We start from the raw sequence: 55,992 nt of genomic DNA, 5'->3' as shown, positions 1-55,992 counted from the left end.
GAGGGAGCCGTTGCCGTCGCCGTGCGAGAGGGCGTTCCACGCGAGGACGAGGAACACGCCGATGAGCACGACCTCGAAGACCACGAGGAACCCGTTGATCTTCGACGTCGACTTCATGCTCCACAGGTTCAGGACCGTGATCACGATGACGTACGCCACGACCCAGATCCACGCGGGCACGTCCGGGAAGAACGATTCCATGTAGATCCGGATGAGGAGCGCGTTGACGAGCGGCAGCAGGAGGTAGTCGAGGAGCGAGGCCCACCCGACCAGGAAGCCGAGGTTGGGGTGGATCGTCTCCGACGTGTACGTGTAGGCCGAGCCGGCCGACGGGAAGACGCGGGTCATGCGGCCGTAGCTCACGGCTGTGAATACCATGGCGACGAGCGCCACGAGGTACGCGAGCGGAACGGCGCCGTTGGTCTCGTTCGAGACGATGCCGAACGTGTCGAAGACCGTGGTCGGGGTCATGTAGCCGAGGCCGAGGCCCACGATGGCCCACAGCCCGAGGGAGCGCTTGAGCGTCGTCGCGGAGGACGCTCCCTTGGTGGCGATGTTCACCTCTGCAGTATGAGTCGTCATGTCAGATCCTTCCGAGGGGTCCCGAGCCGGTGCGCGGCTGCTGTTGGGTGATGCAGTGGATCCCGCCCCCGCGGGTGAAAAGCGTGCGAGCGTCGACGGCGGTGACGTGCCGTCCGCGGTAGGCGTCCGCGAGGATGCGGAGCGCCTTCTCGTCGTGCGCGTCGTTGAACGAGCAGGCCACGAGCCCGCCGTTGACAGCGACGTGGTTGAGGTAGCTCCAGTCCACCCAGTCCTCGCCGTCGTGCAGCTGCTGCGGCGCGGGGACCTCGATGATGTTCCAGGGCCTGCCGTCCGCGGTGCGCGACGCACGGAGCACCTCGAGCAGCTCGCCGGTCACCTCGAAATCGGGGTGCTCGGCGTTGTACTGGACGTGGACCAGGAGCGTCCCCGGCGAGGGGATCGCGGCGACGAGGTCCACGTGGCCGCGCGTGCCGAACTCCTTCGTGTCGCGAGTGAGGCCCCGCGGGAGCCACACCGCGTGGCGGGCGCCGATGGTCCGCGCGAACTCGGCCTCGACGTCCGCCCTGCTCGCGCCCGGGTTGCGATCCGGGTCGAGCTGGACGGACTCGGTCAGGAGCACGGTGCCGAGGCCGTCGGTCTGGAAGCCGCCGCCCTCGTTGACGAGCCGGCTGGGGACGTGCCTCGCCCCGGCAGCGTCGGAGACCGTGCGGCCGATCCGCGAATCGTGCTCCCACGAGGCCCAGCCCTGCTGCCCCCAGCCGTTGAAGACCCAGCAGACCGCCCCCAGCCGGCCGTCGTCGTCCGTCACGAAGCTCGGGCCGATGTCCCGCATCCACGCGTCGTCGAGCTGGGCCTCGACCACGCCGACGCGCCCGTCGAGGTACGCCTTCGCGACCGCCCGGTCCTCGGGCCGGACCACCATCGTGACGGGCTCGTAGCGGAGCGCGGCGTGCGCTACGGCTGCCCACGCGCTGCGGGCCTCGTGCGCGTCCCGGTCCGTGTCGCCGAGGGTGTAGCCGCCGGACGGCCAGGCCATCCACAGCCGCTCGTGCGGCTCGGTCTCCGCGGGCATGCGCCACGTCATGCCCGCGCGCCTTCCAGCGAGGCGGCCGGTTCGGGAGCCGCGAACGACGACGGCGCGTTCCCGCCGCTGTTCGTCTCGCCGACGCGCGGGGTGCCGTCCGCGCCCCGTCCACGCGTGCCGAAGGGAGCCGCCGGGTCAACGGGCGCGGTGAGCGCCGCATACGTCTCGGGGCGCCGAGTGGCGAGGAACGGGAAGAGCGCCAGCCAGTCTCGCCGCTGGTCGAGATCGAGGTCGGCGACCAGGACCGCCGAGCCCTCGCGGGGTGCTCGGGCGAGGATCCGGCCGTACGGGTCCGAGATGAAGGACGAGCCGTAGAACGTCACGAGGCCCTCGCTGCCCCATCGGTTCGGGACGACCATGAACAGGCCGTTCGCGATCCCGTTGCCCACGATGACCTGGCGCCACAGCGGCTCGGTGTCGAAGTCCGGGTGGCCGGGCTCGGAGCCGATCGCAGTCGGGTAGGCGAGGATCTCGGCGCCGCCCAGGGAGTACACGCGGGCGAGCTCGGGGAACCATTCGTCCCAGCACGTCGGGAGGCCGAGCCTTGCTCCGCCGAGCTCGGCGGGCGCGTGGATCGGGTAGCCGTGGTTCGCGGCCTGCTCCGTCGCGGGCTGCGGGCCCTGACGGAAGAACTTGTCCTCGTAGTACCCCTCGGTGACGGGGATGTGGAGCTTGTCGGTCGCGGCAAGGAGCGTGCCGTCGGGGGAGACGAGGATCGCGGTGTTGTAGCCGAGCTCGTCGCCGGCGGCGCCCTTGCGGTACAGGCTCGCGTGGACCGAGAGGCCGTTCTCGCGGGCCGCGCGGCGGGCGAACGCAAGGGTCGGGCCGGTCTCGAGGTCTTCGGCGATCCTGCTCGGGGTGTAGTCGGGGAGGGTGTCGGCGGGGTAGCGGGAGAGCGTGAGTTCGGGGAGGAAGACGACCTTCGCGCCGTGGGCCGCCGCGCGGCGGATGCCCTCGGCGAGCTCGGCCTCGGTCTCCGCTGGGTCCTCGTGCCAGCGGTGCTGGACAAGGGCAACCCGCAGTGGGGCGCGTTGTTCGGTCTCTTCGCTCGTCCGAGCCCACGACACCGGGGGCTGCAGGGCAAGGATCTCTTGCATAGGGGTCCTTCAGGGGAGGAGGTGTGGAGTCTGAGCCACCAATAAATGAATGACGTTCGTTTATTAGAACAGTGACGCAGCCCACGGTCAAGAGTGTGAAGTGATCCCGCCCACTCGTTGTGGGGTCCCGTCCGGCGGGTTGTGGGGTCCCGTCCGGCGGGTTGTGGGGTCCCGTCCCGAGGGTTGTGGGGTCAGCCGCGAGTCGCGAGTGTCGCGGCCAAGGTGCCGCGGAGTCCTGCGACGAGGGCGTTGAGGCCCAAGGCGAACGCGTCATCGGCGGCTGTGCGGCCCCGCCCGCGCCTGGCCGAGACGGCATCGGCGAAGGTCGGCGCGAGGTCGCGCTGGTCGCCGACGTCGAAGATCCATTCTGGTGCGGCGACGTCCATCGCCGAGCCGAGGACGAACGACTCCACCGCCACGATCGCGTCCACCACCATGTCCTCAGGCCACCCGCCTGCCCTCAGGGCCTCGGCTACGCGCTCGTACATCGCCAGCGAGTGCGGCGCTCCGGTGATGGGCAGGACCGCAATCACGGGGATGAGCGGCGAGTGCCGTGCGAAGGCCTCGCGATACGAGTAGGCCCACCGCGTCACTGCGACGTCCCACGGCTCGCGGCCGAAGCCCGACGTGTCGATCGTGTCGTTGACGTCGTCTTGGACCCAGTTGAGGACCTCGTCCTTCGAGGCCACATGGTTGTACAAGGCAGACGGCGCCGTCTTGAGCTCGCGGGCGAGGGCTGCCATGGTGAGCCCGTCGTAGCCGGACTTGCCGATGACCGCGAGCGCCGCCGTCGTGATTTTGGCACGGGAGAGCACGGGGTGCGTCGGGCGTCCGCGGCGGCGCGGCGCGGACGAGCCGGAGGTCTCGGGTGCGTCGGGGTCCATGACTCGGAGTCTAGGGGACGGGACCCCGCAACCCTCGGGACGGGACCCCGCAACCCTCGGGACGGGACCCCGCAACCCTCGGGACGGGACCCCGCAACCCTCGGGACGGGACCCCGCAACCCTCGGGACGGGACCCCGCAACTCTCGGGACGGGACCCCGCAACCCTCGGGACGGGACCCCGCAACCCTCGGGACGGGACCCCGCAACCGCGTTGGGGCGGGGCGGGGCCAGAGGGGTGAGGGTTGCGTCAATAAATAAATGAACTATATTCATTTAGAGACGGCCACCACATTGGGGGCAACGATGCCCCTCCAGGAAGGGAAACACCATGGCAGGTGAGAAGCGAGAGCTCCAGGCAGACGTCGTCGTCGTCGGGGCGGGCCCCGCGGGACTCATGGCCGCGCGCACTCTGACGCGGGGCGGCGCGAGGGTCGTTGTGCTCGAGGCGCGCGACCGTGTGGGCGGACGCACGTGGAGCGACACGGTCGACGGCGCGTGGCTCGAAGTCGGCGGCCAGTGGATCAGCCCGGACCAGACGGAGCTCCTGGGCCTGGTCGAGGAGCTCGGCAAAGAGACCTACCAGCGGTACCGCGAGGGTCAGAGCGTCTTCGTCGCGGCGGACGGCGAGCGCACGGTCTACGAGGGCGCGGACTTCCCGGTCTCGCCGGGCACGCAGGCCGAGGTCGAGCGGATCACCGCCATCCTCGACGGGCTCGCCGCCGAGATCGGCGCCGAGGAGCCGTGGGCCCACCCGAAAGCCCGCGAGCTAGACACGATCTCGTTCCACCACTGGCTCCGCGCCCAGTCTGCGGACGAGGACGCGTGCGAACTCATCGGCATGTTCATCGCCGGCGCCATGCTCACCAAGCCCGCCCACGCCTTCTCCGCGCTGCAGGCCGTCCTCATGGCGGCGTCTGCGGGCTCGTTCAGCAACCTCCTCGACGAGGACTTCATCCTTGACCGCCGCGTCGTGGGCGGCATGCAGTCCGTGAGCCTCGCGATGGCCGCGGAGCTCGGGGACGCCGTCGTCCTCAATGCCCCGGTGCGCACCATCGTCTGGGGCGAGGGCCGCGTGCGCACGGAGGCCGACGGCGTGTCCGTCACCGCCCGCCGCGCCATCCTCGCCGTCCCGCCGACGCTGTACAGCCGCATCTCCTACGAGCCGCCGCTCCCGCGCCGCCAGCACCAGCTGCACCAGCACCTCTCGATGGGCCTCGTCATCAAGGTCCATGCGGTCTACAGCCGCCCGTTCTGGCGCGAGGCAGGCCTCTCGGGCACGTGCTTCGGGGTCGGCCAGATCGTGCAGGAGGTCTACGACAACACGAACTTCGGCGACGAGCGCGGCACGCTCGTGGGCTTCGTCTCCGACGAGCACGCGGACGCGATGTTCGCCCTCAGCTCCGAAGAGCGCAAGGCGGCGATCCTCGGCTCGATGGCGGGCTACCTCGGCCCCGAGGCCCTCAAGGCCGACGTCTACTACGAGTCCGACTGGGGCTCCGAGGAATGGACCCGCGGCGCGTACGCGGCCAGCTTCGACCTCGGCGGCCTCTCCCGCTACGGCGCGGACCAGCGCACGCCCGTGGGGCCCATCCACTTCGCGTGCTCCGACATCGCGTCCGAGGGCTACCAGCACGTGGACGGCGCACTCCGCATGGGACGCCGGGCGGCGGAGGAGATCCTCGCGGCGGGTGTCATCGCCGCGCGGGTCTGATCGTCCCGAGGGCGAAGGACTACAGGCGCCGGATAACAGGAGCGAAAACAACGGGCGACGGCGGCACTCACCCGAGTGCCGCCGTCGCCCGTTGTTTTCCGCCGCTAAGGCTGGGCTGGCCGCGCCGCCCCCAGGACGTGCCACACGGGGCTCTTCCAGTGGAAGGACGGCTCGAGCCCCTGGCTGCGGAGCACGCCGGCCATCGCGACGGGGGAATGGACGAAGCCCCGGAACGAATTGCCCGAGACGCCGAGGAGCCCGTTCATGAGCCTGATGAACGTCCGGGACATCACGTTGGACGTCGGGTAGCTGAAGACGAGCGCGCGGCGGGCGTGCTCCGCCGCCGCGCCGAGGAGCTTCGCGTAGTCGGGGTAGCAGCACACCACGCGATGGAGGACGACGACGTCCGCCGCCTCAACCCCGTGACCCTCCGTGGCGAGATCCACACCCAGGCGCCGCTCGATGCGCCCTCCGAAGCCCTCCTGCTCGATGAGCCGCAGCGCGTCCTCCTCGTAGCCCCCGGAGAGCTCGAGGTTCAGGGCCCGCGCCGCGCCCCGCTTGAGCAGCTCGAGCTGGATCTCGCCTACCCCTCCGCCGACCTCGAGCACCGTCGCGCCCTCGATCCCGGAGCCCGCGAGGAAGTCGACGATCTGCCGCTCTGCCGGCCGCAGCCCCTTGCGCCCGTAGCGCTTCGCGATGGAGCGGGAGAAGCGGGAGTCGAAGATGGCGTCGTAGCCCGGATTGTCGGACCGGCGATCGCCGGGTTCATGGTTGGTGGGGCCGCCGCAGCAGGAGTCCATGCCACGAGTATGCGATGCGTTGACTCGCGTGTCCCGGACCGGGAGGCTGAACCTGACGCCGACGGAAGGAACCCCATGGATGCCGATGTCATCGTGGTCGGGGCGGGCCTTGCAGGCCTCGTAGCCGCGACGGAGGCCGCGGATGCCGGGAAGCACGTGGTCATCGTGGAGCAGGAGCCGGAGCAGTCTCTCGGCGGGCAGGCGTTCTGGTCCCTCGGCGGGCTCTTCCTCGTGGACTCGCCCGAGCAGCGCCGCATGGGCGTGCGGGACTCGCGCGAGCTAGCTGGCCAGGACTGGGCCGGAAGCGCGCAGTTCGACCGGCCCGAGGACTACTGGCCCCGGCAGTGGGCCGAGGCCTACCTCGACTTCGCAACTGGGGAGAAGCGCGCGTGGCTGCACGGGATGGGCGTGCGGTTCTTCCCGGTGGTCGGGTGGGCCGAGCGTGGCGACGGCCGCGCCGAGGGCCATGGCAATTCGGTGCCGCGCTTTCACCTCACCTGGGGTACGGGTCCCGGGGTGCTCGAGCCGTTCATTCGCCGCACGCTCGACCACGCCGACGCCGGTCGGGTGCGCCTCCTGTTCCGTCACCGGGTGGACGAGCTGATCGCGGAGGGCGGCGCGGTGGTCGGGGTGCGGTGCGCCGTCCTGGAGGCCTCGGACGCCCCGCGCGGGACGCCGAGCTCGCGCACGGTGACGGACGACGTCGAGCTGCGGGCTTCCGCGGTGATCGTCGCCTCGGGCGGCATCGGCGGGAATCACGACCTCGTGCGGGCCATGTGGCCGGCGCGGCTCGGCGAGCCGCCGGCGACCATGGTCGCCGGGGTGCCCGCGCACGTGGACGGTCGCATGCTGGGCATCGCCTCGGATGCGGGGGCGCGGGTGATCAACGACGACCGCATGTGGCACTACGTCGAGGGCCTGCGGAACTGGAATCCCGTGTGGGAGAACCATGGGATCCGGATCCTGCCGGGGCCCTCCTCGGTGTGGCTCGACGCTACGGGCCGCCGGCTCCCGCCACCGTACTTTCCCGGCTTCGATACGCTCGGGACGCTCCGGCACCTGCGCGGGACCGGGCACGACTATTCGTGGTTCGTCCTGACGCAGAAGATCATCGAGAAGGAATTCGTGCTCTCGGGATCCGAGCAGAATCCGGACTTCACGGGCAAGGATGTACGGCTTCTGCTCGACCGGGTCCGGCCGGGGGCACCCGGGCCAGTCGACGCGTTCATGCGGCACGGCGCGGACTTCGTGGTCGCGCCGAACCTCGGCGAACTCGTCGAGGGGATGAACCGCGTGGGCGAACCGGGCCTCATCTCCGAGGCCGGCCTGCGGTCGGTGCTCGAGGCGCGGGACCGGGAGATCGACAACCCGTTCGGGAAGGACGCACAGGTGACGTTCCTGCGCGGGCACCGGAAGTACCGCGGCGACCGCCTCATCCGGGTCGCGACGCCGCACCGCATCCTGGACTCGTCGAACGGCCCACTCGTCGCCGTCCGGCTCAACATCCTCACGCGCAAGACACTCGGCGGGCTCGAGACGGACCTCTCAGGGCGCTGCCTCTCGGCGCCGGACGCCTCGGGTGTAGGGCAGCCCGTGCCGGGGCTCTTTGCGGCGGGCGAGGCCGCGGGCTTCGGGGGCGGTGGGCTCATGGGCTACAACGCCCTCGAAGGCACGTTCCTGGGCGGGTGCCTGTTCTCCGGCCGCGCCGCTGGCCGGGCTGCGGCGGGCTGAGTCCTGGGGTGCCGAGCGCTCCGGTCCGCTTCTTCGCGCGCGTGGGGCGTGTCGCGCCGAGACACGCCGGTGCGGGACTGATTGGGGAATTACAAGTGGACAGGAGCGCGGCCGGACGGCATGCGAAAGGCCCCGGATCCATTGGATCCGGGGCCTTCTGTGGTTGCGGGGACAGGATTTGAACCTGCGACCTCTGGGTTATGAGCCCAGCGAGCTACCGAACTGCTCCACCCCGCGGCGCTTGATCTACTTTACCTGCATCGGCCTCGCGATGCGAATCGGCGGGCCAGGGCACTCGGCCCGGGCCCGCCGTCGTCCGCTGACTCAGAGGCAGCGCTCAGCCGAGGTGGTCGACGAGGCGCCCCGCGATGCCGGTGTAGGTGCCGGGGGTGAGGCTCAGGAGCCGGGCCTCGGCCTCGGCCGAGAGGCCGAGCTCGGATACGAACTCCTTCATGCGGGCGCCGTCGACCCGGTGGCCGCGTGTGAGATCCTTGAGCCGCTCGTACGGGTTGTCCATGCCCGGAACCCCTGCAATGGCCTCGGCGCGCATCACCATCTGGATCGCCTCTGCGAGGACTTCCCAGTTCTGGTCGAGGTCCGCGGCGAGGACGCCCTCGGCGACATCGAGGCCCGCGAGGCCCCTCGCGACGTTGCTGATGGCAAGGATCGAGTGGCCGAACGCGACTCCGATGTTCCGCTGGCTCGACGAATCGGTGAGGTCGCGCTGCCAGCGGCTTGTGACCAGCGTCGCGCCGAGGGTGTCGAGGAGGGCCGAGGAGATCTCGAGGTTGGCCTCGGCGTTCTCGAAACGGATCGGGTTGACCTTGTGCGGCATGGTCGAGGATCCGGTCGCGCCGGCCACGGGAATCTGTGCGAAGTAGCCGATCGAGATGTAGCTCCACAGGTCCGTGCAGACGTTGTGCAGGATCCGGTTGAAGCGCGCGATGTCCGCGTACAGCTCGGCCTGCCAGTCGTGGCTCTCGATCTGCGTGGTGAGCGGGTTCCACGTGAGCCCGAGCCCCTCGACGAAGGACTTCGACACCTGCTGCCAGTCGGCGCTCGGCACGGACGCGACGTGAGCGGCGAAGTCGCCGGTGGCGCCGTTGATCTTGCCGAGGAATTCGGTCCGCCCGATGCGGTCCAGCTGGCGGCCCAGGCGGTGCGCCATGACGGCGAGTTCCTTGCCGAGCGAGGTCGGCGTGGCGGGCTGGCCGTGGGTGCGGGACAGCATGGGGATGTCGCGGTTCGCGCGGGCCATGTCCGCGATCTGGTCGACGAGAGCGCGGGCCGCGGGGAGCCAGACGTTCTCGACCGCACCCTTGACTCCGAGCGCGTACGAGAGGTTGTTGATGTCCTCGGATGTGCAGCCGAAGTGGACGAGCGCGGTCAGTCGGCCGAGCCCCAAGGCGTCGAGGCGACGCCCGATGAAGTACTCCACGGCCTTGACGTCATGCACGGTCACGGCCTCGATCCCGGCGAGCTCGCGGATGGAGGCGGCGTCGAACTCGGTGACCATCGCGCGAAGGCCCTCCTCCTGCGCCGCCGTGAGCGGGTGGGTGCCGGGGAGGACGGAGTTCTTGGTGAGGTGGATGAACCACTCGACCTCGACCGCGACGCGGTCCCGGTTCAGCGCAGCCTCGGACAGATAGTCCACGAGCGGGGCGACTGCGGGGCGGTAGCGGCCGTCGAGCGGGCCGAGTGCGATCGGCTCGTCAGAGGCCGCGAGAGACAGCCTTCCGGAGGGCGTACGTGTGGGGGAGTCAGCCATGGCCTCCATTCTTCCAGATGGGAGGCGCGCGCCATGAGCCGTGACGGCTTCGCGAACGCCGGCCCGGCGCCTCGGCGGCGTGGCGTCGGCGCAGCGTCGGTGCAGGGGCGGCGCAATGATCTTCCACGGATTCTCAACACGCGAGCAGTCCACATACGACGACGGCGGGGCGCGGTTGCGCTCTTGGGCCCCGTAGCGTCGGGGTCAGCGCGGGCGTATGCGGATCACGGGGACTCGCGGGATCGCGGGGTTTGCGGGGGCTTGCCGGGGATCACGGGATCGCGGGTGGACCGCAGGGAATTGCACGGGATCGCGGGAATGAGCAGGGGATCACCCGAATCGCAGAGGGGGAGCGGTGGATCGAAGGGCTGGCGAGCAGGCTGGCGGAGGGCGCGAGAGGAGCTGCGGGCACGACGAGGCGGGCCTCAAGTCGGCCGCAGAGCAGCTCGCGCGCGCGGAGGACGAGGCGCGGCTCGGCGAACGCTTGGCCGGCCGCGGGCATCACGCGGAGTGGTCGGGTGGGGCCGGGGACTCGTACCGAGCGCGCCTGGCATTTGTCGTTGCCGAGCTCGCCGCCGTCACGGCGGGCATTGTGGGGCTCGCGATACTTGTGGCGTCTCTCGAGAGAGAGGCTCAGGACTGTGCGGCCGTGAGGGCAGTCGCAGACGCGGCCAGCAGTTCAGACGCCCCGATGGTCACGCTTTCTCCCCGTCTCCCCATCACGGAGGCCCGCGGCCCGCTGCTCCCGCAGGTATCGCGGGGTCCGCTCATCCCGCAGGAGACGAGGGGGCCGCTCATCCCGTTTCCGTCCGGCAATTCGATTCCTCCCCGCGCCGACGAGGTCTGCAGGTGAGACCCGGAAACGGGGCCGTTCCGGGCGCAGACGGCGCGGTGGTGACCGGCGGGCGGGGCTTCGCGACGCACCTCGACTCGCTTGAGGCGGCTGCGGGCGAGCTTCATGATGCGGCGGTCGCCGTCCGGAACGCGCAGGGCGCGCTGTACATGGCGCGGTTGTCGATCGCGCCCGCCGCCTGCACGGGGTCGGCGTTGGCCGCCCAGTACGACGACGAGTCGAACCGGCTCGAACTCAGAGCGCGCCGGGCCGTCTCCGAGGCCGAGGGCATCGCCGCGGCGGTGCGAGCGGCGGCCTCGGCCTACGAGGAAGAAGAGGCCAAGCGGGCTGCCGCCGTCGACGGGCTCCAGAACCTGCTCGGCGGGTCCGGAGGCGTGCCCTTGCTTCTCGAACTCATGGGTTTGCCGATCCTCGCCGCCTTCATGGGGCGTGCCCGTGACAGCCCTGGTCGGAGCATGGCGTCCATCATTCGCGGGCTGGCAAGCGGACAGATCGAGGACTCGTCGGGCGAAGACCTTGCGGTTTCGCGAGCCCCGGTGGCTGCAGGGTCGGGAGATCCAGGGACCTTCGGCTACGAGCTGAGGAGTCTGCGGGCGGCGCAGAGCCAAGTGCCGCTCGATGACGGAACTCGGGTGCCGGAGTCATCGATCCTCGTGGAACGATTCGTCAGAGCGGACGGCTCGGTTGCGGTGCTCGTGTCGGTGCCGGGCACGGAGACGTGGAATCTCGACGACTCGAACGTCATGGACACCGAGGGCATCCTTGACGGCCTCGGCCGTCAGGACAGCCAGGTCCGCGCGCTCATCCGTCACGCGCTCGCAGACCAAGGGCTTGGGCCTGCCGACGAGGTGGTGTTCACGTGCTACAGCCAAGGGGTCATCCACGTCATGGGACTGCTCGAGGATCCCGAGTTCCTCGGGAAGTACCGGGTCTCCGCGGTGACGGCGGTCGGTGGCCCGGTCGCGGCCTTCAAGCCCCCCGCCGAGATTCCCATCCTGAGCCTGACCAACGCGGACGACATTGTGCCGGTGGCGTCGGGCCACATCGCGGAACCGCTGGGCTCCGTGGTCTCGGTCAGAACGCCCGCGCGGGGCGGAGCAGCTGCGGCGGCGACGTATCCGCTGCAAACGGCTGCGCAGGCGCATGACCTCGAGAACTATGAGCTGGACGGGCAGCTCTTGGACGCCTCGGAGAATCCCGCGGTGGCCCAGCACGCGGGCATCGTCGGCGCCGCCCTGGGCGCGGGAGTGCTAGGAGGCACCGCGCTCTCAGCCCCTCCGCCACAGCGCGAGCGCTTCGCGTACACAGGCACTGACCTGAGGTCGAAGACCGGCCACGGAAAGCCGGCGCGGTGAGCGGGGGCTCGGTGTGCACAGGCACTGACCTGAAGTCGAAGACCGGCCACGGAAAGCCGGCGCGGTGAGTGCTCAGTTCGTGAGCACGCGGCCGTCCAACTCAGCGGCTGCGTCGATTGGCGCCCAGCAGCCAGCTCATGATCGCGGAGACGAGGGAAATGATGATTGCCCCGAAGATCGCCGTCCAGAAGAAGGAATCGATGGTCAGATGCACGGGCGTGTAGCCGGAGAGCCAGGCCGTGAGCGCAAGCATCCCCGCGTTGATGACCAGTGCGAAGAGCCCGAGCGTGAGGCACGTGACCGGCAGGGAGAGGAGTTCGACGATCGGCCTGACGAGCGCATTGACGAGTCCGAAGATGAGGCCGATGAAGAGGTAGGCGAGCACGACACCGAAGGTGTCGCTGTGCGTGCCGGCCCCCGAGTTGGCCGCGAGATCGGCCGCGGCGGTCGAGTTGATTCGGATACCGGGCAGCAAGAAGCTCGCGACCCAGAGCGCAATGGCGTTGACGACAATACGGAGCAGGAACCGCATCATGTGCCCATCGTTCCATACTGTCCTGTGCTCGACTGTCTTGTGCTCGCATCGATGGCCGCGCGCCCCGGCTACGCTTGGAACCATGACTTCTGCACTGAACAGCCGTGACGGCGCCGAAGCAGCCGCCGTCGCAGTTAGCGGCACGGAGGCCGGCACCCCGGCTCCGGAAGCCGTTGACCCCCGGCCCGTCATCAACCGCCTGCCGAAGTACGCGGCGGGCAAGCCGCCGGCGCCGATCCCTGGGCTCCAGAGCTACAAGCTCTCCTCGAACGAGAATCCGCTCCCGCCCCTTCCGGCGGTTCTGGACGCGATCGCCTCGCAGACGGCCGTCAATCGCTACCCAGACCCGGTGGCGTCCGCGCTCCGCGCGCGGCTCGCGGGCTTCCTGGGCGTTCCCGCCGAGGACATCGTGACGGGTGGCGGGAGCCTCGGCGCCCTCAACCAGCTCCTCGCTGCCTTTGCGGGGCAGGGGGACGACGGCATTCCGGACGAGGTTCTCTATGCGTGGCGCTCGTTCGAGGCCTACCCGATTTCTGTGGGCCTCGCCGGAGCCAAGAGCGTGCAGATCCCTGTGACCCGGGACGGCCGCCACGACCTCGAGGCCATGGCTGCGGCGGTCACCGAGCGCACGCGCGTCGTTCTCCTGTGCACGCCGAACAACCCGACTGGGCCGGTCCTGCGCCGCGAAGAGACGGAGCGGTTCATCCAGTCCGTCCCGAGCGACGTCCTCGTGGTGATCGACGAGGCCTACCAGGAATTCGTGCGGGACGAGGACGCAGTGGACGGCCTTGCGATGTACCGCAAATATCCAAACGTTGTAGTGCTCCGAACGTTCTCGAAGGCGCATGGTCTCGCTGGGCTCCGGGTGGGCTATTCCATCTCGCGCCCGGAGATCACCCAGCACCTGCGCGTGGCTGCCGTTCCCTTTGCGGTCTCGACAGTGGGGGAGCACGCGGCGATTGCGTCGCTTGACCATATCGCCGAGGTTGTAGAAAGGGTACAAACGCTCGTCGACGAGCGGGACCGGGTCACCGCGGCCCTCAGGGAAATCGGTTGGTCCGTCCCGGACGCCCAAGGCAACTTCGTGTGGCTCGATCTCGGTGACGCGACACAGGAATTCGCAGTCCTCGCTGCCACCCAGGCGCTCTCCGTGCGCGCCTTCGGAAACGAAGGCGTGCGGGTCAGCATCGGGGAGCCCGAGGCGAATTCGCGCTTCCTCGAGCTCTGTAGAACCTTCACAAAAGCCCCGATGGCTTACTAGCGATTAACCTATGCTTCGCGGCCCAGCCGAACTCTGTAGAGTGGCAGCTGGGCCGCAGGCATATATTCCGAATTTAGAATGCATTCTGACCGAGGAATATATCAAGGCGGAGGACCGTCCGGACCACGGAACCACGACCACGGCAGGAGGCGGCGGCATGGCAGGACATCTGCCCACCACCGAGTTCGACGACATCCCGGATGAATTGCTCGACGAGCTCGAGTCGCTCTCGCACGAGCGGACTGAGGGCCACGTCAACATGGTTCAGCTCCTCGACGAGGAGGGTCGGTTCCACAACGGCTCGCACTTCTCCGAGCACGCACGCAGCCTGAGCGGGGAAGAGCTTCGCGGCCTCTACCGCGAGATGGCCATGATCCGCAGGTTTGACGTCGAGGCCACCGCGCTCCAGCGCCAGGGGCAGCTCGCCCTCTGGGTCCCGATGCGTGGTCAGGAGGCCGCGCAGATCGGTTCGGGCCGAGCCACGCAGCCGCAGGACTACATCTTCCCGACCTACCGGGAGCACGGCGTCGCCCTCACGCGCGGCGTCGAGCTCGGCGAGCTCCTCCGCATCTTCCGGGGAGTCTCGAACGGCGGCTGGGATCCCACCGAGACCAACTTCCACCTCTACACGCTCGTCCTCGCCGCACAAGTCCCGCATGCCGTCGGCTATGCCATGGCGCTTCAGCGCGACGCCGCGCGCGCCGCAGCCGGGGGGCGCGACGCCGGGGAGCCGGGCGCCGTCGTCGCCTATTTCGGCGACGGTGCGAGCTCAGAGGGCGACGTCCACGAGTCCATGGTGTTCGCGGCGAGCTTCAAGGCCCCCGTCGTGTTCTTCTGCCAGAACAACCAATGGGCCATTTCGGTGCCGGCGCAGGTGCAGTCGCGGATTCCGCTCCACAACCGGGCCAAGGGCTACGGTTTCCCCGGTCTCCGCGTGGACGGCAACGACGTCCTCGCTGTGAGGGCCGTGACCGAGTGGGCGCTCGAGCGGGCGCGCAGCGGCAAGGGTCCCGTGCTCATTGAGGCCTACACGTATCGGCAGGGCGCCCACACGACCGCCGACGATCCCACGAAGTACCGCCTGTCCGAAGAGGAGCAGGAATGGCTCGCGAAGGATCCCGTGACGCGCTTCGAGAAGTTCCTGCGCGCTGAGGGCCACGCCGATGATGCGTTCTTCGCGGACGTCGCGGCCGAGGGCGATGCGCTCGCGGCGAAGTCCCGCAAGGATGTCCTCGCTTTCGAGCCCCCGAATCTCGCCGAGGCCATGGGCAACGTCTACGCGGAGTGGCACCCCCTCGTGGCCGAGGAGCTCGCGTGGCACCTCGAGTACGAGTCCGGATTCAAGGACGCCGAGGAAGCGAACACGTCGGAAGGCGGCCACTGATGCCCACGATGACCCTGGCCAAGGCAATCAACGCCGGGCTGCGTGACGCCCTCGCGGCGGACGAGATGGTCCTGCTCATGGGCGAGGACATCGGCTCGCTCGGCGGCGTCTATCGCGTGACGGAGGGCCTCAAGGCCGAATTCGGCGAGGACCGCGTGGTGGACAGCCCCCTCGCAGAGTCCGGAATCGTCGGCACGAGCATTGGTCTCTCGCTCAGGGGCTACCGGCCCGTCGACGAGATCCAGTTCGACGGCTTCGTCTTCCCAGCCTTCAATCAGATCACCACCCAGCTGGCCAAGCTCCACGCCCGGAGTGCGGGCCGGCTCACGGTGCCCGTGACGATCCGGATCCCGTACGGCGGCGGCATCGGCTCGGTCGAACACCACTCCGAGTCGCCGGAGGCCCTCTTCGCGCACACTGCGGGCCTGCGCATCATTACGCCGTCGAACCCCCACGACGGCTACTGGATGACCCGCCGCGCGATCGAGTCCGACGATCCGGTCATCGTCTTCGAGCCGAAGCGCCGCTACTGGCTCAAGGGTGAGGTCGACACGACTGATCCGGGAGCCTCGACCGATCCGTTCCGCGCCCACGTGGTCCGCGAGGGCACGGACGCGACCGTCGTCGCTTACGGCCCCCTGGTCCCGGTGGCACTCGCCGCCGCCGAGGCCGCGACTGAGGACGGCCACAGCGTCGAGGTCATCGACCTCCGCTCGCTGTCTCCCATCGATTTCGACACCATCACGGCCTCGGTCGAGAAGACGGGCCGGCTCGTGGTCGCCCACGAGGCCCCGACGTTCGGCGGGCTCGGCGGCGAGATCGCGTCCCGCGTCTCCGAGCGCGCGTTCCTCTCCCTCGAAGCCCCCGTGATTCGGGTCGGCGGGTTCCACATGCCGTACCCGGTCGCGAAGATCGAGGGCCAATACCTCCCGGACATTGACCGCATCCTCGAGGCCCTCGACCGGGCGTTCGCGTACTAGGAGCCGCATGAGCAAGCAGATCTTCAACCTCCCTGACGTCGGCGAGGGTCTGACCGAGGCGGATATCGTCTCGTGGAAGGTCAAGCCCGGCGATACGGTCGCGATCAACGACGTCCTGTGCGAAATCGAGACCGCCAAGAGCCTTGTCGAGCTGCCGAGCCCGTACGAGGGCACGGTCCTCGAGCTGCTCGCCCCGGAACACGAGACGATCGAGGTCGGGGCGCCGATCATTGCGATCGGCACCGAGGGCTCGGCTCCATCCGGCGCGGACGACGGCGGGGCCGCGCCGAAGGCATCGGCCGCACCTGCCGCTGCTCCTGCTCAGGCGGCCCCCGCAAGGCCGGCTTCAGCCCAGCCAGGTCTAGCGCAGCCAACGCCTGCCCAGGCAACCCCAGCGCCCGCGCCCGCTGGCGCGATGACGGCTCAGACCCCTGCGCCTGCCCCCGGACCCGTAGCCCCGGCCGCGGCACCCGCGGTCGCGGTCAACGCGCCGGTCCCACAGATGCAGGAGCCCGGCGTCGAGAGCGGGCCCCTCGTCGGCTCGGGCCCGAAGGCGGATGCGGTCAAGCGCCGGCCCCGCAAGCAGCCGGCAGCGAGCTCAGGCTCCACGGTTCCCACCCCGGTCCCCGCCGCCCCCCAGGAGGCGACGCTCGCGGCCCCCCTCCCGGCAGCCAGCGCGGAGGCGAAGACTGCCACCGAGGCGGACACCGCCGTCGCCCGTTTGCTCAATCGCGTTCTGGCCAAGCCTCCGGTCCGCCGCATCGCGAAGGAACTCGGAATCAATCTGGCGGACGTCCCGGCGACCGGTGCGCGCGGCGAGGTGACGCGGGCCGACCTCGAGTCGTACCAGGCGCAGCGCGAGCGGGAGATCGCCGCGGCGCCGACGTTCTGGGAGCCCGCGAAGAGGCCGCAGGATCAGCGCATCGAAGTGGTTCCGGTGCGGGGCGTGCGCAAGGCGACCGCGAAGGCCATGGTCGATTCGGCGTTCTCAGCGCCCCACGTGAGCATCTTCGTGGACGTCGACGCGTCTCGGACCATGGAGTTCGTGCAACGGCTCAAGAAGTCGCGCGACTTCGAGGGCATCAAGGTCTCGCCGCTGCTCATCCTCGCGAAGGCCGTCATTTGGGCCGCGGCGCGGAACCCGAGCGTCAATTCGGAGTGGATCAGCACGCCGAAGGGCGACGAGATCCACGTCAAGCACTTCATGAACCTCGGAATTGCCGCGGCGACCCCGCGCGGTCTGCTCGTGCCGAACATCAAGAACGCGCAGGACCTGTCCCTCAAGGAGCTCGCGGTCGCGCTCAACGAGCTCGCCACGACGGCCCGCGCGGGCAAGACGAAGCCGGCGGACATGCAGGGCGGCTCGCTCACGATCACGAACATCGGTGCCCTCGGGATCGACATCGGTACGCCGATCATCAATCCAGGTGAGGTCGCGATCGTCGCGTTCGGAACCATCAAGCTCAAGCCCTGGGTGGTGTCGGGCGAAGTCATTCCGCGCTGGATCACCACGCTCGGCGGGTCCTTCGACCACCGGGTGGTCGACGGCGACCTGTCCGCCCGCTTCATGGCGGACGTCGCGGCGATCATGGAGGAACCGGCGCTCCTCCTCGACTGAGCACCGCGCCCTCGAGCCGACGGCGGAGCCTACTTCGCGAGGCGAAGAACCCGGGTGCAGAGCGGCACTCGGGTTCTGCGGGGTTCGGTTCTGCGGGGTTCGCGTCAGAGGGCTCGCAGGGCCTCGGTGATCCGGTCCGCGACGACGTGGGGGAGTCCTGTTCCGTCGACCCGGACCACGAGACCCCGGGCGTCATAGGCGGAGATGAGCTGCGCGGTTTCCCGTGAGTAGACGTCGAGGCGGTGGGTGACCACTTCTGGGGTGTCGTCGGAGCGGTCTTGCTCGACGGCGCGCAGGAGGATCCGTTCGATCAGCTGGTCGCGGTCGGCCTCGAGCACGATGACGGCGTCGAGTTCGGCGGAGCGCTGAGCGAGGATCGCATCCAGGGCGTCCACCTGAGCCAGCGTGCGGGGGTAGCCGTCAAGGATGAAGCCGTGCTCGGCGTCGGGCAGTGTGAGGCGTTCTGCCACCACGGTGTTCGTGATCTCGTCCGAAACGTACCGTCCCATCGCCAGCAGCTCCCGGATCTCGAGACCGAGGGGGGTTCCGTTCCGGACGTGCTCGCGGAAGAGGCTTCCGGTTGAGATCGTCGGAATGCTGAAGTGCTTGGCCAGCCGCTCGGCCTGGGTGCCCTTCCCCACGCCAGGCGGGCCCATGATCAAGAACCGGTTCACCGAGGTCTCCTTGGATGTCGGGGGCGGGGGCTGAGGTTTCAGCGGAAGAGGTGGCCGCCCACTGAAAACCTGAAGACGACGACGGCTGCGACCACGAGGACAATGACGAGCCAGCCCTGCCACCGCTGCGGCCGCCGTCCGAACCCGACTCGCTTGGGCCCGAACCACGCCTTGTCCTTGGGGCGGTCCCGCGGATCGCGTCCGGGGTTGTTGGGGTGCTGTGGCTCGTTGGTGGACATGCCGTCCTCTCGATGGGTGCGCTGGGCGTGATCCCTCGTGAGGGAGCCCTGACGGCAAGTCTGCGCCGAGTCACCACCCACGGCAACCGGCCGGGCGAAAGCAAAGGAGCACTGCGCCGTGATAGCAGCGCGATACAACGGACACGCGGACTGATGGCGTCAGGCGCCACTGAGGAATCGCTCTTCATCGCCCGCTCTCACGAGACGCCTCGGCCCTCTGTCCACTCAGGCGAGTCACTGGAATACCTCTGAAACCGGTTCCCAGCACGGAGAGGGATGAATCCCGAACACTGAGGCCCAAAAATCGACTATAGCGTCCGTCTGGTAAGCGCTGAAGTTGGCACTTCTCGCTTGCGTTGAGCCGGGGGCCTCAACGGGACGCCTCAGGCTTTCATTGGTGGAGAGCAGCAACTTGAGGAGTAGATATGTCCGAGATTCAGACGGCAGATATCGTGGAGGCAGAGACCGCGCTCACGGAAGATGTCGTGGCCGTGCCGCCTTATGTACCCACGATTGAAGAAACATTCAAAGCGAGCGGGGGACACCGGCAGTTCTTCTGATCCACTCCAGAGCAGATCGAAATACATCTTGCGGAACTCTCGAAGTGATCTTCGGGTCCCCGATGCCAAGGCCGACCTTTATCTCATCGGCCTTGGCATCGGCGGATTCGATCAGCGTACTGTAGAGGTGGACCATCTGCTCCGTGGCGCGGCAGCGGTGCTTCATCTAACGGCCTTTGACCCCGAACTTCGGGAAATTTGCTCCGGGCAGGTAGAGGACCTATCAGGAATCTATTTCTGCGGCAAGCGTGCCGCCGAGGTGTATGACGCCATGGCGGAACATGTTATGGAAGTCGCCTTGGCCAACCATGTCCTGGGGTACTCGTGCTTCGTGACGTACGGGCATCCGCTGTTCTTGGTTGACACCTCATGGGATCTTCGAAGGCGGACCGATCTGCGCGTGAAGCCTGTCGCGGCAACCTCGTTTGTCGACCAGATCATGTGCGATTTGGAGCATCGCTTTGACTACGGCGTCCAGCACTATGAGGCGAACAGGTTCCTGAGAATGTCCCCGCGGATTGATTCCAGATTCCCGCTGATCGTTTCCCAGGTTGGAGAAGTTGGTTCGGACCGAATCGAATTGCGTGGGCGAAAGTTGGCCTGGCTAACGCCTCTGTTCGAGGAAGTTATGGAGAAATATCCAAATGATCGGCAATGTGACCTCGTCTTCTCTGCATACCGTAGAGACATGGCTCCGAAGGTCTCGTCGGCCACCGTCGGAGAGATCTTCACCCTAGCCTCATCCGTGCACGTCGGTACGACTCTGGTGGTTCATGGCTCCGAATCGAAGTGAGAAGGTCTCTCTGTGGCTGGACTTTTGGGGAGCCAGAACCAAGCTGAGGCTGGATGGGGCGGTCGATCTCGCCCACTTCACGTACTACTTCTCCGACTACGTCACGGATCCCTTTTCGGAACCCGATGTGACTGTGTGTCTTCTCGCTACGGGGGATTCGTATCTTGCGAGCGGGCCTTCCGATCGTGAAGTCGTGATAGTCGAGCACCTGACCGGCCGCAGACAGACACTTAGGGGTGACGACACTGTGCGGGCTGCAACACCCATCCCACCTTTTGCGCTCGCTCCACTTGCCGGTCGGATTCGAACCGTCCACGCCGCGGCGGTCACGCATCCGAATGCTCAACGGAAAGCGGTTGTCATTCACGGCCCGTCTACATCAGGCAAATCAACGTTGATGCTTTCGCTCCTCAGGCGGGGATGGGCCTTTATGAGTGATGACACACTTCCAATCGACGCAAGAAACCACGTTCTGAAATTCACTCGACCAATTGGGTTGCGCGAACGGACGGCCAAGCTTCTAGGACTGGGGCCAGAGGCTTTTGCCTCCGCGACGCGGTTCCATACTCCGACCGGCGTGACGCGTGTTGTCCATCCACGAGATCTTCGATGCAGGATCGGCCCGGATCAAGCTGAATGGACGTGGACCGTGACCCTCGAGCCCACTTATAAGCCTTTCAGATCTACTGTCAAGTCGAGGCGACACCTGCATCTTGAATTCGATGTCACAAGGGACCATTGCGCGGCGATTGTAGCGATTGAGGAATTCGCGAATGAATCTTTTGAGCAGTGAGACGACTGTTGACTTGAATTTTTGGGGCACGTCAGTGACAGTCCAATGCAGTCCATCAGATGTGGCCGAGATTAGCTTCTTCTATCGGGCTTTCTTGGCTGGTCCCGCAACGGAATCTGACGTGGCGGTCAGGGTCCGATGCCTGAGTTGGATCACGCGAGGATTTTTCAGAAGCTTGCTGGCCAACGACGGACTTGAGAAGCATTTGGAGATCAATGATCTCCGCGACGAGAGGTTCTCAGTATCGCGCGTCTTTCATGATTGGTCGGGGGTCCCTTCGCCATTGCCGCCATTCGCCACAAGCACAATGAGGAATCGGATTGCAGTGTACCCCGGGGCAGTCGTGCGCCTGACGGACGGTCGGATGGTCGCTCTCATCGGCGAGAACTATGTCGGCAAGACATCGACAGTCGTTGCCTTTTGTCGGATGAATCGCGCTGAGCTCGTTGCGGACAGCCTTGTTGTGCTTGATCTGGACGAACGGGTCTGCCTCACCTATGAGACACCGCTCGGGTTCCGTCGCCAAGGCCTCAAGAACATCACTAACCTTCTGGATCAAATCGAGCACCGTCTCACAGTGTCTCCAGATACGGGCCTGGTTGCCCTAGTGCAGCCTGAAGCCGTGCTGGGACGGAGGAACGCTCCTGGAGGCCCATTGGATCACATCGTTCATCTGGTCATGGGTCCTGTGTCGAGAGTGGAAACTCTCGAGTTGCCCGATCTTCAGTGGTTCACTGCCGCTCCGCCATCGCGGGTCAAGGCCTGTCTTCCGAATCGTGCTGTGCAGGTCCAACTTCCGAAAGCGTGGACTCCTGAGAACCGTGCTACGGCGGTCCTCAACGCGTTGACGAATAGAGGAGAGCCAACAACATGACTCCGCTCATAACAGCCAGCAAGCTCACAAAGATCTATCCAGGCAAGAGCGCGCCTGCCCTTGAAGATGTCTCGCTAGAGGTCAGTGCTGGCGAGGTGATCGCTGTGGTCGGCCACAATGGTGCCGGAAAATCCACCCTGTTCGATCTTCTGGGTGGTTTGTCCAGACCGAGCCGGGGGTCAGTCTCGCTTGCCGTCGAGTCCAAGGAAATCGGCTGGTGTCCCCAGCGCGAAATCGTTGACTGGTCGCTCACCGTCCGCCAGAACATCAGCCTTGGGTTAGAGCTTCGGAATCCGCGGGCACGACGATCATCCCGGGCTGCAGTTGAGCGCACCGCTCAAACCTTGGGGCTTGAGAGCCATCTTGACCGGACGGCCGAGACGCTCTCGGGTGGCGAACTGCGGCGCGCGCAGATCGGAAGGGCGATCGCCGGGAATCCGACGCTCATGATTCTCGATGAGCCCACAACCGGACTGGACCCGACGGGTATCCGTTCGGTATTCGAATACCTTGACGGACGTCGTGCCGAGGGAGCATCGGCCTTGATCAGCACGCACGAGACGTCGCGATTCAGCTCCCATTGCACCCGAGTCGTCGCTTTTGGCGAAGGCAAGCTGCTGGCTGACCTGCCCGTCGCTGCATTCCTGGCGCTGGCGACTCCAACCACCGACGACCTTTGGGATGCGTACACTTCCCTTCGGAGCGGAGGCCAGTGAATGAGGCCACTCATCCTCGCGAAGTATCACTTCGCGTCACTCTGGAACTGGCGTACGTCGTACCTCGGTCGGTTTATTGAACCCGTCGCTTATCTACTTTTCCTAGCGAGTGCACTCGGCTCCCACCTGCAAGAGGTGGCCGGGGGCTACGGCCGTTTCGTGCTCACGGGCCTAGTCTGCCTCCTGTCGTTCAGGTCAGCTACCTCGAGCATGAGCGACGTGTCTAACGACAGGAAATGGGGCGTCTTCGCCATATATTGCATGACGGGCGGCGGAGTCCTGGGCTACTTGGTCAGCGTCGTCCTCTTCGCAGCAGCGGTGTTCTTGGGCCAGCTCGTGCTGCTTGTTTCGTGCGGTCTACTCGTTTTTGGGGAGGCTGCTTCTTCGATTGATCATGTTCTACGCACTGCGGGCATTGGCCTTCTTCTTGTGGCGGGATGGACGGGGATCGGCGCTGCCGTCGGCGCTAGTGTCCAGTCATATTCGACTAGGGACCTTCTTGTTACGGTAACGGCATTACCGGTCATCTTGGCAGCTCCGCTGTTCTACCCCATCGACGACAGTTCGGGATTCGTCCGCCATATTGCGGCGGTTAATCCGCTGACATACCAAGTTGACTGGCTCCGCGACTCGAGTGCGTCGGCGATCACGTACTCAGTGCTGTGGGCAGCGGGTTCGCTACTTCTGGCTTTCTTCATGCTCCGAGGCGCAGAGCGCGTGAGCGCCGAACGCTAGGCGTCCGCCCGGAACGCTCTCATCACCGGAACGCCGCCACGCCCGTGAGGCGCTGGCCGAGGATGAGGGTGTGAACCTCATCCGTGCCCTCGTACGTGCGGACGGATTCGAGGTTGTTCGCGTGGCGAAGCGGTGAGTAGTCGAGCGTGATCCCGTTGCCGCCGAGGATGGTCCGCGCCTCGCGGCAGATCTCGATCGCCTCGCGGCAATTATTGAGCTTGCCCGCGCTGATCTGGTGGGGCTCGAGCTTCCCCGCGTCCTTGAGCCGCCCGAGGTGCAGCGCCAGCAGAAAACCCTTGTTGATCTCGAGGGCCATGTCCACGAGTTTCTGCTGCGTGAGCTGGTACCCGGCGAGCGGCCTGTCGAACTGGAGCCGCTCCTTCGAGTACGCGAGGGCATCCTCGAACGCATCGCGGGCGGCGCCCATGGCGCCCCACGTAATCCCGTAGCGCGCCTCGTTGAGGCACGAGAACGCTCCCCGCAGTCCTTGGGCGCCGGGCAACACTGCATCCGCGGGCAGCCGCACCTCGTCCAGCACCACGTCGCACTGGATGGAGGCCCGCATCGAGAGCTTCGGCTCGATCGCCATGGCGGTGAAGCCCTTGGTGAGGGTTGGGACGAGGAAGCCACGCACGCCGTCGTCCGTTTGGGCCCAGACGACGGCGACGTCCGCGACCGAGGCGAGGCCAATCCACCGCTTCGTCCCCGAGAGGACCCAGCCTGCGTTCGGTCCTGCGCCGTCGCGCCGCGCGAACGTCTTCATGGACGAGGGGTCCGAGCCCGCGCTCCGCTCGGTGAGCGCGAAGCAGCCGATCGCCTGGCCGGCGGCCAGACGGGGGAGCCACTCGTCGCGCTGCTCGTCGGAGCCGTGTTTGGCTATTGCGGTCATGGCGAGTGAGCCTTGAACGGAAACGAAGGTCCGCAGGCCGGAGTCGCCAGCCTCCAGCTCCGCCGCGGCGAGGCCGTATTCGACGGCGGAGCGGCCCGCGCAGCCGTGGCCAGTGAGATGCATGCCCAGGAGGCCGCGGCGCCCGAGCTCGGGGACGATCTCGAGCGGGAGGCGCGCGTCCTCGTACCAGCGCGCGATGTTCGGCTTGATCTCAGCCCTGACGAACCGTCGGACCTCGTCGCGGAGCGCGAGCTCCTCGGCGCTGAGGAGGGTATCGAAGGCGAGGAGGTCGGCGGGGTCGGAGACTTCGGGGTCCATGACGGCAAGAGTAGCGAGAGACGACCAGTCCCCGGCGACGGGACCCCGCAACCGGGCGGACGGGACCCCGCAACGCGTGGGACGGGACCCCGCAACGCGTGGGACGGGACCCCGCAACGCGTGGGACGGGACCCCGCAACGCGTGGGACGGGACCCCGCAACGCCTGGGACGGGACCCCGCAACGCGTGGGACGGGACCCTGCAACGCCGTGGCAAGGACCCCGCAACGGGGGAAGGGCCGGGCGTAGGGTGGAGCGTGTGACCGGAACCACTCGTGCAACGCGCCTCCCCGAACACCTCCGCCTCGAGACGTCGCCGCAGGCCCAGCCAACCGCGATCGTCCAAGGGCCGAACTACCGCTTCACCGTCCTGACGTCGCAGCTCATCCGCCTCGAGTACAGCGAGACGGGCGAGTTCGAGGACCGCGCCTCGCAGGTCGTGCTCCACCGCGACCTCGAGGTCCCCGAGTTCCGGGTCGTGGATGAGCCGCATCGCCTCGAGATCGTCACGCAGCACGTGCACCTGGTCTACGACAAGCGCGAGTTCACGCCCCACGGCCTCTCCATCAAGGTCCTCGGCAAGGTCAGCAACTACCACTCGGTGTGGCACTACGGCGAGGTGGGGGAGAAGAACCTCGGCGGCACGGCCCGCACGCTCGACGGCGTGGGCGGCCCCTGCGAGCTCGAGCCCGGCCTCATGTCCCGCTATGGCTTCGCGACGCTCGACGACAGCGAGACGCTCGTGTTCGACGACGCCGGCTGGCTCACCCCGCGCGGCGACGGCGCGACCCCGGGCACGGACCTCTATTTCTTCGGCTACGGCCGCGACTACCGCGCCTGCCTCCGCGACTTCTACCGCATCTCCGGCCCGACCCCGCTCGTGCCGCGGTTCACGCTCGGCAACTGGTGGAGCCGCTACTACCGCTACACAGAGGAGGAGTACCGCGGCGTCGTGGAACGGTTCGACGCCGAGCGCATCCCGCTCTCGGTGGCGGTCCTGGACATGGACTGGCACCTCACGGAGATCGACCCGGTGCACGGGAGCGGCTGGACCGGCTACACGTGGAACCGCGAACTCTTCCCCGACCCCGAGGGCTTCGCGCGCTGGCTCCACGGACGGGGGCTCGCGCTCACGCTCAATGTGCACCCTGCGGACGGGATCGCGGCCCATGAGGAGGCCTACGAGCGCACGGCGCGCGCGCTGGGCCTCGACCCAGAGGCCGGCGACGCGATTGCCTTCGACCCGACCGACCCCGAGTTCCTGGGCTCCTACCTCCGGGAGGTCCACCACCCGCTCGAGGAGGCCGGCGTCGACTTCTGGTGGCTCGACTGGCAGTCGGGACCGTACTCGCGCGTCCGCGGCCTCGACCCGCTGTGGGTGCTCAACCACGTCCACTTCCTCGACTCGGCGCGCAACGACCGCCTCCCGCTGACCTTCTCGCGCTACGCCGGGCCGGGCAGCCACCGCTACCCGATCGGCTTCTCCGGCGACACGATCGTCACGTGGGAGTCGCTCGCGTTCCAGCCGTACTTCACGGCGACAGCGTCCAACATCGGCTACGGCTGGTGGAGCCACGACATCGGCGGCCACATGTGGGGCTACAAGGACGACGACCTCGCTGCCCGCTGGGTCCAGCTCGGCGTGTTCTCCCCGATCAATCGCCTGCACAGCTCCTCGATGCCGTTCACGGGCAAGGAGCCGTGGCGCTACCGCGCGGACGCCGAGGCCGCCATGGGCGAGTTCCTGCGGCTCCGCCACCGGCTGGTGCCGTACCTCCACACGATGAACCACCGGGCGTCCGCGGAGGGCCGTCCGATCGTCGAGCCGATGTACTACGAGCACCCTGAGACGGAGGACGCCTACGAGGTCCCGAACCAGTTCCTGTTCGGCACGGAGCTCATGGTCGCGCCCGTGGTCGAGCCGCGGGATCGCGCGCTCAACCGCGCGAGCGCCCCGGCGTGGCTTCCGCCGGGTCTGTGGATCGACTTCTTCACCGGCACCGTCTACCGCGGCGGACGCCGTGCCCGCCTCTACCGCACACTCGAGACGATGCCGGTCCTCGCCCGGGCGGGTGCCATCGTGCCAATGGCCCACCCGGACACGCTCGGCAACGGCACCCCGGCGCCGGAGCGCTTCGAGCTGCGCGTCTTCGCGGGTGCCTCGGGCGAGTTCACGCTGATCGAGGACGACGGCGGGGCGTCAGCCGGGGAGCGCGAGCACCAGGTCCGTACGCCCATCCACTTCGACTGGGAGGGCGGGAGCCTGAGCGTCCGTTCCGCCGTGGGAACGGCCGACGGCGTGCCGACCGTCCGCTCGTGGGAGGTCGTGATCGCTGGGGTGCGTGAGCCGTCCAACGTCCGCGCAACGTCCGGTTCGCAGGAGCTCGGCCCGTTCGTGGTCCACGACGAGGCGACCAACACGCTGCGCGTCATCGTGGACGACGTCGACGCGCGGGAGGGCTTCACGCTCACCGCCGAAGGCGGTTTCGAGCTCGCGCGCAACCGCACGGTCGCCGCCGTCGAACGCCTCCTCGACGACGTCCACGCCGAAATCGCACTCAAGGGGAAGATCTTCTCCTGCGTGACCTCGGGCCAGTCGCCCGCCGCGGTGGCTGCCGGCCTCTCCGGGCTCGACATCGATCCGGCGCTGCTCGGCGCCGTCGTCGAGCTCGTCCTCGCGGACGCGGAGTAGGGCCCCGCGCCGGGCGGGCCAGGGAAGCAGCAGACCCGCGGAGGGGCTCGTCATGTCAGAGCGCAACGGCGAGCCCCGCCCGGCCCTATGGGAAACTGGCCGCGTGTTGAAGACCGACCGCTCGTGGCGCTACGTGACGGCCCGAGTGATCACCGAGGCGTTCCAGCCCCCGATCGTCGTGGCGATCATGATGCTCCTGAGCCCGGCCGGCAGCCCCGGATTCCCCGGAACCCTCTGGTACGGGCTCGTCGCCGCCGTATTCACGTGCGGCGTGCCGTTCGTGCTGCTCGTGGCACTCGTGCGGGCCGGAAAGGTCACCGACCATCACGTGAGCGACCGGCGCCAGCGCGGCCCGGTCCTCGGGCTGTCGCTCGTGATCGTGCTCGCGGGGCTGGCCGTTCTAGGCCTTCTCCACGCGCCGGCGAGCGTCATGGCCATGGTCTTCGCGCTCGTGGGCGGCATCGCCTTGCTGGCCATCGTGAGCCTTGCGTGGAAGATCAGCGGACACGCCGCCGCGATCACCTCGGCGGCGGTCTCGCTCCTCTTCCTCTTCGGGCCGGCCTGGTGGCCGGCCCTCATCCTCGTGCCGGTCGTCATGTGGTCCCGGCTCGTGCTCCGCGCCCACACCCTCGCCCAGCTGCTGGCGGGGGCTGTGTTCGGTGGCGGAATCGTGGTCGGCCTGTGGCGGGGGCTGCTCGCGTGGTTCGGCTGAGCCCACTGCACGGCTCGGCCCTGAGGCGCTGATCAGGCCAGGAGCCGGTGGCTCGGGCCGTCCGGCGCCTGCCACGCGGAGTCCTTGGCCTGGTCGATGGCGCGAGAGAGCTCGGCTCCCCGTCGCCAGGTCGCGAGGAGCGAGCTGAGCGCCCGCCGCGTCCCCGATTCGCGATGTATCGTGATTTGCCCCGTGCGCCGCGACGCTTGGGTGAGGCTAGCCGCCGTCGTCCGATCAAGCCGGCGATTCCCCGTGATGCTGCTCATTCGTGGTCCCCTTCTCTGATTTCTTCCCTGTCCCGCATCCAGTCTGCTCCTCGATGAGGACAGGGTCGGTCCGCTGTACTTCGAGATATATCGCGTTGATGAAATTCACGATATATCTCGAATCCGGAGCCCACAAGACCCTGGCGAGTTGAGGACAGGAACTGTCCGCAGGGTGGGCGATCATAGTTCCATGGCAGACACGACCCAGCGCGTCCTCAGCCTGCTCAGTCTCCTGCAGTCGCGTCCCGTGTGGACGGGTGCGGAGCTCGCGGAGCGGCTGGGCGTGACGACCCGCAGCGTGCGGCGGGACGTCGAGCGCCTCCGCGAGCTCGGCTACCCCGTCCGAGCGGAGCACGGGACCGGCGGCGGCTACCAGCTCGGAGCGGGGAAGGCCCTCCCGCCGCTCCTCCTCGACGACGAGGAAGCCGTCGCCGTGGCCGTGAGCCTGCGGCTCGCGGCCGGCGGGACCGTGGCGGGACTGGGCGAGGCGGCAGTGCGCTCGCTCGCGAAGCTCGACCAGGTGCTCCCCGCTCGGCTGCGGTCAGAGGTCAAGGGGGTCATCGAGGCGACGGTGAGCCTGGACAGCCCGGTGACGACGGTCGACGCCGACGTCCTCGTCGCGTTGGCCCGCGCCATCCGCACGCCCGAGCGGGCGACCTTCGACTACACGAAGGCGGACGGCGCCCGCCATGAGCGGCGCGTCGAGCCGTACCGTCTCGTCGCCGCAGGGCGCCGGTGGTATCTCATGGCGTGGGACCTCGACCGCGACGACTGGCGCACGTTCCGGCTGGACCGCATGGCCGCGGCACGCGGGACGGGCTGGCGCTTCAAGCAGCGCGAGGCGCCCGATGCCGTTGAATACGTCCGGGCGTCCATCACGCAGGCGCCGTATCAATTCGTCGCGAAGGTCCGGATCGCGGCCGCGGCCGAAGAGGTGGCCGCCCGCGTCCCGTCGACGATGGCGGTCATTGAGCCCGACGGTGACGGGCACTGCGTCCTGACGGCGGGCGCCGACAACCTCGACTACATCGCGTACCACGTGGTGCGGCTCGGCTGGCCCGTCACCGTGCTCGACCCGCCTGAGCTCCGAGACGCGATGCGGGACCTCGGTGCGCGGCTGGCGGTCGCGGGCCAGGGCTAGCGGGCTGCGCGAGGCTGCCGGCGGAGGCCCCGGGGGCGGGACCGCAGGCCCGAAGGCCCAGCCCCTTGCCCTTGCGCCGCGGAACCGGTGCAATGATCCCACGGCGAGTCCCGCCGTCGTGCGCCGAAGGAGCCGCCATGTTCACCAGCCCGTACCCCGACGTCGAGATCCCCGAGGCGACGCTCTACGAGTACCTGTTCGGCGGGCTCAGCCCCGAGGACCTCAAGCGGATCGCGCTCGTGGACGGGACCTCGGGGGCCGAGACCACGTACGGCGAGCTCGTGGCCAGGATCGACGCGACCGCGGGCTGGCTCGCCGAGCATGAGGCCGGGCCCGGGACGACGATCGGCCTGTTCTGCCCCAACGTCCCCGCGTTCGCGATCGTGTTCCACGGGATCCTCCGCGCGGGCGCGGCAGTCACGACGATCAACGCGCTGTACACGGCCGAGGAGGCGGGCAAGCAGCTCGCGGACGCCGGGGCCACGTGGCTCTTCACGGTCTCGCCCTTCCGTGACCGTGCCGAGGCCGCGGCCCAGGCCGCGGGCATCCCGCCCGAACAGCTCGTCGTCCTCGACGGCGGCGATGCGGCCTCCGCCGCGGGCCACCCCAACCTTGCCGACATGCTCGCCGCGGACCTCCCGGCCCCCGACCTCAGCATTGACCCGCACGCGGCCGCGGTGGTCCCGTACTCGTCCGGCACCAGCGGCACGCCCAAGGGCGTGCTGCTGAGCCAGTACAACCTGGTCGCGAACGTCGCCCAAGCGCGGGCCCTCCTCGGCGTCACGCACGACGACGTCCTCCTCGCCGTGCTGCCGTTCTTCCACATCTACGGCATGACTGTGCTCCTCAACCTCGCGTTCCGAGAGCGCGCGCGGCTCGTGACGATGCCGAAGTTCGACCTCGCCGAATTCCTCCGCATCACGCAGGACCACCGGTGTTCCTATCTCTTCATCGCGCCGCCCATCGCGGTGGCCCTCGCGAAGCATCCGCTCGTCGAGAAGTACGACCTTTCGTCCGTCCGCGCGGCGCTCTCCGGGGCGGCGCCGCTCGACGGCGAGCTGGGCCATGCGGTCTCCGCGCGGCTCGGCTGCACGATGCTCCAGGGCTATGGCATGACCGAGCTGAGCCCGGTCTCGCATCTCATCCCGTTGGACGCGGCGGACCGCGTGCCGCTGGATTCCGTGGGCTACACCGTGCCCAACACGGAATGCCGGCTCCTCGACCCCGCGACCGACGAGGAACTCGAGATTCCCGCGGACGGCGTGAGCGAGCCGGGCCAGCTCCTGGTACGCGGCCCGCAGGTCATGCTCGGCTATCTCAACCGGCCCGACGCGACCGCCGCGACAATCGATCCGGACGGCTTCCTACGCACCGGCGACATCGCCACCGTGGGCTCGGACGGCGTCGTGACGATCGTGGACCGGCTCAAGGAGCTCATCAAGTACAAGGGTTACCAGATCGCGCCCGCCGAGCTCGAGGCGCTCCTCCTCACCCACCCGCAGGTCGCGGACGCCGCGGTCATCGGCATCAGGGCGGACGACGGCGAGGAGGTGCCGAAGGCGTTCGTCGTGCGGCAGGGCGACGCGGAGCTGGGGGACGAGGGCGTCATGGAGTTCGTCGCCGAGCACGTGGCGCCGTACAAGCGCGTGCGCTTCGTGGAGTTCGTCGAGGCCATCCCGAAGTCGGCGTCGGGGAAGATCCTGCGGAGGGAGCTGCGCGGGCGGGGTCAGGGCTGACGGGCAGCCAGCAGCGCGTTGACCTCGTCGAGGCGGGGCATCGACTCGCTCGCTCCGGCGCGCGAGACGCTCAGGGCCGCGGCCACGGAAGCAGTCTCTGCGGCCTGCTCGATCGACAGGCCGAGGGCGAGCATCGCGCCCAGGGCGCCCACGAACGCGTCGCCGGCACCGGTCGTGTCCACGGGGCGCGTGGGGATGGCGGCGATCCGGGACGTGATGGCACCGCCGCGGGCGATCGCGGATCCGCTGGCCCCGAGCGTCACCACGACGGTCCGGCCCGCGCTCGACAGCGCGCACGCCGCCCCGAGCGGATCGTCGACGCCCGCGAGCTGGACCGCCTCGTGCTCGTTCGGCACGAGGACGTCGACGAGGTCGAGCAGGCTCGCCGGGAACGGCTGGACGGGCGCGGGCGTGAGGATCACGGTTGCCCCGCCGTCGTGGCCGGCCCGGGCGGCCGCCGCGACTGCGGTGAGCGGGATCTCGCCCTGGAGGAGGACGACGGCGGCGTGCGCCGCCGCGCGTTCGTCGTCGCCGGTGAGCTCGGTGAAGCTGCCGTTGGCCCCGGGGTAGACGATGATCGTGTTCTCGCCCGCGGCGTCGACCGCGATGTCCGCCGTCCCGGTCTGCGCGTCCACGGCGACGACGCCGCTCGGGTCGATCGAGTCGGTGATGAGCACGGCCCGGAGGAAGGCGCCGTCGGGATCGTCCCCGATTCGCGCGCGCAGGGCGACGTCCGCGCCCAGGCGTGCCGCGGCCACGGCCTGATTGAGCCCCTTGCCGCCGGCGTGGCGGGTCCGATCGTTCGCGACGACCGTCTCGCCGCCGTTCGGATGCCTGTCGACGCGGACCACGGTGTCCACGTTGGCGCTTCCCACCACGCACACGCGCTTCATCGCACTGGGCTCCCTGTGGTGCGCTCGGCCGCGATCACCGAGGCGAGGAGTCCCGGAAACCTCGCGTCGAGGTCATCGGCGCGCAGCGAGCTGAGGATGGCCGTCCCGCGGTAGTGCTGGGCGATGACGCCAGCTTCACGCAGTACGCGGAAGTGGTGCGTGGACGTCGACTTGCTGACGGGGAGGCCGAACGCGATGCACGCCTGATCGTCGTGGCCGTCCGCGAGTTGGCACACGATCCGGCGTCGGATCGGGTCGGCCAGCGCCGCGAGGACGGCGTCGAGCCCGATTGCCTCCTGTTCGGGGTGCTCCAAGACTCGCATGGTTGAATTCTCGCATCCGGGGAATTTAACGTACGGAATTCATCGTACTACGATGCGAATCGAAGTTCCCGCCTCGCTGATCAGCCTGGGGCCGGTTCACCACCCTCGGATTGGAGTCACCATGCTCACCGTCAACGCCTTCGCAGCGCCGAGCGCCACCGAACCGCTCGAGAAGACCACGATCGAACGCCGCGACCTCGGCCCGCACGACGTGCTCATCGAGATCAAGTTCGCCGGCATCTGCCACTCTGACATCCACACCGTGCGCGGCGACTGGGGCGCGCGGCAGTACCCGCTCGTCCCCGGCCACGAGATCGCCGGCATCGTCACGGCTGTGGGTGACGCGGTCACGAAGCACGCCGTGGGCGACCGCGTGGGCGTCGGCTGCATGGTCAACTCGTGCGGCCACTGCGCGAACTGCGTCAAGGGCAACGAACAGCACTGCCTCGAGGGCAATGTGGGCACGTACGCTTCGCTCGACCGCGACGGCACGCTGACCCAGGGCGGCTACTCGAGCCACGTCGTGGTCGTCGAGAACTTCGTGGTCCGCATCCCGGACGCGCTCGATCTCGACGTCGCGACCCCGCTCCTGTGCGCGGGCATCACCACGTACTCGCCGCTGCGCCGCTGGGGCGTGGGCCCCGGCAAGCGCGTCGCCGTCGTCGGCCTCGGCGGGCTGGGGCACATGGCGGTCAAGATCGCTCACGCCCTCGGCGCCGAGGTCACGGTGCTCTCCCAGTCGCTCAAGAAGCAGGAGGACGGGCTCCGCCTGGGCGCGGACCACTACTACGCGACCGCCGAACCGGAGACCTTCGAGCGCCTGCGCGGGACGTTCGACGTCATCCTCAACACCGTGAGCGCCCCGATCGACCTCAACGCCTACCTCGGCCTGCTTGCCGCGGAGGGCGCCATGGTGTGCGTCGGCGCGCCCGCGGAGGCCCTCGCGGTCAACGCGTTCAGCCTCATCGGCGGCAGCAAGACGCTCAGCGGCTCCGCGATCGGCGGCATCCGCGAGACCCAGGAGATGCTCGACTTCTGCGCCGAGCACGGCTTCGGCGCCGACATCGAGGTCATCCCCGCGGAGAAGATCAACGACGCCTACGAGCGCGTGCTCGCCTCCGACGTGCGCTATCGCTTCGTGATCGACGCGGCGACGTTCAACTGACGAGCGGCCCGCGCGGACTGTGCGCGGCCTGACCCCGGGCGTACTCGCGCGGGGCCAGGCCGAGTACGTCGAGACCACAGACGCTGCGTGCCCCGACATCGACGCCCAGACTGGCTCCGAGCCTTAGGAATCGAACCCCGTGCTGGCGCTCACCGAGGCCCACGCCTCGACCTCGTCGGCCTGAGCGGCCGCCGTCGCCCGGTAGGCAGAGAGCGCGTCCTGGCCCAGAAGCAGGAAGCCGGGGGTCCTCTCGGCTTCGACGGCCGCGATGATCGCGTCCGCAGCCTTGGCCGGATCGCCGGGCTGGGTGCCGTGGACCGTATCGTTTTCCTTGCGACGCTTGCCTGCCGTCTCCGCGTAGTCCGCAATCGGCTCGGCCGACTGCGTGAGCGAACGCCCCGCGAAGTCGGTGCGGAAGCCGCCGGGCTCCACGACCGTGACGCTGATGCCCAGCGGCGCGAGCTCCTTCTGGGCCGAGCCGGACAGGCCTTCGAGCGCGGCCTTGCTCGCCGAGTAGTAGCCGGAACCGGGCGGGCAGATGCGCGCGCCGATCGAGGAGATGTTCACGATCGCCCCGCTGCGACGCGCCCGCATGCCGGGCAGGACGGCCTTCATCATCGCCACCGGGCCGAAGACGTTCGTCGCGAAGAGCTTCTCGATGTCCGCGTCGCCGCCTTCCTCGACCGCCGAGCGGTAGCCGTAGCCGGCGTTGTTGACCAGGACGTCGACGGCGCCGAAGCGCTCCTCGGCCTCCCGGACGACGGCGGCGACCTGGGCCGGGTCGGTCACATCGAGGGCAAGCGCGAGGGCGGAGCCGGGATGGGCGTCGGCGAGGGCCTGGACCGAGGCGGCGTCACGGGCGGTGACGACGGCGTTGTGCCCCTTCGCGAGGACGGCGTCCGCGAGCGCGTGGCCAAGACCGGTCGAGCATCCAGTGATGAGCCAAGTGGACATGAAGTTCCTTCCGGAGAGTGCTGCGTCGTGTATATCCACCAGAACACCTCATCTTGAGCGCTCGTGGGAGGGCTCGCCGAACCGAGGACTGGCAGGCCTACCCTCGGCGCGCGGCGCATACGTCGCGTCGAAGCATGTCACTCGATGCCACGTCCCTCGATGTGAACCACGCCGAGCGGCCCGCCGGACCCTAGAATTTGGCGTGAGGGTCTGGACGTGAAAGGTGCGCCATGCTCGGTCTTGAACTCGTCGTCGCCCTCGGCGCCGCCGTCGTCCTCGGAAGCATCGCCGCGGAGAGGATCCGGGCCAACGCGCCCGTGATCCTCCTTGCCGCCGGTGTGCTGCTCAGCTTCATCCCGGTCTTCCGGAACGTCGGGCTGCCGCCCGAGACGGTGCTGCTCCTGTTCCTGCCAGCCCTCCTCTACTGGGAGAGCCTCACGACGTCGTTGCGCACCATTCGGACGTACCTCCGGGGGATCATGCTCAGCGCGACGTTGCTCGTGCTCGCGACCGCGGCCACCGTGGCGGCCATCGCGCACGGTCTGGGCCTCGACTGGGGCACGTCATGGATCATCGGCGCCGCCGTCGCCCCGACCGACGCCACGGCTGTCTCCGCTCTCGGGCGCTCGCTCCCGCGGCGGCAGATCGCCGTCCTCCGAGCCGAGAGCCTCGTGAACGACGGGATGGCTCTCGTGATCTACGGCGTGGCCGTGGGTTCCGTCGCGGCCGGTGCGGCGCCCAACTTCCTCGAGGTCTCGGGGGCGTTCGTCTACTCCTTCGTGGGCGGCGCGGCCGTGGGCCTCGCAGTCGGATGGATCCTCCTCGAGGCGAGGCGCCGCATCGCCAACCCGCTCTACGGCAACGCGGGGACGCTGCTCACGCCGTTCATCGCGTTCCTCGGGGCGGAGCTCATCCACGCCTCGGCGGTACTGTCCGTCGTCGCCTGTGGCCTGTACATTGCCCACGCCTCGCCCCTCGCCATCTCCGCGTACACACGCCAGCAGACCGGGGCCGTCTGGTCCCTCGTGACGTTCCTGCTCAACGGCGCGCTCTTCGTCCTTGTGGGAATCCAGCTGCCCGCGGCGATCGGCGGTCTCACGAGCTTCGCTTTCGGCACCGCCCTCGTCATCGGAGTCGCGGTGTGCGGAGCCACAATCGCGGCCCGGTTCGGATTCCTGGTCCTCTCCGCGTACATCATCCGCGCGATCGACAGGCGCCCGTATCAGCGCACGCTGAGGACCACGAACCGTGCGCGGCTCGTGAGCTCCTTCGCTGGGTTCCGCGGGGCCGTCTCGCTCGCCGTCGCCCTCTCGATCCCCGAAACAGCGCAGTTTCCGGCGCGGGACATGATCGTCTTCATCACGGCCTTCGTGGTCGTGGCTTCGCTCGCGGTCCAAGGAGTTCTGCTGCCGAAGGTCATCCGCTGGGCTCACGTCCCCGTCGATACCTCCGCCGCGGAGGAACTCGTGCTGGCCAAGCGCATGGCGGCGGAGGAGGCCTTCAGCGCCATGCCCGGCATCGCACGGGCGCTCGGCGTCGACGACGAGGTTCTGGACCGGATCCGCGCGGAGTACGAGGAGCACGTCTCCGCGATGACCGCCGGGCTCGACGGCGATGAGGACTCGCCCGCCGTCGTCCGTTCGCGCCAGTACGCCGAGCTGCGCCTCGCCCTCATCGCAAGGAAGCGGGCCACGGTGGTCCGCCTGCGGGACACGCGCGTCATCGACGACACGGTGCTGCGGCAGATTCAGGCCCAATTGGACGTCGAAGAGGTCCGCCTCGCGCGCCCCCAGCAGTCCGAGTAGCGGATTCCGGGTGATGATGAGGTATGAGCGATGACACCGAAATGGTCCAGCGCGGCGTGGGCATCCTGACCGCGACCCTTTCGTGGGAATCGGATGATCCCGCCGCGACGCAGATGTTCAAGGAATCCCTCCGGGCGTTGGTCCGGCTCGACGACGGCCTGTCGGTCTCGGTCTCGGGCGGCTCGCCCGAGCAGACCGAGCTGCTCCGAGAGGTCCTCCCGCAGGTCGTCAGGGAGGTCATCGAAGCCCTTGCTCCCGACTACACGCGACTGCTCCTGGGCATGGCTGCGGGGTTCAAGACCGTGGCCGATGCATATCGGCGCGACGTGCCCGACGCCGACATCGAAGGCATTCTCCAGGCCGCCGCACTGCATCTGGCTCAGGGGGAGTGATGGAGCCCTCGATTCTCGAGGTCCAGGACCTCGTAGTCCGGTACGGGTCGCAAACCGCGGTGGACGGACTGAGCTTCTCGATCCGACGCGGCGAGATCTTCGGCCTGCTCGGCCCGAACGGCGCGGGCAAGACCACGACCTTGAGCGTCATCGAAGGCCTGCGCAAGCCTGATGCGGGGCGCGTGACGGTCGACGGCGCGGAGACGGTTCACGCCCCGCTCGCCGTCAAAGCCAAGCTGGGTGTCCAGCTGCAGGCCTCGAGCTTCCAGGCCGAGCTCACCATCGAGCAGTTGGCACGCCTCTACGCGGGCCTCTACGGACTCGACCTCACCCGCCGCCAGCTCAAGGAGCGGCTCCAGGACGTGGGCCTGGGCCAAGAATCGGACAAGTCGTTCAAGAAGCTCTCGGGCGGCCAGCAGCAGCGGTTCTCCCTCATGGTGGCCACGATCCACAATCCGCCGATCCTCCTGCTCGACGAGCCCACTTCGGGGCTCGATCCGCAGTCGCGCCGCCAGCTGTGGGACCGCATCGAGACCTCGCGGCAGCGGGGCGGGAGCATCCTGCTCACCACGCACTCGATGGAGGAGGCCCAGTCGGTATGCGACCGGGTGGCCATCGTGGACCATGGCCGACTTCAGGCCTTGGGTGCGCCCGGCGAGCTGGTGGCCATGCACCGCGAGGACCCGCGCGTGCTCGCCGTCGCTCGCGGCGACGTGACTCTCGAAGATGTCTTTATCGGGCTGACAGGAAGTGCCATCCGTGACTGAGACCCTCACTCCGAACCGGCCGTCGATCGGCCTGACGATGCGATCAGCGGATCCGCGTCACCCCGACCCCCACGTGGGCCATTATGGCGAGCCGGCTCACGGTGCAGCTCGCCACGAATCTGGTGGTGTCCGTCATCGTCATGATCGTGGGCAGCATCATGCACGGCACCTCGTTCACCGCCGGCCAGTACGTGCTCATGCTCGTCGTCTCCTTGCTCGGAGCGGCGGTGTTCCTGAGCATCGGGCAGGCGATCGTGGGGGTCATCCAGTCGGTCACGGCGATCAACGCGATCGGCCGGGTCCTGTTCATCGCTCTGGTCCTCACCGGGATCCTCGGCTCCACCGGCATCCTCGGCGACGACTTCAAGAACTTCGCGGCGTGGACGCCCGTGGGCGCGCTCATCAACCTGTTCTCGGCGGTCCTCGGCATCGCGCAGTGGGGTTCCGACGCGACGAGCGGGCTCATCGCGTCGTTCGGCTACATCGTGGTCTTCGCCTGGGTCGGGATCCGCTGGTTCCGCTGGGAGCCGCAGTAACCGACCGGCAACCGATCAGTCCGGTTCCGCGGTGCTCCGCGGGCGGCCGCCGGCGGCGAGCCGCATGAGCTCGCTGTCGAAGTCGAGGTCCGCGTCCGGCTTCCCGGCGCGGCTTGCGTTCCCGCCGAACCGATGCTGATACCGCGCCCAGTTGCCGTCCGCGATGTCGCGCGGAGCGCCGCTTCTGAGGAGCACCGCGAGTTCGGTGGCTGCACGGTCGATCCGCCGGCCGAGGTCCGTGGAGCCCCAATCTTCCGGGGCGGCGTAGAGCGAGGTCGGCACGGGAAGCGCGCGCAGGAACGCGAAGAGCGGGCGCAGCTGATCGTCGACGACCATCGCATGCCGCGCCGACCCGCCGGTCGCGGCGAGGATCGCTGGCTTCGCGATGAGCAGGTCATCGTCGATGAGGTCGGCGAACGACTTGAACAGCCCACTGATCCCCGCCTTGTAGACGGGCGTGCCGGCGATGAGCGCGTCGGCGGAGGCCAGGCGTTCGATCGCGTCCTGAACCTTCTCGCTGGGCACCCCCGAGACGAGGGCCTGCGCGATCTCGACGGCGATCGGCGCCAGATCGATCGTGCGCACCGCCGCGGAGATGCCCGCCTCGGAGAGGATGGCGACAGTCCTCTGCGCGATGCGATCGGTGAACAGCCGCGTCGACGAGGGGTCGCTCACGCCCGCGTTGACCACCGCGATCGTTGCCATCGGCTCTTGGTCGAGGGTCTCGCTCATCGCGCCGCCTCCGCTGCCGCCAGGAGCCTCAGGCTCAGATTCCGCAGGACTTCGAGCTCGGCCGGGCTCAGGGCGCGGCCCATTGCCGTGGCCACCCGCCGCGCGTGGGCCCTGCCGGCCAGCCGTTGCACTTCGATCCCCGCGGAGGTGAGCGTGATCCGGCTCGCGCGGGCATCCTCGGGATCGTCGTGGCGCTCCACGAGCCCGCGCTTCTCAATGCGGCCGATCAGGCGGGAGATGCCGGCCTGGGTGAGGAGTACGTCCTCGCAGAGCTCGGTCATCCGCAGCCCATCCGGGGCCCCGGCGAGCGCGTAGAGCACTCCGTATTCCCGGGGGAGCAGCTCGCCCCAGTCACCCGAATGCTCGAATTCTTGGCTGAGGGTAGCTTGGGCCCGGAAGAGTGCCTCCCAGGCCTCGTTGGCGAGGCGGATCGGCGCGGCCATCAGACGATCACCGGGAACTGAGCGCGGACGCTCGGGTCGCTGTCCTGGTAGGGCGAGACGCCGGAGAGGTTGTCGCCCCGATTCGGGTTCGGGCGAGGCTGCCGAGGGGCGGCGTCGCCGTACTTCGCCGTGACGAGCGAGGCGTGGGTCGGAGCTTCCGGGACTCCTGGGGCGCGCAGCGAGTCGAACTCCTTCCGAAGCACGGGCACCACCTCGCTGCCGAGGAGCTCGATCTGCTCGAGCGCGGTCTCGACCGGAAGCGCGAGCCCGTCGAGGGCGAAGAGCTGCCGCTGGTAGTCGCCGAAGCCCTCGCGGAACGTCAACACCTTGTCGATGACCTCCTGCGGGCTGCCCACGGTGATCGGGGTCGCGGCCATGTGGTCTTCAAGCCGAGAGCCGCGGAAGATCGGGTAATGCTCGAAGTACGGCCGGAACGCCTCGACCGCGTCCTGCGACCGCCGCGCGATGAAGGACATTCCGCCGAGCCCGACGATCGCTTGATCGGCCGTCCCATGGCCGTAGTGCTCGAAGCGCCGGCGGTAGAGGTCGACGAGCGGCTTGAATGCGAAGTTAGGCGCGAGGATGTGGTTCGCAAAGAACCCGTTGCCGTAGTACGCGGCCTGTTCTGCGATCTCGGGCGTCCGGATGGATCCGTGCCAGACAAACGGCGGCACGTCGTCGAGCGGTCTCGGAGTCGAGGTGAAGCCCTGCAGCGACGTGCGGAACTTCCCCTCCCAATCCACGACGTCCTCGCGCCACAGTCGGTGCAGCAGATTGTAATTCTCGAGCGCCAGCGCGACGCCCTGACGGATGTCCTTGCCGAACCACGGGTAGACCGGCACCGTGTTGCCTCGGCCCACCATGAGGTCGAGCCGACCCTTCGCGACGTGCTGGAGCATCGCGTAGTCTTCCGCGATCTTGACGGGATCGTTCGTGGTCATGAGGGTGACCGAGGTGCTCAGAATGATCCGCTTGGTCAGGGCAGCGATATGGCCGAGAAGGGTCGTGGGGGAGGAGGGGACGAAGGGCGGGTTGTGATGCTCGCCGAGTGCGAAGACGTCGAGACCCACCTCGTCGGCGCGTTGGGCGATGCGGATGATGTTGTCGATCCGTTCGGCCTCGCTGTACGTGTATCCGGTCAGCGGATCGGGCGCAATGTCGCCGACGCTGAAGATTCCGAACTGCATGGTGCCGCTCCTTTCGGTGCGCCCGCTGTCGCGGACCGCGCAAGGAGTAGAACAACATGACTGCGCAAGTATTCCGGCTACAGGTGAACGGTCCTGTGCTCGGCGGCGCTGACGCGGGCGGCGTCCAGGACGCGCAGGGTCTCGACCGCCTCGCCAGCGGGAACGGGCAGGGGAGCGCCGTCCTCGATGGCGGCGGCGAGGCCGTCGTAATACTCGGTGTAGTTTCCCTGGACGCAGGGCACGGTGGTGGATCCGCCGGCCACGTGCAGCGTCCCCCACCGTTCGGGGATCTCGTAGCCCCAGCCCATGGGGTTGTCGGAGGGCCGCAGCCCCGCGAAGATCGCCTGGGCCTGGACATCGGTGAACTGGGACTCGTAGCTGCCGAAGCTGCCCAGCACCCGCATCTCCTTGGACACGAGTCCGTTGAGCTTGCTCGCGGAGACATGCGAATGGACGCCGCTCGCGTGCCCGATCGTGATCACGAAGCCAGCATCAGTGCGCCCGGCCGGAAGCTCGGTCCGGTCGAGCTGGGCCGAGACCCACGAGGCGGGTCCGAACACGTGGAGGGCCTGGTCCACGACGTGGCTCCCCAGATCCCGCAGCAGTCCGCCCTCGGGCCCGGCCTCGATCGTTCCCGGCTCGTCCAGGTCGAAGCGGGACTCGAAGCGCCACACGTTGCCGACCATGCCGTTCTCCACGACGTTGCGCAGCGTGACCAGATCCGTGTCCCACCGCCGGTTATGGAACACCCCGAGCAGCACCCCGGCGGAGGCGGCCGCGTCGACGAGCTCCCGACCCGCCGCGGCCGTGGGCGCGAACGGCTTGTCCGCGACGACGTGGACGCCGCGCCCGATCGCCTCGAGCACGAGCTCCCTCCGGGTCTCGGGCGGGGTCGAAATCACCACGACGTCCACCCCCGCGTCGATCAGCTCGCCGAGCGAGGCGAAGGTCTTGGCCCCGGGGGCGTCGGAGCGGACGCTTTCGCGCCGCGCCGGCGATCTCGTCACCACTCCCACGAGCTCGCACCGAGCGGAGGCCTGAATGAACGGGGTGTGGAAGAAGCGGCCGCCGGTGCCGTAGCCGGCCAGTCCGACGCGAAGGGTCATGCTGGAGATTGTTCTAACCATCCCGTCCGGGCGCACCCGGCGAACGGTCTGATGACCAACTGTGAAGCCGCGAGGGCGCCCAGCCTCAGGCCTCCCAACGCGCCCGCAGCGCGTCCGCGAGCACCGCGAAGTCGCGTGCCATGTCCTGATACTCGGCGTCGGAGAGCCACTGGATCTGCAGCCCGTCCATGCCCGCGAGGAGGCAGCGCACGATCGACTCCTCCGGCGCGTCCGGCTTGAGCCTGCCGTCAGCTGCCGCCTCGCGGAGCGCCTCCCGGAAGGCATGGGCGGCTCCGCGGTGGTGCGCTACGAGCCACGGGTTCGCTGGGTGCGCCGGATCCACGGCCTCTCCGGCCACGGTCGTGTACAGCCGGATGATGCCGGGCTGCCCTTGGTTGTTGAGCACGAGCTGCACGAGCCGGTCCACGAAGTCCCACCCGCGCGGCCGCTCGGCGTCCGATCCGAGGGCGCGCGCGGCGTCGGTGGCGTCGCGCCGCTCCATGACGGCCCGAAGCAGGTCCTCCTTGGTGGGGAAGTGGTGCAGGAGGCCCGTCTGGCTCAGCCCGCACGCCCGCGCGATCGCGCTCATGGACGTCCCGCGGTACCCCTCCTCGGAGAAGATCCGCGCCGCGGCGTCGAGGATCTCCTCCCGCCGCGCCGCGCTGTCTGCGCCCTTGGGCCGTCCGCTCGCGCGCCTCACGGCAGCGAGACCTGAGCCCGCACATCGCCGAGCCCACGCGCCACGAGGAGCTCCCCGCTGCCGAGCGGCGCCCACCCGGCCGCCGCCTCGTCCCACCGGCGGAACAGGCGCGGATCGCACGCGACCGTCACGGTGACCGTCTCGCCCGGAGCCACGTCGGCCCCCGCGTAGCCCGCGAGCCGCACGGGCTGCCCGGGCTCCGCGGGCATGAAGTACACCTGAACGGTCTCGCGCGATGGGCGCGAGGACGTGTTGGTCACCTCAACCTCGACCATGGGCGCCCCGCCGGTAGCCCCGCCGGTTGGCGCCCCGCCGGTTGCCGCCCCGCCCGAGGACGGCACAAGGCGAGCCTCCCCGTACTCCCAGCTCCCGTAGCCCAGGCCGTGGCCGAGCCAGAAGAGCGGTTCGGGTGCGTTGCCCGCGTGCCATCCGCGGTACCCGACCGCAGAGCCGTCCGTGTAGTGGAGCCTCAGCGCGGCGTCGGGCGTGACCTCCCAGGCCGGGGACGCGCCGTCGGCCGCGGGGTAAGTGGTGACGAGCCGCCCGGTGGGCTCGGCCTCTCCGGTGAGCACCGCCGCGATCGCGTGGCCGCCCTCCTGCCCCGGCAGACCCGCGATGAGCACGGCGTCGACGTCGGCGAGCCATGGCATGAGCACGGGGGTTGCCGCATTGACGACGACGACCGTGCGCTCCGCGGCGGCCGCAACGCGCCTCACGAGCTCGTCCTGCCGCCCCGGGAGGGCGAGGGTCTGCTTGTCGGACGCCTCGGTCTCGTCCTCCTCGGTGAGACCGACGACGACGACGGCGGTGCCCGCCGCGCGCGCCGCGTCCTCGGCGGCGGCGATCGCCTCCTCGTCGGTGCGTCCGGCGGCCTCGGCCACGAAGCCCACAAGGTTGAACGAACCCGTGGTCAGCAGGTGGCTCTCCTCGGCAAGCTTGATGGCGGGGTTGCGGCCCAGCACCTCGCGCCAGTCGACCGGCTCGAACTCGAGCTTCGCGGACACGTTCGCCCGCTCCGGAAGGTCGCGCAGCTCGGCGTAGGCCGGCGGGCGCAGCACGCCCTCGCCCGGATCGGAGCCCGAGAAGCCCAGCTGGGCCGTGGCGACCTCCTCGCCATCCACGGCGAACGTCCAGCGGCCGGCGCCGATGCCGCCCAGGCGGACGGGCCCCGCGCCGTTTTCGAGCACCGCCGAAATGACGACGGCGGCGGGTGGCTCGGCGCGCCCGTCGTCGAAGCCGATGGTGAGGGCCGTGCCGGCCTCGTGGGCGGAATCGATCTCGCGTCCGTCCGCGGCGAGGTACGTGACCCGCAGGCCGGGCTCGCCCGTGATGGGGTCGGTGACGAACGCTGGATCCGCCGCGACGGGCCGGTTGCGCACCCCGACGCCGTCCACGACCGTGAGCCCGCCTCCGAGGCGCTCGGAGAGGCCCTCGGCGACCGTCGACTGGTACGGCGGATTCACCTGGGCCGAGCCGCCGCCCATGTCCTGCGTCGCGATCGCATGACGGCCCACGAGCGCGAGGGTGTCCACGCCCTCGAGGGGCAGGATGCCGCCCTCGTTCTTCACCAGAACCATCCCGCGGGCCGCGATGCGGCGCAGCTGCTCCTTGCGGATCGCCGAGTCGGGGGCCGGCACGCCGGCCTTGAACGGGCTGGCGACCGCGCCGCCGTCGTCCGTCCCCAGGCCGTCCGTCCCCAGGCCGTCCGTCCCCAGGCCGCCCGCCCCCAAGCCACCTGTCCGCTCGGCGAGGCGCAGGAGGCGCACGACGTGCTCGTCGACGGTCGCCTCGGCGACGTCGCCGCGCCGCACGGCGGCGACGAGCCGCTCGCCCCACGGACCGTCGGGGCCCGGCATCACGAGGTCCAGGCCGCCGTTCGCGGACTCGACGGTGCGCTTGGTGGCGAACCAGTCGCTCATGAGGAGCCCGTCCCACCCCCACTCGCCCTTCACGATTTCCTCGGTGATGTGGCTGTTCTCCGTGGCAGAGATGCCGTTGATGTCGTTGTAGGCGGCCATGATGGACCATGCCCCGGCGTCTTCGACGGCCATCTCGAAGGGCAGGAGGTAGACCTCGCGCAGCGCGGTCTCGGACACGCGGGAATCCATGAAGTTCCGCAGGGTCTCGGACTCGTTCGCCACGAGGTGCTTGAGGCAGGCCGCCGTCCCGTTCCCTTGCATGCCCCGCACGTAGGCAGCCGCCGTGCGTCCGGTCAGGTAGGGGTCCTCGGAGTAGGCCTCGAAGAGGCGTCCGCCGAGCGGGCTGCGGTGGAGGTTCACGGTGGGGCCGAGGACCACGTGGATGCTCTGCCGGTGGGCCTCCTCGGAGAGCATGTGCCCCACCTCTTCGGCGAGCTCGTCATCCCACGAGCCGGAGATGAGGGTCGCGTTGGGGAACAGGGCCACGGCGTCTCCGCCTATGAACTTGAGGCCGCGCACGCCGGTGGGACCGTCCGAGAACGCGAGCGGCGCGAGTCCGATCGTCTCGTTGCCGGGGAGCGTGAACGCCGTCTCCCCCGTGAGGAGATGAACCTTCTCCTCGAGGGGGAGCTGCGCGATGAGAGGACCGAAGGGGTGGTTGCCAATGGACATCGGTGTCGCTCCGGAGGTCGGAATGAGAATAGTAAACATAAACTATTCCAGAGCGTGACGCGGGGCACAACACCCCTGAGGCTGACCCCTGCCCGCTGGCTCAGTTGGCGCGCTTCGGAACCTCATGCCGGTTGCGGGGGAGGAGGAAGCCGACCACCGCGAGCCACGCGAGGCCCACGAAGCGGACGATCGGCAGCAGGTAGTCGAGTCCCGGCCACACCATGCCCAGGAACGAGATCTCGCCGGCGGCCGCGAGGACGAGTCCGGTCCATGCGAGCCATCGCGGCGTGAGCCGCAGGATGAGGGCCGGGACGGCGATGCCGGCGATCAGCAGCCCGGCACCCGCGGCGAAGCCGAAGCCTCCGAGGGCGAAGGCGGCGTCCGCGGCGAGACGGACGACGGCGGCGGGCACTTCCGCCGCTGCTTGGCTCACCGCCCAGATGACGAGGCCGGAGGCGCCGAGCATGACGGACGCCGCGACGCCGCCATAGAACGAGATATTCGGCCCGGGCACCCGGATGCCGAGGCGCAGAAGCCTCGCGTAGGTCGTCGCGGCGTAGATCCCGAGCGGGACCGAGGCCCCGAAGGCGAGGAATCCTGTGAGCGTGGCCGAGAAGGAATGGTCGGTGAAGTAGCGGGCGATGTCGCCGGATGGCGTCGAGGGTGACGGGTAGGCCATTCCGGCCGCGATGGCTGGCAGCGCGACCGTGGCGATGGAGAGCACAAGGGCGATGATCGCGACGATTCCCGCGTTCGGTCCGTCGGGGCGGCGTCCGGCCCGTGCGTTCTCGGGGGCGAGGGAGGCTGTTGTATCGGTCATGTCTGTAATTATTCATCTAGTGAATCATGCAGTCAATGCTGTATTGTGGGTCTATGCCAGATGGGTCTATGCCAGAGGGGTCAGTGTCGGACGGGTCAGTGTCAGACGGGCCTCAGCCAGGAAGCCCTGAGTCGGATGGGTCGCGCGGAGATCAGCGACGTCACCCCCGCATCGGATTCCTCCTCTCCCAGCTCGGGGCGCACGCGACCGAGCTCTTCGCCGACCAGACGCGCGGCCTCGGCATCACTCCGTCGGAGGCCGGCGTCATCCGGATCATCGGCCGGTCCGCGGGCATCAGCCAGCGCGCGCTCGCCGATACGCTCGGCTCGGTCCAGAGCCGCGTTGTCGCGCTCATCGATCGGCTCGAGGGCGCTGGGCTCGTCACCCGGACGCGGAGCTCTACCGACCGCCGGGTCCAAGAGCTCCGGCTGACCGAGTCCGGGAGCTCAGTGCTGCGGTCCCTCCGGCACGCCGCCGAGGCGCAGGAGGCCGCGATCGTGGACGGCTTGACCTCCGAGCAGGCCGCCGAGCTTTTCGGGCTCCTCTCGAAGCTGAGCTCCCTCCGCGGCCTCGACGCAGAGGTCCACGTCGGCTACCGCGACGCGCCGCGGTAGCTCGTAGGAGCTGCCGGCATGCTCCCTGAAGGCGATCATGGCCATCCGATCGGGAGACGTCGAGCCTTCCGTGGCTGTTACCGCGGAGGCTCGATGCGCTCGCTGCAGGCCGTCGCGGCGGCGAGCGCGAGGCGGTCACCAGTACTCACGTAGGTGTCGAGCACCGCGTCCGTGAGCTTGATGACGTGTTCGTCCCCGTGCTGGGTAGCGCCGTCCATGAGTTCGTCCTGATCGAGGCCGTCCGGGGCCTCTACCCGATGGCCCTCCGCTGGGGCGTAGGCGACCGTGAGCGCCGCGCACGCGGCCCACGTCGCGGCGAAACTGGGTTCCCAGAGGTTACGCGGCAGCACCGGCAGCACCTGTTCCATGGCGTGGGGGGCAGTCGCACAGTGAACCAGCAGTACCGGGCTTCCGTAGCCGTGCGTTGCGTACTGCCGCACCCCCGCCGCCGTCAGCTCAGAGAGGACTGCCGGTACGCCGTCGGCGCCGTCAGGTGCGCGCAACGACGCCACGGCAGGAGTCCACGAGTCGAGGCTGGCCAGCCGCGCGAACCGGTCCCGAATCACCCCGCTCTGATCAGCCAGGCGCGGGAGGCTGGAGAGCGCTACGTCGGGCCCGAGGTCGCCCGCTGGGGCTGCGACCCCGGGGACGTAGATCGCCCTCGCGGCCCAGTAGCCCAAGGCGTTCGCCACTTCGTGGACGGCAACCTCCGAACCGTCGCCTTCGACGAGATTGCGGACCGCGTGGCCTGTCCGAATCAGGCCGTGCGTGGCTCCCGAGGCAATCGCCGGCAAGAGGCGCGGCCACCATTCCGCAAGGACCTCCTGCCACGGGGCTTCGCTCACGGCACGGAGGAAATAGGCCGCCCAGTCCCCGATGCGGGCGCGCTTGCCCATCGCCTCCCGCCACGTCTCAGCAGTGATCGGATCTCTCTCGTGAGGAAGCTCCTCGAGCCGCTTCACGTACTGGTCGAGCCACGGTTCCACGCGATCGCCGAAGCCCCGGCGGCACAGAATTTCGGCGACCATGGGCGCGTGATTCGCGAGGCCGTTCTCGCTGCCCTCCTCCCCGAACTCGGGCCCCCAACGGTGCAGCCGGGCGTAGGCCTCGTCGAGGTACTCGAACCGCGCCGGCCGCGCCGCCGAGGCGACTGCAACCGCCTCGGCGCCGTCCGCCGTCGTCCGCTGGCTCCAGGTGGCACTCACCGGACGGCCGTTGCCTCGTCGAGCTCCGGCTCCCAGGCCCGCGACGCCACCCCGAGCGCGTTCCACGCGTTGATCGTGACGATGAGGGAGAGCAGGGCCCCGATCTCGTCGGGGGTGAAGTGGGCCGCGACGGCGTCATACTCCGCAGCCGGCACGCGCGTCTCGCTCGCCCGCGTGACCGACTCCGTGAACGCGAGCGCCGCGCGCTCGCGAGCCGTGAAGAACGACGACTCCCGCCAGACCGGGAGGGCGAAGAGCCGCTGCGGGCTCTCGCCGACAGCCACCGCGTCGCGGCTGTGCATGTTCACGCAGTACACGCAGCCGTTGAGCTGCGAGGCCCGGAGGCGCACGAGTTCGCGGAGCCGGGCGTCGAAGTCCACTCGGTCCAGTTCCCGCGTGGCCGCGTGGTCGAGCTGATTCATGGCCTTGCTGAAGAGCGCGGCGTGGGTGTCGAGGTCGAGCCGGACAGGAATCGTTTCGGTAGTCATGGCTACAACGCTATGGCTTGAAAGGACCACGAGTAAGATCCATTTGTATGACAGATCATTGGGCCAATTTCGGACTGGATCTGCACCTCGACCTCCAAGGAAGCCCCGTTCGAGCCGGTCTCGAGGACTCCCTGCGGACCGCCATCCAAGGAGGCCGTCTGGCGGCCGGATCCCTGCTCCCGCCCACGAGGGCCCTCGCGGCGGACCTCGGCATCGCGCGGAACACTGTCGCGGAGGCCTACGGGCAGCTCGTCGCGGAGGGTTGGCTCGTGGCCCGGCAGGGCTCGGGCACCCGGGTCGCAGCGCAGGGTCCCGAACCGGAGAACGCGAGCGAGCCTGCCGCGCCTTCGCGGCGGCTCCCGTACGACCTCCGCGCCGGCCATCCTGACGTCGGCTCCTTCCCGCGGGCCGCGTGGCTCGCCGCGGCCCGCACGGCGGTCAACGCCGCGCCGTCGGAGGCCTTCGGGTACTCCGACCCTCGGGGGCTGCCCGTGCTCAGGTCAGCCCTCGCCGCCTACCTGGCCCGCGCGCGGGGCGTGCGGGTCACGCCCGAGCGGATCGTCGTGTGCTCCGGCTTCACGCAGGGCCTGTGGCTCCTTGGCACGGTGCTCCATGCGCGCGGGGCGCGGCGCGTGGGGGTCGAGTCCCACGGGCACCGACAGCACCGCGACCTCCTCGCCCAGTGCGGCCTGGCCCCGTCCGCGCTGCCCGTTGATGGCAGCGGCGCGACCCCAGACGAGCTTGGCGGTCTCGACGCCGTGCTCCTGACGCCCGCTCACCAGTTCCCGCTCGGCGTCGCGCTCGACCCCGCTCGGCGGGCCGAGTTCACGCGCTGGGCAGCGGGCACGGGGGCGCTCCTCGTCGAAGACGACTACGACGGCGAGTTCCGCTACGACCGCCGCCCCATCGGCGCGGTCCAGGCGCTCGCCCCCGAGCACGTCGCATACCTCGGCACGGCGAGCAAGACGCTCGCCCCTGGCGTGCGCTTGGGCTGGATGGTCCTGCCTCAGGAGCTCATTCGGCCCGTGACCGAACGGCTCGCGACCGTCGCCGTGCAGACCTCGGCCCTCGACCAGCTCACGCTCGCCGAACTCATCCGCTCGGGTGCCTACGACAAGCACGTCCGGAGAAGCCGCCTCGCCTACCGGCGGCGGCTCGAGCGTCTGCTCGGCGTCCTGGAGCGCGCGGCGCCCGAACTGACGACGGCGGGGCTCGCCGCGGGGCTCCACACCATCCTTGAGCTTCCAGCCGGGAGCGAGGAGGACGACGTCGCTCGGGCTGCGGCGGCGCGCGGCCTCGCCGTCGACGGGCTGGGCCACTACGCCGCCCCCGGCCACGACCGCGGGCCAGCCCTCGTCATCGGCTACGCGACTCCGCCCCAGCACGCCTACTCGAGCGCCCTCGCCCGCCTCGCTGCGACGCTCGAAGGCCTGCGGGGAGGAAGCCGCCGCGACCACTGAGAGGCCCTTGCTCGCGCACCTCCGTCAGCGCCCGTCGTCGAGCGCCGCGACCGCGACGACCTGCGGGCGGCCCTGGCCCGGGCCGGGCTCCATGTCCACGAGCGCGAGCTGCGCGAGCCGCAGGAGCTGACCCTCCTCGGTCGCGCCGCGGGTCGTCGCCGTGACGTGGGGGCGGAAGCCTTCGCCGGCGTAGTGCGGCGAATCGAACCGGATCCCGAGCGGCGCGAGCGCGTCGGCGAGCACGGCGTGCAGTGCGCGCACCTCCAAGGAATCCACCAGCGAAACCGGCGTATCGTGCCGCGGCCCGAACAGCTCGCCCGGGCCGGCGACGGCCTCGACCGGCCCGTGCGCGGAGGCGACCTCGCCCATCCGCGCGGCGAGCATCGCCGTCGTCGCCTCCGTCGCGAAGACGGGGGTGACGGTCAGGTGGAGCGGCCAGTCACGCACGGCGTAGCGCTCGCCGAGCGCCATGGGCTCGAGGGGGAGGACGACGGCGAAGCGGTGCACCAGACGATCCTACGAGCCGCAAGCTGCGCCTTCAGGCTCCGCCGTTAGGCTGTGAACATGACGTCCACTCCCCGTATCGCGATCCACGGCGAAGTCCTGCCCTTCCTCACTGACGCCATCGCCGCGGGAGGGGGCGTCGTCGTCGGCCTTGACGGCGAGCCGGAGGGCCTCGTCCTCGATCACGGCAACGACAAGCACGCGCTGCAGGAGGTCCTCGACGCGACGCCCTCGATCCGCTGGGTGCAGCTGCCCTCGGCGGGCATCGAATCGTACTCGCACGCGCTCGCCGCGTACCCGGACAAGGTCTGGACGAGCGCGAAGGGCGCCTACGCGAAGCCCGTGGCCGAGCACGCCCTCGCGCTCGCCCTCGCCCTCTTCCGCCACCTCCCCGAGCGGATTACGGCGCGCAGCTGGGGCAGGGCTGCGGGAACATCGCTCCACGGGCTCACCGCCGTGGTGATCGGCGCCGGGGGCATCGGGATCGAGCTTCTGCGCCTGTTCGCCGCGTTCGACATGCAGATCGACGTGGTGCGGCGCACCGACGCGCCGGTCCCCGGCGCGCGGCGGACGACGACGACGGAGCACCTCGCCGAGCTGCTGCCCGAGGCTGACGTCGTAGTCGTTGCCGCGGCCCTCACGCCCGGGACGTCGAAGCTCATCGGCGAGGCCGAGCTCGCGGTCATGAAGCCCGGCTCGGTGCTCGTGAATATCGCCCGCGGCGGGCTCGTCGACACGGACGCGCTCGTCGCCGCCCTCGCGGAGGGCCGGATTCTCGGCGCCGGTCTCGACGTGACCGACCCCGAGCCGCTCCCGGACGGCCACCCGCTGTGGGAGGAGCCGCGGGCGCTCATTACGCCGCACACCGCCGACACCATCGAGATGATCAGGCCGCTGCTCGGCGAGCGGGTTGAGATCAACGTGCACCGGCTTGCCCTGGGGCTGCCGCTCGAGGGCCTCGTGGACGCGCACGCGGGGTACTGAGCCCTTCTGAGCTGGGCGGCCCCGGTCTTCGCGTGACGCGAGGGCCGGGGCTTCTCGCTTTCTCCTCCCTGTTCTCTGCCCCGTTCTCCTCCCGGTTCTCTATCGCGTTCTCTACCCTGCGGCCGAGGGCCTGATCGGGCGTGCCTCGGGCCGACCCTTGCCGGTTTGCTGTGGCACAGGGCATACTCGTCTCACGTGATGTGACCGGTCACATTAGCGATGCGAACACTGGAGGAGCAGCAATATGACCTCAGAGCCGACGTCCGCTCGCGGCCGCGACGCGATCCTCGGAGCCTCCACGGCGCTCGGCATCGAGCTGGGGTCCACGCGGATCAAGGCCTGCCTGGTGGACGGAGAGGATCCCTCGCTCGTGCTGGCGGTCGGCAGCCGCGAGTGGGAGAACGAGCTCGTCAACGGGGTGTGGACATATTCGTTGGAGTCTGTCTGGTCGGGACTGCAGGCGGCCTACGCGGCCCTGGCCGCCGACGCCGAGCGGCGTCACGGCGTGCGGCCGGAGACCTTCGGTGCCATCGGAATCTCGGCGATGATGCACGGCTATCTCGCGTTCGACGACGGCGGCGAGCTGCTGGTCCCGTTCCGCACCTGGCGGAACACAACGACTGGGCCGGCCGCGGCCGAGCTCACCGGACTGTTCGGGGTGAACATCCCGCTGCGGTGGTCGATTGCTCACCTGCACCAAGCGGTGGTCGACGCCGAGCCGCACGTGCCTCAGGTCCGGTTCTGCACGACGCTGGCCGGCTACGTCCACTGGCGCCTCACGGGCCGGAAGGTCCTCGGCGTGGGGGACGCCTCGGGGATGTTCCCGATCGACCCGGCCACGAAGGGCTACGACGCCGAACTGATGGCCCGGTACGACGACCTGGCCGCGGGCCGGGTGCCCAAGCTGGTGGACCTGCTGCCCGAGGTCCTCGCTGCCGGGCAGCCCGCGGGCGAGCTCACCGCCGACGGCGCGCGGCTGCTGGACCCGACGGGAACCTTGAAGGCGGGCGTGCCGCTGTGCCCGCCCGAGGGCGACGCCGGCACCGGAATGGTCGCCACCGGCTCGGTCTTCCCGCGCACGGGCAACGTCTCCGCGGGCACGAGCATCTTCGCCATGATCGTGCTCGAGCGGCCGCTCGCGGGCGTCCATCACGAGCTGGACCTCGTCGCGACCCCGGCAGGGGACCCGGTGGCGATGGTCCATTGCAACAACGGCGCGAGCGAGCTCGCGGCCTGGGCAGGGCTCTTCGGCCGCTTCGCCGCCGCCTCCGGCTCGCCCTTGGACGCCGACGCGGTCTACGGGGCGCTGTTCGCCGAGGCTCTCGCGGGCGAGGCCGACGCCGGCGGCCTCCTCGCCTACAACTATCTGGCCGGCGAGCCGATCACCGGCCTCGAGCAGGGCCGGCCCCTCGTCGTGCGGACCCCGGACAGCCGGCTCACGCTGGCCAACTTCGTCCGGGCACAGCTCTACGGCGTCTTCGGCACGCTCGCCCTCGGGATGCGGGTGCTCGCGGAGGAGGGGGTCGGCATGGACCGGCTGTTCGCGCATGGGGGCGTGTTCCGCACCGCGGGAGTCGCGCAGCGGTTCCTCGCCGCCGCCCTGGACGCACCCGTCTCGGTCGCCGAGACCGCCTCCGAGGGCGGCGCCTGGGGGATCGCCGTGCTCGCGGCCTACCTGCGGGCCGTCCAGGGTGCAGGGCGTGCAGGGGCGGGCGGGCGTTCGGGAGCCACCGACGGCGCGGGACTGCCAGGCGCCGACCTCGGCATCTGGCTCTCCGAGCGGGTGTTCGGCGGGTCCCCGTTCGAGACGGCCGACCCGCGCCCCGAGGACGTCGCGGGCTTCGCGGCCTACCTCGAGCGGTACCGCGCGGGCCTGGCCGTCGAGCGAGCCGCCGTCGACGCCATAGGAGTGAAGGGCGCGAACGCCCGGAAGGGAGCCACCGCATGACCACCACACCCGAGAGTCCGGCCGTCCGGGCCGTCCGCGAGCAGGTCTCGGCCCTCCACGCCGAGCTGGTCCGCTACGGGCTGGTCGTGTGGACCGGCGGCAACGTCTCCGCGCGAGTGCCGGGGGAGGACCTGTTCGTCATCAAGCCCAGCGGCGTCGACTACGACGAGCTCGCGCCGGAGAACATGATCCTGTGCACCCTCGACGGCGAGGTGGTGCCCGGCTCGCTCGGGTCGGAGCGCTCGCCGTCGTCGGACACCGCCGCGCACGCCTATGTGTACCGGCACCTGCCCGAGGTCGGGGGAGTGGTGCACACCCACTCCACGTATGCCACGGCGTGGGCCGCGCGGGCGGAGCCCGTCCCGTGCGTGATCACCGCGATGGCCGACGAGTTCGGCGGCGAGATCCCCGTGGGCCCGTTCGCGATCATCGGCGACGACTCGATCGGCCGCGGGGTCGTCGCGACGCTGGCCGGCCACCGCAGCCGGGCCGTGCTCATGCAGAACCACGGCGTGTTCACCATCGGCAAGGACGCGCGTGACGCGGTCAAGGCGGCCGTCATGGCCGAGGACGTCGCCCGGACCGTGCACATCGCCCGCCAAGGCGGCGAGCTCGCCCCCATCCCGCAGCACGCCATCGACAGCCTCTTCGACCGCTACCAGAACGTCTACGGACAGAACCCGGAAGGATCACTGGCCTGATGCCCAAGCTCACCACCAGCCTCGACGCCTACGAGGTATGGTTCCTCACCGGCAGCCAGCACCTGTACGGGCCGGAGACGCTCGCGCAGGTCGCCGAACAGTCCCGGCGCATCGCCCGCGAGCTCGCCGATGCCAAGGCCATGCCCGTCAAAATCGTGTGGAAGCCCGTCCTGACGGACGCGGACGCGATCCGCCGCACCGCGCTCGAGGCCAACGCAGACGATCGCGTGATCGGCCTGATCGCGTGGATGCACACGTTCTCCCCGGCGAAGATGTGGATCGCGGGCCTGTCTGCGCTGCAGAAGCCGCTCCTGCACTTCCACACCCAGGCCAACGTCGAGCTGCCGTGGGGCGAGATCGACTTCGACTTCATGAACCTGAACCAGGCCGCCCACGGTGACCGCGAGTTCGGGTACATCCAGTCGCGCCTCGGCGTGCCGCGGAAGACCGTCGTCGGACATGTGAGCGATCCGCGCGTCGCCGAGCGCATCGGCACGTGGGCCCGCGCCGCCGCGGGCTGGGCCGCGACCCGCACCCTGAGGCTCGCCCGCTTCGGGGACAACATGCGCTACGTCGCCGTCACCGAGGGTGACAAGACCGAGGCCGAGCTGCGCCTCGGCGTGCAGGTCAACACGTGGAGCGTCAACGAGCTCGCCGCAGCGGTCGACGGCGCCAGCCCGGCCGACGTCGACGCCCTCACCGCCGAATACGAGGACCTCTACGACGTCGCCCCCGAGCTCCGACGCGGCGGCGAGCGGCACCAGTCGCTGCGCGACGGGGCAGCGATCGAGCTCGGCCTGCGCTCGTTCCTCGAGGAGGGCGGATTCGGGGCCTTCACGACGAGCTTCGAGGACCTTGGCTCGCTCAGGCAGCTGCCCGGCCTGGCCGTGCAGCGGCTCATGGCCGAGGGCTACGGCTTCGGCGCCGAGGGCGACTGGAAGACCGCGATCTTGGTCCGGGCCGCGAACGTCATGGGCGCGGGCCTGCCCGGCGGGGCGTCCTTGATGGAGGACTACACCTACGACCTCACGCCCGGCGCCGAGCGCATTCTCGGCGCCCACATGCTCGAGGTGTCCCCGGCGCTGACCACCGCCCGCCCGACCCTCGAGGTCCACCCCCTCGGCATCGGCGGCAAGGACGACCCCGTCCGCCTCGTGTTCACCGCGGACCCGGGCCCCGCCGTCGTCGTCGCTCTTTCGGACATGCGGGACAGGTTCCGCCTCGTCGCCAACGCCGTCGAGGTCGTCGAGCCGTCCGCGCCGCTGCCCAAGCTGCCCGTCGGCCGGGCCGTGTGGAAGCCCGCCCCGGACTTCCAGACGTCCGCCACGGCGTGGCTCGAGGCTGGCGCGGCGCACCACACCGTCATGAGCACCGCCTTGGGCATCGAGGCGTTCGAGGACTATGCGCGCATGGCCGGCACCGAGCTCCTCGTCATCGATCACGACACGACAGCGCGCGGCTTCGCCCGCGAGCTCCAGTGGAATGCCGCCTACTACCGCCTCGCGCAGGGGGTGTGACGCGTGCGTTTGAGCCGGGCAGGGCTTCGAGGAGCGGCCGGGATGCCCCAGACTGTGAACGTCGATCAGAGCGGCCCCCACGGCGCACGTCGCGAAGGAGACCACGTGGAGCGCGATCAGGTGGAGAGCAACGCGGGGCCCGGCGAATTCGAGCTCCGGGCGGGCGACTACACCGCCGTCGTCACCGCGCATGCGGGCGCCCTGCGGAAGCTCACGTACCGAGGCCGCGACCTCGTGGTCCCGTTCGCGCAGGGCGGCCCGATCCCGGACTACCGCGGGATCATCGCGGCGCCGTGGCCGAACCGGCTCGCCGACGGCGAATACACGTACGACGGCGCCACTCACCACGTGCCGCTCAACGAGCCCGAGCGGGGCTGCGCGCTGCACGGCTTCGCGTTCACGCGCGAGTGGTCGCTGGTCCGCGTCGATGAGCGATCCGTGACGCTCGCAATCAGCCTCAACGGCCCCGGTTCGGGGGACGAGCCGGGCTACCCGTTCGACGTCCGGCTCGAGGCGAGCTACGCGCTCGACGGCGGGGCCTCGCCCGAGGCAGGCGGGCTCACCTGGGAGGTGCGGGCTTCGAATGCCGGCGCGGATGCCGCTCCGTATGGCGTATGCCCGCATCCGTATCTGATTGCGGGGGAGTCCCCGCTCGACGAGTGGATTCTCGAGCTGCCGGCGGACACGTATCTTGAGGTCACGCCGGACCGCCTGCTACCGGTCGGCGAGCGGCCCCTCGCCGGCCACGCGTTCGACTTCCGTGCGGCCCGGCCCCTCGGTGCCACGCAGATCGATCACGCGTTCACGGACATCGCGTTCGACGACGACGGCGCCGCGCGCGTCCTGGTGCGGGATCCGGTCCACCGGACGGGGGTCGGGATGGCCTGGGACCGGACTTGCCCGTGGATCCAGGTCCATACGGCGGACAAGCTGCCGCCCGCACCGAACCGGCTCGGGCTTGCCGTCGAGCCGATGACGTGCCCGCCCGACGCGTTCACGAGCGGAACCGACGTGATCCGCCTCGAGCCAGGCGCCTCGCACAAAGCAACGTGGCGCATCTTCGCAACCGACCTCTAACCACCCTCTCTACCTCCCACTTTCTAACCCCACTCCGTCTCGGGTACAGATACTGCCGCTTTTAGGCGTCTCGGGTACAGCTACTCCCGCCTTTTAAGTGTCTCGGGTACAGCTACTCGCGCTGCTGGGTGTTTCGGGTACAGCTACTGCCGCTTCTTGGCGTTTCGGGTAGAGATGCCGAGCAGTAGCTGTACCCGAGATGTCCTGGGGCGGGTGTGAAGTCTCGGGACCTAATAGACACTTCTGTCTCGGGACCTCGTAGACAGTGTGTCTCAGGACGTTGTAGACGCTTCGGGCCGTCTGATCGGGTGCATGAGTGTTCACGAACCTGATCTGCG

At 69.3% G+C, this 55,992-nt stretch carries 53 protein-coding genes and 1 tRNA gene (1 of these 54 only partly in view); 29 read left to right on the top strand and 25 right to left on the bottom strand.

The annotated features are described in order from the left end of the window. The 4 genes from E6A26_RS14270 to E6A26_RS14255 form a co-directional block, all read right to left on the bottom strand. On the bottom strand, positions 1-582 hold the start of the coding sequence (locus tag E6A26_RS14270) for an APC family permease (RefSeq protein ID WP_136611871.1). 819 nt of this gene lie to the left of the window's left edge; the window shows 582 of its 1,401 coding nt (coding positions 1-582); its start codon is at positions 580-582; its stop codon lies beyond the left edge, outside the window. A gap of 1 nt (position 583) precedes the next feature. Beyond that, the gene (locus tag E6A26_RS14265) at positions 584-1,627 is read right to left on the bottom strand and encodes an agmatine deiminase family protein (protein WP_136611870.1); all 1,044 of its coding nucleotides are present in this window, start codon (positions 1,625-1,627) and stop codon (positions 584-586) included. Next, on the bottom strand, positions 1,624-2,724 hold the full coding sequence (locus E6A26_RS14260; RefSeq protein WP_136611869.1) for a nitrilase-related carbon-nitrogen hydrolase: 1,101 nt from the start codon (positions 2,722-2,724) through the stop codon (positions 1,624-1,626). Before E6A26_RS14260 ends, E6A26_RS14265 begins: the two co-directional genes overlap by 4 nt. Before the next feature lie 191 nt (positions 2,725-2,915). Further along, positions 2,916-3,608 (bottom strand): TetR/AcrR family transcriptional regulator, encoded by a 693-nt coding sequence (locus tag E6A26_RS14255; RefSeq protein WP_136611868.1) that lies wholly within the window; start codon positions 3,606-3,608, stop codon positions 2,916-2,918. A gap of 329 nt (positions 3,609-3,937) precedes the next feature. On the opposite strand from E6A26_RS14255, the gene E6A26_RS14250 reads away from it, so the two are divergent. After that, positions 3,938-5,320 (top strand): flavin monoamine oxidase family protein, encoded by a 1,383-nt coding sequence (locus E6A26_RS14250; RefSeq protein WP_136611867.1) that lies wholly within the window; start codon positions 3,938-3,940, stop codon positions 5,318-5,320. A gap of 104 nt (positions 5,321-5,424) precedes the next feature. Here E6A26_RS14250 and E6A26_RS14245 read toward each other — a convergent pair whose 3' ends face one another. Continuing rightward, complete coding sequence (locus E6A26_RS14245; RefSeq protein ID WP_211129155.1) at positions 5,425-6,120, bottom strand: methyltransferase domain-containing protein; 696 nt, start codon at positions 6,118-6,120, stop codon at positions 5,425-5,427. 75 nt (positions 6,121-6,195) lie between these two features. Between E6A26_RS14245 and E6A26_RS14240 the strand changes: the two genes are divergently transcribed. Then, complete coding sequence (locus E6A26_RS14240; protein ID WP_136611866.1) at positions 6,196-7,851, top strand: FAD-binding dehydrogenase; 1,656 nt, start codon at positions 6,196-6,198, stop codon at positions 7,849-7,851. Between the two features lie 160 nt (positions 7,852-8,011). On the opposite strand, the gene E6A26_RS14235 is transcribed toward E6A26_RS14240, so the two are convergent. Together E6A26_RS14235 and purB are read right to left on the bottom strand one after the other, a co-directional pair. Further along, positions 8,012-8,088, bottom strand: a tRNA-Met gene (locus E6A26_RS14235). A gap of 100 nt (positions 8,089-8,188) precedes the next feature. Further along, positions 8,189-9,619: an adenylosuccinate lyase gene (gene purB, locus E6A26_RS14230; RefSeq protein WP_211129153.1), complete on the bottom strand. Its 1,431-nt coding sequence runs from the start codon at positions 9,617-9,619 to the stop codon at positions 8,189-8,191. A 355-nt stretch (positions 9,620-9,974) separates the two neighbouring features. Here purB and E6A26_RS14225 point away from each other — a divergent pair, with 355 nt between their 5' ends. Both E6A26_RS14225 and E6A26_RS14220 read left to right on the top strand, forming a co-directional pair. Further along, the gene (locus tag E6A26_RS14225; protein WP_136611864.1) at positions 9,975-10,472 is read left to right on the top strand and encodes a hypothetical protein; all 498 of its coding nucleotides are present in this window, start codon (positions 9,975-9,977) and stop codon (positions 10,470-10,472) included. Then, positions 10,469-11,827, top strand: a complete 1,359-nt coding sequence (locus E6A26_RS14220) for a hypothetical protein (protein WP_136611863.1) — start codon at positions 10,469-10,471, stop codon at positions 11,825-11,827. The genes E6A26_RS14225 and E6A26_RS14220 overlap by 4 nt, the downstream gene beginning before the upstream one ends. A 100-nt stretch (positions 11,828-11,927) precedes the next feature. Here E6A26_RS14220 and E6A26_RS14215 read toward each other — a convergent pair whose 3' ends face one another. Further along, on the bottom strand, positions 11,928-12,362 hold the full coding sequence (locus E6A26_RS14215; RefSeq protein ID WP_136611862.1) for a phage holin family protein: 435 nt from the start codon (positions 12,360-12,362) through the stop codon (positions 11,928-11,930). A gap of 82 nt (positions 12,363-12,444) precedes the next feature. Here E6A26_RS14215 and hisC point away from each other — a divergent pair, with 82 nt between their 5' ends. The 4 genes from hisC (at position 12,445) to E6A26_RS14195 (ending at position 17,605) form a co-directional block, all read left to right on the top strand. Next, a complete protein-coding gene (gene hisC / locus E6A26_RS14210) occupies positions 12,445-13,623 on the top strand; it encodes a histidinol-phosphate transaminase (RefSeq protein WP_136611861.1) in 1,179 nt (392 codons plus the stop codon). A 157-nt stretch (positions 13,624-13,780) separates the two neighbouring features. Beyond that, a complete protein-coding gene (gene pdhA / locus E6A26_RS14205) occupies positions 13,781-15,007 on the top strand; it encodes a pyruvate dehydrogenase (acetyl-transferring) E1 component subunit alpha (RefSeq protein WP_136611860.1) in 1,227 nt (408 codons plus the stop codon). Next, positions 15,007-15,987 carry an alpha-ketoacid dehydrogenase subunit beta gene (locus E6A26_RS14200; protein WP_136611859.1) on the top strand — a complete coding sequence of 327 codons (981 nt, stop codon included), beginning with the start codon at positions 15,007-15,009 and terminating at the stop codon, positions 15,985-15,987. Before pdhA ends, E6A26_RS14200 begins: the two co-directional genes overlap by 1 nt. Positions 15,988-15,994: 7 nt before the next feature. Further along, complete coding sequence (locus E6A26_RS14195; RefSeq protein ID WP_136611858.1) at positions 15,995-17,605, top strand: dihydrolipoamide acetyltransferase family protein; 1,611 nt, start codon at positions 15,995-15,997, stop codon at positions 17,603-17,605. Positions 17,606-17,709: 104 nt separating this feature from the next. Here the strand turns inward: E6A26_RS14195 and E6A26_RS14190 are convergent, their stop codons facing one another. Further along, positions 17,710-18,279 (bottom strand): adenylate kinase, encoded by a 570-nt coding sequence (locus E6A26_RS14190; RefSeq protein ID WP_136611857.1) that lies wholly within the window; start codon positions 18,277-18,279, stop codon positions 17,710-17,712. A gap of 38 nt (positions 18,280-18,317) precedes the next feature. Further along, complete coding sequence (locus E6A26_RS14185; RefSeq protein ID WP_136611856.1) at positions 18,318-18,518, bottom strand: hypothetical protein; 201 nt, start codon at positions 18,516-18,518, stop codon at positions 18,318-18,320. Between the two features lie 425 nt (positions 18,519-18,943). Here E6A26_RS14185 and E6A26_RS18065 point away from each other — a divergent pair, with 425 nt between their 5' ends. The 5 genes from E6A26_RS18065 to E6A26_RS14165 all read left to right on the top strand — a co-directional run bounded on the left by E6A26_RS18065 (position 18,944) and on the right by E6A26_RS14165 (position 22,989). Next, on the top strand, positions 18,944-19,078 hold the full coding sequence (locus tag E6A26_RS18065) for a hypothetical protein (protein WP_268815414.1): 135 nt from the start codon (positions 18,944-18,946) through the stop codon (positions 19,076-19,078). 28 nt (positions 19,079-19,106) lie between these two features. Then, positions 19,107-19,871, top strand: coding sequence for an SAM-dependent methyltransferase (locus E6A26_RS14180; RefSeq protein WP_136611855.1), 765 nt, complete (start codon positions 19,107-19,109; stop codon positions 19,869-19,871). Positions 19,872-21,028: 1,157 nt separating this feature from the next. Beyond that, positions 21,029-21,538: a hypothetical protein gene (locus E6A26_RS14175; protein ID WP_136611854.1), complete on the top strand. Its 510-nt coding sequence runs from the start codon at positions 21,029-21,031 to the stop codon at positions 21,536-21,538. Beyond that, positions 21,535-22,254, top strand: coding sequence for an ABC transporter ATP-binding protein (locus tag E6A26_RS14170; RefSeq protein ID WP_136611853.1), 720 nt, complete (start codon positions 21,535-21,537; stop codon positions 22,252-22,254). Before E6A26_RS14175 ends, E6A26_RS14170 begins: the two co-directional genes overlap by 4 nt. After that, on the top strand, positions 22,255-22,989 hold the full coding sequence (locus E6A26_RS14165; protein WP_136611852.1) for an ABC transporter permease: 735 nt from the start codon (positions 22,255-22,257) through the stop codon (positions 22,987-22,989). A gap of 22 nt (positions 22,990-23,011) precedes the next feature. Here the strand turns inward: E6A26_RS14165 and E6A26_RS14160 are convergent, their stop codons facing one another. Continuing rightward, on the bottom strand, positions 23,012-24,196 hold the full coding sequence (locus E6A26_RS14160; protein ID WP_136611851.1) for an acyl-CoA dehydrogenase family protein: 1,185 nt from the start codon (positions 24,194-24,196) through the stop codon (positions 23,012-23,014). A 258-nt stretch (positions 24,197-24,454) separates the two neighbouring features. Here E6A26_RS14160 and E6A26_RS14155 point away from each other — a divergent pair, with 258 nt between their 5' ends. Both E6A26_RS14155 and E6A26_RS14150 read left to right on the top strand, forming a co-directional pair. Continuing rightward, positions 24,455-26,887 carry a glycoside hydrolase family 31 protein gene (locus tag E6A26_RS14155; RefSeq protein ID WP_136611850.1) on the top strand — a complete coding sequence of 811 codons (2,433 nt, stop codon included), beginning with the start codon at positions 24,455-24,457 and terminating at the stop codon, positions 26,885-26,887. 103 nt (positions 26,888-26,990) lie between these two features. Continuing rightward, positions 26,991-27,599, top strand: coding sequence for a phosphatase PAP2 family protein (locus tag E6A26_RS14150; RefSeq protein ID WP_211129151.1), 609 nt, complete (start codon positions 26,991-26,993; stop codon positions 27,597-27,599). A gap of 32 nt (positions 27,600-27,631) precedes the next feature. On the opposite strand, the gene E6A26_RS14145 is transcribed toward E6A26_RS14150, so the two are convergent. Then, positions 27,632-27,865: a hypothetical protein gene (locus E6A26_RS14145; RefSeq protein ID WP_136611848.1), complete on the bottom strand. Its 234-nt coding sequence runs from the start codon at positions 27,863-27,865 to the stop codon at positions 27,632-27,634. Between the two features lie 190 nt (positions 27,866-28,055). Here E6A26_RS14145 and E6A26_RS14140 point away from each other — a divergent pair, with 190 nt between their 5' ends. Further along, entirely contained in the window at positions 28,056-29,006 is a 951-nt protein-coding gene (locus E6A26_RS14140) for a helix-turn-helix transcriptional regulator (protein WP_136611847.1), read from the top strand. Positions 29,007-29,143: 137 nt separating this feature from the next. Continuing rightward, entirely contained in the window at positions 29,144-30,742 is a 1,599-nt protein-coding gene (locus E6A26_RS14135; protein ID WP_136611846.1) for an AMP-binding protein, read from the top strand. Here the strand turns inward: E6A26_RS14135 and E6A26_RS14130 are convergent. Continuing rightward, complete coding sequence (locus E6A26_RS14130) at positions 30,733-31,635, bottom strand: ribokinase (protein ID WP_136611845.1); 903 nt, start codon at positions 31,633-31,635, stop codon at positions 30,733-30,735. The two genes, E6A26_RS14135 and E6A26_RS14130, sit on opposite strands and share 10 nt — an antisense overlap. Continuing rightward, a complete protein-coding gene (locus tag E6A26_RS14125) occupies positions 31,632-31,958 on the bottom strand; it encodes an ArsR/SmtB family transcription factor (protein WP_136611844.1) in 327 nt (108 codons plus the stop codon). The genes E6A26_RS14130 and E6A26_RS14125 overlap by 4 nt, the downstream gene beginning before the upstream one ends. 121 nt (positions 31,959-32,079) lie before the next feature. On the opposite strand from E6A26_RS14125, the gene E6A26_RS14120 reads away from it, so the two are divergent. After that, the gene (locus tag E6A26_RS14120) at positions 32,080-33,123 is read left to right on the top strand and encodes an NAD(P)-dependent alcohol dehydrogenase (protein WP_136611843.1); all 1,044 of its coding nucleotides are present in this window, start codon (positions 32,080-32,082) and stop codon (positions 33,121-33,123) included. A gap of 123 nt (positions 33,124-33,246) precedes the next feature. Here the strand turns inward: E6A26_RS14120 and E6A26_RS14115 are convergent, their stop codons facing one another. Continuing rightward, on the bottom strand, positions 33,247-34,077 hold the full coding sequence (locus E6A26_RS14115) for an oxidoreductase (RefSeq protein ID WP_136611842.1): 831 nt from the start codon (positions 34,075-34,077) through the stop codon (positions 33,247-33,249). 230 nt (positions 34,078-34,307) lie between these two features. Here E6A26_RS14115 and E6A26_RS14110 point away from each other — a divergent pair, with 230 nt between their 5' ends. From E6A26_RS14110 to E6A26_RS14095, 4 genes are read left to right on the top strand one after another with little or no spacing between them, the layout of a single operon-like run. Then, a complete protein-coding gene (locus E6A26_RS14110; protein ID WP_136611841.1) occupies positions 34,308-35,882 on the top strand; it encodes a Na+/H+ antiporter in 1,575 nt (524 codons plus the stop codon). Positions 35,883-35,905: 23 nt separating this feature from the next. After that, the gene (locus E6A26_RS14105; protein WP_136611840.1) at positions 35,906-36,274 is read left to right on the top strand and encodes a hypothetical protein; all 369 of its coding nucleotides are present in this window, start codon (positions 35,906-35,908) and stop codon (positions 36,272-36,274) included. Beyond that, the gene (locus E6A26_RS14100) at positions 36,274-37,041 is read left to right on the top strand and encodes an ABC transporter ATP-binding protein (RefSeq protein WP_136611839.1); all 768 of its coding nucleotides are present in this window, start codon (positions 36,274-36,276) and stop codon (positions 37,039-37,041) included. The genes E6A26_RS14105 and E6A26_RS14100 overlap by 1 nt, the downstream gene beginning before the upstream one ends. A 50-nt stretch (positions 37,042-37,091) precedes the next feature. After that, positions 37,092-37,577: an ABC transporter permease gene (locus tag E6A26_RS14095; protein WP_268815419.1), complete on the top strand. Its 486-nt coding sequence runs from the start codon at positions 37,092-37,094 to the stop codon at positions 37,575-37,577. A gap of 15 nt (positions 37,578-37,592) precedes the next feature. Here E6A26_RS14095 and E6A26_RS14090 read toward each other — a convergent pair whose 3' ends face one another. The 7 genes from E6A26_RS14090 to E6A26_RS14060 form a co-directional block, all read right to left on the bottom strand. Beyond that, positions 37,593-38,309, bottom strand: a complete 717-nt coding sequence (locus tag E6A26_RS14090) for a CE1759 family FMN reductase (protein WP_211129149.1) — start codon at positions 38,307-38,309, stop codon at positions 37,593-37,595. Beyond that, positions 38,306-38,752, bottom strand: a complete 447-nt coding sequence (locus E6A26_RS14085) for a MarR family winged helix-turn-helix transcriptional regulator (protein ID WP_136611837.1) — start codon at positions 38,750-38,752, stop codon at positions 38,306-38,308. The genes E6A26_RS14090 and E6A26_RS14085 overlap by 4 nt, the downstream gene beginning before the upstream one ends. Next, positions 38,752-39,939, bottom strand: a complete 1,188-nt coding sequence (locus tag E6A26_RS14080; RefSeq protein ID WP_136611836.1) for a CE1758 family FMN-dependent luciferase-like monooxygenase — start codon at positions 39,937-39,939, stop codon at positions 38,752-38,754. Before E6A26_RS14080 ends, E6A26_RS14085 begins: the two co-directional genes overlap by 1 nt. 77 nt (positions 39,940-40,016) lie before the next feature. Beyond that, on the bottom strand, positions 40,017-41,045 hold the full coding sequence (locus E6A26_RS14075; RefSeq protein WP_136611835.1) for a Gfo/Idh/MocA family oxidoreductase: 1,029 nt from the start codon (positions 41,043-41,045) through the stop codon (positions 40,017-40,019). An 85-nt stretch (positions 41,046-41,130) separates the two neighbouring features. After that, complete coding sequence (locus E6A26_RS14070; protein WP_168928751.1) at positions 41,131-41,745, bottom strand: TetR/AcrR family transcriptional regulator; 615 nt, start codon at positions 41,743-41,745, stop codon at positions 41,131-41,133. Continuing rightward, on the bottom strand, positions 41,742-44,336 hold the full coding sequence (locus E6A26_RS14065) for a beta-glucosidase family protein (RefSeq protein ID WP_136611833.1): 2,595 nt from the start codon (positions 44,334-44,336) through the stop codon (positions 41,742-41,744). Before E6A26_RS14065 ends, E6A26_RS14070 begins: the two co-directional genes overlap by 4 nt. 100 nt (positions 44,337-44,436) lie before the next feature. Further along, complete coding sequence (locus E6A26_RS14060; protein ID WP_136611832.1) at positions 44,437-45,156, bottom strand: hypothetical protein; 720 nt, start codon at positions 45,154-45,156, stop codon at positions 44,437-44,439. A 98-nt stretch (positions 45,157-45,254) separates the two neighbouring features. Here E6A26_RS14060 and E6A26_RS14055 point away from each other — a divergent pair, with 98 nt between their 5' ends. Beyond that, positions 45,255-45,770, top strand: coding sequence for a MarR family winged helix-turn-helix transcriptional regulator (locus E6A26_RS14055; protein ID WP_234865510.1), 516 nt, complete (start codon positions 45,255-45,257; stop codon positions 45,768-45,770). A gap of 77 nt (positions 45,771-45,847) precedes the next feature. On the opposite strand, the gene E6A26_RS14050 is transcribed toward E6A26_RS14055, so the two are convergent. Then, a complete protein-coding gene (locus tag E6A26_RS14050; protein WP_211129147.1) occupies positions 45,848-46,975 on the bottom strand; it encodes a questin oxidase family protein in 1,128 nt (375 codons plus the stop codon). After that, a complete protein-coding gene (locus E6A26_RS14045) occupies positions 46,972-47,463 on the bottom strand; it encodes a carboxymuconolactone decarboxylase family protein (protein WP_136611831.1) in 492 nt (163 codons plus the stop codon). Before E6A26_RS14045 ends, E6A26_RS14050 begins: the two co-directional genes overlap by 4 nt. A 47-nt stretch (positions 47,464-47,510) precedes the next feature. Here E6A26_RS14045 and pdxR point away from each other — a divergent pair, with 47 nt between their 5' ends. Beyond that, positions 47,511-48,923 (top strand): MocR-like pyridoxine biosynthesis transcription factor PdxR, encoded by a 1,413-nt coding sequence (gene pdxR / locus E6A26_RS14040; protein ID WP_136611830.1) that lies wholly within the window; start codon positions 47,511-47,513, stop codon positions 48,921-48,923. 24 nt (positions 48,924-48,947) lie between these two features. Here pdxR and E6A26_RS14035 read toward each other — a convergent pair whose 3' ends face one another. After that, positions 48,948-49,430, bottom strand: coding sequence for a 2'-5' RNA ligase family protein (locus tag E6A26_RS14035; RefSeq protein ID WP_136611829.1), 483 nt, complete (start codon positions 49,428-49,430; stop codon positions 48,948-48,950). 57 nt (positions 49,431-49,487) lie between these two features. On the opposite strand from E6A26_RS14035, the gene E6A26_RS14030 reads away from it, so the two are divergent. The 5 genes from E6A26_RS14030 to E6A26_RS14010 all read left to right on the top strand — a co-directional run bounded on the left by E6A26_RS14030 (position 49,488) and on the right by E6A26_RS14010 (position 55,654). Continuing rightward, on the top strand, positions 49,488-50,411 hold the full coding sequence (locus E6A26_RS14030) for an NAD(P)-dependent oxidoreductase (RefSeq protein ID WP_136611828.1): 924 nt from the start codon (positions 49,488-49,490) through the stop codon (positions 50,409-50,411). 244 nt (positions 50,412-50,655) lie between these two features. Then, positions 50,656-52,359, top strand: a complete 1,704-nt coding sequence (locus tag E6A26_RS14025) for a xylulokinase (RefSeq protein ID WP_136611827.1) — start codon at positions 50,656-50,658, stop codon at positions 52,357-52,359. Further along, positions 52,356-53,060 (top strand): L-ribulose-5-phosphate 4-epimerase, encoded by a 705-nt coding sequence (locus tag E6A26_RS14020; RefSeq protein WP_136611826.1) that lies wholly within the window; start codon positions 52,356-52,358, stop codon positions 53,058-53,060. The genes E6A26_RS14025 and E6A26_RS14020 overlap by 4 nt, the downstream gene beginning before the upstream one ends. Continuing rightward, positions 53,060-54,577 carry an L-arabinose isomerase gene (araA, locus tag E6A26_RS14015; protein WP_136611825.1) on the top strand — a complete coding sequence of 506 codons (1,518 nt, stop codon included), beginning with the start codon at positions 53,060-53,062 and terminating at the stop codon, positions 54,575-54,577. Before E6A26_RS14020 ends, araA begins: the two co-directional genes overlap by 1 nt. A gap of 42 nt (positions 54,578-54,619) precedes the next feature. After that, entirely contained in the window at positions 54,620-55,654 is a 1,035-nt protein-coding gene (locus tag E6A26_RS14010; protein ID WP_136611824.1) for an aldose 1-epimerase family protein, read from the top strand. Positions 55,655-55,992 lie beyond the last annotated feature (338 nt).

Source organism: Sinomonas albida, assembly GCF_004919045.1.
In the GTDB taxonomy this organism is placed as follows: domain Bacteria; phylum Actinomycetota; class Actinomycetes; order Actinomycetales; family Micrococcaceae; genus Sinomonas; species Sinomonas albida.
This window is presented reverse-complemented; position numbering and strand designations above follow the sequence as displayed.

Excerpts from the sequence above, each read along its gene's own strand:
- araA (WP_136611825.1), top strand. The coding sequence starts at position 53,060 with ATGCCCAAGCTCACCACCAGCCTCGACGCCTACGAGGTATGGTTCCTC.
- E6A26_RS14110 (WP_136611841.1), top strand. The coding sequence starts at position 34,308 with ATGCTCGGTCTTGAACTCGTCGTCGCCCTCGGCGCCGCCGTCGTCCTC.
- E6A26_RS14100 (WP_136611839.1), top strand. The coding sequence starts at position 36,274 with ATGGAGCCCTCGATTCTCGAGGTCCAGGACCTCGTAGTCCGGTACGGG.
- purB (WP_211129153.1), bottom strand. The coding sequence starts at position 9,619 with ATGGCTGACTCCCCCACACGTACGCCCTCCGGAAGGCTGTCTCTCGCG.
- E6A26_RS14020 (WP_136611826.1), top strand. The coding sequence starts at position 52,356 with ATGACCACCACACCCGAGAGTCCGGCCGTCCGGGCCGTCCGCGAGCAG.
- E6A26_RS14125 (WP_136611844.1), bottom strand. The coding sequence starts at position 31,958 with ATGCGAGTCTTGGAGCACCCCGAACAGGAGGCAATCGGGCTCGACGCC.
- pdxR (WP_136611830.1), top strand. The coding sequence starts at position 47,511 with ATGACAGATCATTGGGCCAATTTCGGACTGGATCTGCACCTCGACCTC.
- E6A26_RS14195 (WP_136611858.1), top strand. The coding sequence starts at position 15,995 with ATGAGCAAGCAGATCTTCAACCTCCCTGACGTCGGCGAGGGTCTGACC.
- E6A26_RS14215 (WP_136611862.1), bottom strand. The coding sequence starts at position 12,362 with ATGATGCGGTTCCTGCTCCGTATTGTCGTCAACGCCATTGCGCTCTGG.
- E6A26_RS14065 (WP_136611833.1), bottom strand. The coding sequence starts at position 44,336 with ATGTCCATTGGCAACCACCCCTTCGGTCCTCTCATCGCGCAGCTCCCC.
- E6A26_RS18065 (WP_268815414.1), top strand. The coding sequence starts at position 18,944 with ATGTCCGAGATTCAGACGGCAGATATCGTGGAGGCAGAGACCGCGCTC.
- E6A26_RS14140 (WP_136611847.1), top strand. The coding sequence starts at position 28,056 with ATGGCAGACACGACCCAGCGCGTCCTCAGCCTGCTCAGTCTCCTGCAG.
- E6A26_RS14250 (WP_136611867.1), top strand. The coding sequence starts at position 3,938 with ATGGCAGGTGAGAAGCGAGAGCTCCAGGCAGACGTCGTCGTCGTCGGG.
- E6A26_RS14060 (WP_136611832.1), bottom strand. The coding sequence starts at position 45,156 with ATGACCGATACAACAGCCTCCCTCGCCCCCGAGAACGCACGGGCCGGA.
- E6A26_RS14130 (WP_136611845.1), bottom strand. The coding sequence starts at position 31,635 with ATGAAGCGCGTGTGCGTGGTGGGAAGCGCCAACGTGGACACCGTGGTC.
- E6A26_RS14145 (WP_136611848.1), bottom strand. The coding sequence starts at position 27,865 with ATGAGCAGCATCACGGGGAATCGCCGGCTTGATCGGACGACGGCGGCT.
- E6A26_RS14200 (WP_136611859.1), top strand. The coding sequence starts at position 15,007 with ATGCCCACGATGACCCTGGCCAAGGCAATCAACGCCGGGCTGCGTGAC.
- E6A26_RS14105 (WP_136611840.1), top strand. The coding sequence starts at position 35,906 with ATGAGCGATGACACCGAAATGGTCCAGCGCGGCGTGGGCATCCTGACC.
- E6A26_RS14030 (WP_136611828.1), top strand. The coding sequence starts at position 49,488 with ATGACGTCCACTCCCCGTATCGCGATCCACGGCGAAGTCCTGCCCTTC.
- E6A26_RS14265 (WP_136611870.1), bottom strand. The coding sequence starts at position 1,627 with ATGACGTGGCGCATGCCCGCGGAGACCGAGCCGCACGAGCGGCTGTGG.
- E6A26_RS14090 (WP_211129149.1), bottom strand. The coding sequence starts at position 38,309 with ATGAGCGAGACCCTCGACCAAGAGCCGATGGCAACGATCGCGGTGGTC.
- E6A26_RS14185 (WP_136611856.1), bottom strand. The coding sequence starts at position 18,518 with ATGTCCACCAACGAGCCACAGCACCCCAACAACCCCGGACGCGATCCG.
- E6A26_RS14240 (WP_136611866.1), top strand. The coding sequence starts at position 6,196 with ATGGATGCCGATGTCATCGTGGTCGGGGCGGGCCTTGCAGGCCTCGTA.
- E6A26_RS14010 (WP_136611824.1), top strand. The coding sequence starts at position 54,620 with ATGCCCCAGACTGTGAACGTCGATCAGAGCGGCCCCCACGGCGCACGT.
- hisC (WP_136611861.1), top strand. The coding sequence starts at position 12,445 with ATGACTTCTGCACTGAACAGCCGTGACGGCGCCGAAGCAGCCGCCGTC.
- E6A26_RS14025 (WP_136611827.1), top strand. The coding sequence starts at position 50,656 with ATGACCTCAGAGCCGACGTCCGCTCGCGGCCGCGACGCGATCCTCGGA.
- E6A26_RS14080 (WP_136611836.1), bottom strand. The coding sequence starts at position 39,939 with ATGCAGTTCGGAATCTTCAGCGTCGGCGACATTGCGCCCGATCCGCTG.
- E6A26_RS14115 (WP_136611842.1), bottom strand. The coding sequence starts at position 34,077 with ATGTCCACTTGGCTCATCACTGGATGCTCGACCGGTCTTGGCCACGCG.
- E6A26_RS14260 (WP_136611869.1), bottom strand. The coding sequence starts at position 2,724 with ATGCAAGAGATCCTTGCCCTGCAGCCCCCGGTGTCGTGGGCTCGGACG.
- pdhA (WP_136611860.1), top strand. The coding sequence starts at position 13,781 with ATGGCAGGACATCTGCCCACCACCGAGTTCGACGACATCCCGGATGAA.
- E6A26_RS14175 (WP_136611854.1), top strand. The coding sequence starts at position 21,029 with ATGGTCGCTCTCATCGGCGAGAACTATGTCGGCAAGACATCGACAGTC.
- E6A26_RS14255 (WP_136611868.1), bottom strand. The coding sequence starts at position 3,608 with ATGGACCCCGACGCACCCGAGACCTCCGGCTCGTCCGCGCCGCGCCGC.
- E6A26_RS14085 (WP_136611837.1), bottom strand. The coding sequence starts at position 38,752 with ATGGCCGCGCCGATCCGCCTCGCCAACGAGGCCTGGGAGGCACTCTTC.
- E6A26_RS14245 (WP_211129155.1), bottom strand. The coding sequence starts at position 6,120 with ATGGACTCCTGCTGCGGCGGCCCCACCAACCATGAACCCGGCGATCGC.
- E6A26_RS14045 (WP_136611831.1), bottom strand. The coding sequence starts at position 47,463 with ATGACTACCGAAACGATTCCTGTCCGGCTCGACCTCGACACCCACGCC.
- E6A26_RS14135 (WP_136611846.1), top strand. The coding sequence starts at position 29,144 with ATGTTCACCAGCCCGTACCCCGACGTCGAGATCCCCGAGGCGACGCTC.
- E6A26_RS14075 (WP_136611835.1), bottom strand. The coding sequence starts at position 41,045 with ATGACCCTTCGCGTCGGACTGGCCGGCTACGGCACCGGCGGCCGCTTC.
- E6A26_RS14120 (WP_136611843.1), top strand. The coding sequence starts at position 32,080 with ATGCTCACCGTCAACGCCTTCGCAGCGCCGAGCGCCACCGAACCGCTC.
- E6A26_RS14170 (WP_136611853.1), top strand. The coding sequence starts at position 21,535 with ATGACTCCGCTCATAACAGCCAGCAAGCTCACAAAGATCTATCCAGGC.
- E6A26_RS14165 (WP_136611852.1), top strand. The coding sequence starts at position 22,255 with ATGAGGCCACTCATCCTCGCGAAGTATCACTTCGCGTCACTCTGGAAC.
- E6A26_RS14160 (WP_136611851.1), bottom strand. The coding sequence starts at position 24,196 with ATGGACCCCGAAGTCTCCGACCCCGCCGACCTCCTCGCCTTCGATACC.